At 40.6% G+C, this 57,671-nt stretch carries 62 protein-coding genes (2 of these 62 cut by a window edge); 39 read left to right on the top strand and 23 right to left on the bottom strand.

What is annotated here, in order from left to right; genetic code table 11:
* From flhA to H5182_RS08800, 14 genes are all read left to right on the top strand, one after another.
* Positions 1–662: the end of a flagellar biosynthesis protein FlhA gene (gene flhA, locus H5182_RS08735; protein WP_145239366.1), read on the top strand. The gene continues 1,447 nt to the left of window position 1, outside the view; the window shows 662 of its 2,109 coding nt (coding positions 1,448–2,109); the start codon falls outside the window, past its left edge; the stop codon is at positions 660–662.
* Positions 663–685: 23 nt separating this feature from the next.
* Positions 686–2,167, top strand: coding sequence for a flagellar biosynthesis protein FlhF (gene flhF, locus H5182_RS08740; RefSeq protein WP_182759892.1), 1,482 nt, complete (start codon positions 686–688; stop codon positions 2,165–2,167).
* Entirely contained in the window at positions 2,160–3,020 is an 861-nt protein-coding gene (locus H5182_RS08745) for a MinD/ParA family protein (RefSeq protein WP_145239360.1), read from the top strand. Before flhF ends, H5182_RS08745 begins: the two co-directional genes overlap by 8 nt.
* Before the next feature lie 26 nt (positions 3,021–3,046).
* Positions 3,047–3,757 carry an RNA polymerase sigma factor FliA gene (locus H5182_RS08750; RefSeq protein ID WP_145239602.1) on the top strand — a complete coding sequence of 237 codons (711 nt, stop codon included), beginning with the start codon at positions 3,047–3,049 and terminating at the stop codon, positions 3,755–3,757.
* Between the two features lie 40 nt (positions 3,758–3,797).
* Positions 3,798–4,181: a chemotaxis response regulator CheY gene (cheY, locus tag H5182_RS08755; protein WP_016708035.1), complete on the top strand. Its 384-nt coding sequence runs from the start codon at positions 3,798–3,800 to the stop codon at positions 4,179–4,181.
* A 17-nt stretch (positions 4,182–4,198) separates the two neighbouring features.
* Positions 4,199–4,963: a protein phosphatase CheZ gene (locus tag H5182_RS08760; RefSeq protein WP_145239357.1), complete on the top strand. Its 765-nt coding sequence runs from the start codon at positions 4,199–4,201 to the stop codon at positions 4,961–4,963.
* 14 nt (positions 4,964–4,977) lie between these two features.
* Complete coding sequence (locus H5182_RS08765) at positions 4,978–7,176, top strand: chemotaxis protein CheA (protein ID WP_182731013.1); 2,199 nt, start codon at positions 4,978–4,980, stop codon at positions 7,174–7,176.
* A gap of 68 nt (positions 7,177–7,244) precedes the next feature.
* On the top strand, positions 7,245–8,369 hold the full coding sequence (locus H5182_RS08770; protein ID WP_182759893.1) for a chemotaxis response regulator protein-glutamate methylesterase: 1,125 nt from the start codon (positions 7,245–7,247) through the stop codon (positions 8,367–8,369).
* Positions 8,362–9,126: a flagellar motor protein gene (locus H5182_RS08775; protein ID WP_145239348.1), complete on the top strand. Its 765-nt coding sequence runs from the start codon at positions 8,362–8,364 to the stop codon at positions 9,124–9,126. Before H5182_RS08770 ends, H5182_RS08775 begins: the two co-directional genes overlap by 8 nt.
* A gap of 5 nt (positions 9,127–9,131) precedes the next feature.
* On the top strand, positions 9,132–10,091 hold the full coding sequence (locus H5182_RS08780; protein WP_145239345.1) for a flagellar motor protein MotB: 960 nt from the start codon (positions 9,132–9,134) through the stop codon (positions 10,089–10,091).
* An 8-nt stretch (positions 10,092–10,099) separates the two neighbouring features.
* The gene (locus H5182_RS08785; protein WP_145239342.1) at positions 10,100–10,870 is read left to right on the top strand and encodes a ParA family protein; all 771 of its coding nucleotides are present in this window, start codon (positions 10,100–10,102) and stop codon (positions 10,868–10,870) included.
* A 3-nt stretch (positions 10,871–10,873) separates the two neighbouring features.
* A complete protein-coding gene (locus H5182_RS08790) occupies positions 10,874–11,671 on the top strand; it encodes a chemotaxis protein CheW (protein WP_145239338.1) in 798 nt (265 codons plus the stop codon).
* A gap of 19 nt (positions 11,672–11,690) precedes the next feature.
* Entirely contained in the window at positions 11,691–12,188 is a 498-nt protein-coding gene (locus H5182_RS08795) for a chemotaxis protein CheW (RefSeq protein WP_145239335.1), read from the top strand.
* A gap of 16 nt (positions 12,189–12,204) precedes the next feature.
* Entirely contained in the window at positions 12,205–12,609 is a 405-nt protein-coding gene (locus tag H5182_RS08800; RefSeq protein ID WP_145239332.1) for a DUF2802 domain-containing protein, read from the top strand.
* 13 nt (positions 12,610–12,622) lie between these two features.
* Here the strand turns inward: H5182_RS08800 and H5182_RS08805 are convergent, their stop codons facing one another.
* Both H5182_RS08805 and H5182_RS22335 read right to left on the bottom strand, forming a co-directional pair.
* Entirely contained in the window at positions 12,623–12,931 is a 309-nt protein-coding gene (locus tag H5182_RS08805) for an EscU/YscU/HrcU family type III secretion system export apparatus switch protein (RefSeq protein WP_145239329.1), read from the bottom strand.
* A gap of 3 nt (positions 12,932–12,934) precedes the next feature.
* On the bottom strand, positions 12,935–15,619 hold the full coding sequence (locus tag H5182_RS22335; protein WP_259398265.1) for a flagellar hook-length control protein FliK: 2,685 nt from the start codon (positions 15,617–15,619) through the stop codon (positions 12,935–12,937).
* Between the two features lie 102 nt (positions 15,620–15,721).
* Here H5182_RS22335 and ccmA point away from each other — a divergent pair, with 102 nt between their 5' ends.
* The 10 genes from ccmA to H5182_RS08860 are packed head-to-tail and all read left to right on the top strand — an operon-like array spanning position 15,722 to position 23,467.
* Positions 15,722–16,342 (top strand): cytochrome c biogenesis heme-transporting ATPase CcmA, encoded by a 621-nt coding sequence (gene ccmA, locus H5182_RS08815; protein WP_145239326.1) that lies wholly within the window; start codon positions 15,722–15,724, stop codon positions 16,340–16,342.
* On the top strand, positions 16,342–17,028 hold the full coding sequence (gene ccmB, locus H5182_RS08820; protein WP_182759894.1) for a heme exporter protein CcmB: 687 nt from the start codon (positions 16,342–16,344) through the stop codon (positions 17,026–17,028). The genes ccmA and ccmB overlap by 1 nt, the downstream gene beginning before the upstream one ends.
* Position 17,029: 1 nt before the next feature.
* Positions 17,030–17,767, top strand: coding sequence for a heme ABC transporter permease (locus tag H5182_RS08825; RefSeq protein ID WP_145239320.1), 738 nt, complete (start codon positions 17,030–17,032; stop codon positions 17,765–17,767).
* 2 nt (positions 17,768–17,769) lie between these two features.
* A complete protein-coding gene (gene ccmD, locus H5182_RS08830; RefSeq protein WP_145239317.1) occupies positions 17,770–17,973 on the top strand; it encodes a heme exporter protein CcmD in 204 nt (67 codons plus the stop codon).
* Positions 17,970–18,449 (top strand): cytochrome c maturation protein CcmE, encoded by a 480-nt coding sequence (gene ccmE / locus H5182_RS08835; protein WP_145239314.1) that lies wholly within the window; start codon positions 17,970–17,972, stop codon positions 18,447–18,449. The genes ccmD and ccmE overlap by 4 nt, the downstream gene beginning before the upstream one ends.
* A 1-nt stretch (position 18,450) precedes the next feature.
* Positions 18,451–20,418: a heme lyase CcmF/NrfE family subunit gene (locus H5182_RS08840; protein ID WP_182731016.1), complete on the top strand. Its 1,968-nt coding sequence runs from the start codon at positions 18,451–18,453 to the stop codon at positions 20,416–20,418.
* Positions 20,415–20,987, top strand: a complete 573-nt coding sequence (locus tag H5182_RS08845) for a DsbE family thiol:disulfide interchange protein (protein WP_182759895.1) — start codon at positions 20,415–20,417, stop codon at positions 20,985–20,987. Before H5182_RS08840 ends, H5182_RS08845 begins: the two co-directional genes overlap by 4 nt.
* The gene (locus tag H5182_RS08850) at positions 20,984–21,445 is read left to right on the top strand and encodes a cytochrome c-type biogenesis protein (RefSeq protein WP_145239304.1); all 462 of its coding nucleotides are present in this window, start codon (positions 20,984–20,986) and stop codon (positions 21,443–21,445) included. The genes H5182_RS08845 and H5182_RS08850 overlap by 4 nt, the downstream gene beginning before the upstream one ends.
* Positions 21,446–22,726, top strand: a complete 1,281-nt coding sequence (ccmI, locus tag H5182_RS08855) for a c-type cytochrome biogenesis protein CcmI (protein ID WP_182731018.1) — start codon at positions 21,446–21,448, stop codon at positions 22,724–22,726.
* Between the two features lie 9 nt (positions 22,727–22,735).
* Positions 22,736–23,467: a VacJ family lipoprotein gene (locus H5182_RS08860; RefSeq protein WP_145239298.1), complete on the top strand. Its 732-nt coding sequence runs from the start codon at positions 22,736–22,738 to the stop codon at positions 23,465–23,467.
* Positions 23,468–23,536: 69 nt separating this feature from the next.
* Here the strand turns inward: H5182_RS08860 and H5182_RS08865 are convergent, their stop codons facing one another.
* Positions 23,537–24,760 (bottom strand): EAL and HDOD domain-containing protein, encoded by a 1,224-nt coding sequence (locus H5182_RS08865; protein WP_145239295.1) that lies wholly within the window; start codon positions 24,758–24,760, stop codon positions 23,537–23,539.
* Between the two features lie 377 nt (positions 24,761–25,137).
* Between H5182_RS08865 and putP the strand changes: the two genes are divergently transcribed.
* Positions 25,138–26,649, top strand: coding sequence for a sodium/proline symporter PutP (gene putP / locus H5182_RS08870; protein WP_145239292.1), 1,512 nt, complete (start codon positions 25,138–25,140; stop codon positions 26,647–26,649).
* 70 nt (positions 26,650–26,719) lie between these two features.
* On the opposite strand, the gene H5182_RS08875 is transcribed toward putP, so the two are convergent.
* Positions 26,720–27,034 carry a YebG family protein gene (locus H5182_RS08875; protein WP_145239289.1) on the bottom strand — a complete coding sequence of 105 codons (315 nt, stop codon included), beginning with the start codon at positions 27,032–27,034 and terminating at the stop codon, positions 26,720–26,722.
* A 261-nt stretch (positions 27,035–27,295) separates the two neighbouring features.
* On the opposite strand from H5182_RS08875, the gene H5182_RS08880 reads away from it, so the two are divergent.
* Positions 27,296–27,592 (top strand): ComEA family DNA-binding protein, encoded by a 297-nt coding sequence (locus H5182_RS08880; RefSeq protein ID WP_145239286.1) that lies wholly within the window; start codon positions 27,296–27,298, stop codon positions 27,590–27,592.
* Between the two features lie 16 nt (positions 27,593–27,608).
* On the opposite strand, the gene H5182_RS08885 is transcribed toward H5182_RS08880, so the two are convergent.
* From H5182_RS08885 to nhaB, 3 genes are all read right to left on the bottom strand, one after another.
* A complete protein-coding gene (locus H5182_RS08885) occupies positions 27,609–27,911 on the bottom strand; it encodes a DUF6170 family protein (protein ID WP_145239283.1) in 303 nt (100 codons plus the stop codon).
* Complete coding sequence (gene dsbB / locus H5182_RS08890) at positions 27,911–28,423, bottom strand: disulfide bond formation protein DsbB (protein ID WP_145239280.1); 513 nt, start codon at positions 28,421–28,423, stop codon at positions 27,911–27,913. The genes H5182_RS08885 and dsbB overlap by 1 nt, the downstream gene beginning before the upstream one ends.
* Before the next feature lie 123 nt (positions 28,424–28,546).
* Positions 28,547–30,130: a sodium/proton antiporter NhaB gene (gene nhaB, locus H5182_RS08895; RefSeq protein ID WP_145239277.1), complete on the bottom strand. Its 1,584-nt coding sequence runs from the start codon at positions 30,128–30,130 to the stop codon at positions 28,547–28,549.
* A 419-nt stretch (positions 30,131–30,549) separates the two neighbouring features.
* On the opposite strand from nhaB, the gene fadR reads away from it, so the two are divergent.
* Positions 30,550–31,263, top strand: a complete 714-nt coding sequence (fadR, locus tag H5182_RS08900; RefSeq protein WP_064666576.1) for a fatty acid metabolism transcriptional regulator FadR — start codon at positions 30,550–30,552, stop codon at positions 31,261–31,263.
* A 273-nt stretch (positions 31,264–31,536) separates the two neighbouring features.
* Entirely contained in the window at positions 31,537–32,142 is a 606-nt protein-coding gene (locus tag H5182_RS08905) for a peroxiredoxin C (protein WP_145239274.1), read from the top strand.
* Positions 32,143–32,208: 66 nt separating this feature from the next.
* On the opposite strand, the gene H5182_RS08910 is transcribed toward H5182_RS08905, so the two are convergent.
* On the bottom strand, positions 32,209–34,806 hold the full coding sequence (locus tag H5182_RS08910; RefSeq protein ID WP_182734905.1) for a TonB-dependent receptor: 2,598 nt from the start codon (positions 34,804–34,806) through the stop codon (positions 32,209–32,211).
* A gap of 189 nt (positions 34,807–34,995) precedes the next feature.
* Complete coding sequence (gene smpB, locus H5182_RS08915) at positions 34,996–35,475, bottom strand: SsrA-binding protein SmpB (protein WP_064666579.1); 480 nt, start codon at positions 35,473–35,475, stop codon at positions 34,996–34,998.
* A gap of 146 nt (positions 35,476–35,621) precedes the next feature.
* On the opposite strand from smpB, the gene H5182_RS08920 reads away from it, so the two are divergent.
* Together H5182_RS08920 and H5182_RS08925 are read left to right on the top strand one after the other, a co-directional pair.
* Positions 35,622–36,059, top strand: a complete 438-nt coding sequence (locus H5182_RS08920; RefSeq protein WP_145239267.1) for a type II toxin-antitoxin system RatA family toxin — start codon at positions 35,622–35,624, stop codon at positions 36,057–36,059.
* Positions 36,059–36,388, top strand: coding sequence for an RnfH family protein (locus tag H5182_RS08925; RefSeq protein ID WP_145239596.1), 330 nt, complete (start codon positions 36,059–36,061; stop codon positions 36,386–36,388). Before H5182_RS08920 ends, H5182_RS08925 begins: the two co-directional genes overlap by 1 nt.
* A gap of 60 nt (positions 36,389–36,448) precedes the next feature.
* On the opposite strand, the gene H5182_RS08930 is transcribed toward H5182_RS08925, so the two are convergent.
* A complete protein-coding gene (locus H5182_RS08930; RefSeq protein WP_145239264.1) occupies positions 36,449–36,808 on the bottom strand; it encodes an outer membrane protein assembly factor BamE in 360 nt (119 codons plus the stop codon).
* A 119-nt stretch (positions 36,809–36,927) separates the two neighbouring features.
* Between H5182_RS08930 and H5182_RS08935 the strand changes: the two genes are divergently transcribed.
* Complete coding sequence (locus tag H5182_RS08935; protein ID WP_145239261.1) at positions 36,928–37,245, top strand: GIY-YIG nuclease family protein; 318 nt, start codon at positions 36,928–36,930, stop codon at positions 37,243–37,245.
* 37 nt (positions 37,246–37,282) lie between these two features.
* Here the strand turns inward: H5182_RS08935 and H5182_RS08940 are convergent, their stop codons facing one another.
* The 4 genes from H5182_RS08940 to ilvC form a co-directional block, all read right to left on the bottom strand.
* Entirely contained in the window at positions 37,283–38,173 is an 891-nt protein-coding gene (locus H5182_RS08940) for a M28 family peptidase (RefSeq protein WP_259398193.1), read from the bottom strand.
* 16 nt (positions 38,174–38,189) lie between these two features.
* Positions 38,190–39,383, bottom strand: coding sequence for a tetratricopeptide repeat protein (locus H5182_RS08945; protein WP_182759896.1), 1,194 nt, complete (start codon positions 39,381–39,383; stop codon positions 38,190–38,192).
* Between the two features lie 81 nt (positions 39,384–39,464).
* Complete coding sequence (locus H5182_RS08950; protein ID WP_182731023.1) at positions 39,465–41,378, bottom strand: methyl-accepting chemotaxis protein; 1,914 nt, start codon at positions 41,376–41,378, stop codon at positions 39,465–39,467.
* Between the two features lie 193 nt (positions 41,379–41,571).
* Positions 41,572–43,044 carry a ketol-acid reductoisomerase gene (gene ilvC / locus H5182_RS08955; protein ID WP_182731024.1) on the bottom strand — a complete coding sequence of 491 codons (1,473 nt, stop codon included), beginning with the start codon at positions 43,042–43,044 and terminating at the stop codon, positions 41,572–41,574.
* 164 nt (positions 43,045–43,208) lie between these two features.
* Between ilvC and ilvY the strand changes: the two genes are divergently transcribed.
* From ilvY to H5182_RS08980, 5 genes are all read left to right on the top strand, one after another.
* The gene (ilvY, locus tag H5182_RS08960) at positions 43,209–44,123 is read left to right on the top strand and encodes an HTH-type transcriptional activator IlvY (RefSeq protein ID WP_182759897.1); all 915 of its coding nucleotides are present in this window, start codon (positions 43,209–43,211) and stop codon (positions 44,121–44,123) included.
* Between the two features lie 152 nt (positions 44,124–44,275).
* Entirely contained in the window at positions 44,276–45,136 is an 861-nt protein-coding gene (locus H5182_RS08965) for a MipA/OmpV family protein (protein WP_182759898.1), read from the top strand.
* A 1-nt stretch (position 45,137) separates the two neighbouring features.
* Positions 45,138–45,524, top strand: coding sequence for a DUF3019 domain-containing protein (locus H5182_RS08970; protein ID WP_145239246.1), 387 nt, complete (start codon positions 45,138–45,140; stop codon positions 45,522–45,524).
* A gap of 14 nt (positions 45,525–45,538) precedes the next feature.
* Positions 45,539–46,231 (top strand): response regulator, encoded by a 693-nt coding sequence (locus H5182_RS08975; protein ID WP_145239242.1) that lies wholly within the window; start codon positions 45,539–45,541, stop codon positions 46,229–46,231.
* 6 nt (positions 46,232–46,237) lie between these two features.
* Positions 46,238–47,473, top strand: coding sequence for an ATP-binding protein (locus tag H5182_RS08980; RefSeq protein ID WP_145239239.1), 1,236 nt, complete (start codon positions 46,238–46,240; stop codon positions 47,471–47,473).
* A gap of 171 nt (positions 47,474–47,644) precedes the next feature.
* On the opposite strand, the gene H5182_RS08985 is transcribed toward H5182_RS08980, so the two are convergent.
* From H5182_RS08985 to H5182_RS08995, 3 genes are all read right to left on the bottom strand, one after another.
* On the bottom strand, positions 47,645–47,863 hold the full coding sequence (locus H5182_RS08985; protein WP_145239236.1) for a DUF3820 family protein: 219 nt from the start codon (positions 47,861–47,863) through the stop codon (positions 47,645–47,647).
* Positions 47,864–47,979: 116 nt separating this feature from the next.
* Complete coding sequence (locus H5182_RS08990) at positions 47,980–48,261, bottom strand: hypothetical protein (RefSeq protein ID WP_145239233.1); 282 nt, start codon at positions 48,259–48,261, stop codon at positions 47,980–47,982.
* A 287-nt stretch (positions 48,262–48,548) separates the two neighbouring features.
* Complete coding sequence (locus H5182_RS08995) at positions 48,549–50,120, bottom strand: cation:proton antiporter family protein (protein WP_145239230.1); 1,572 nt, start codon at positions 50,118–50,120, stop codon at positions 48,549–48,551.
* Positions 50,121–50,385: 265 nt separating this feature from the next.
* Between H5182_RS08995 and H5182_RS09000 the strand changes: the two genes are divergently transcribed.
* A complete protein-coding gene (locus H5182_RS09000; RefSeq protein ID WP_145239228.1) occupies positions 50,386–51,129 on the top strand; it encodes a sporulation protein in 744 nt (247 codons plus the stop codon).
* 79 nt (positions 51,130–51,208) lie between these two features.
* Entirely contained in the window at positions 51,209–51,661 is a 453-nt protein-coding gene (locus tag H5182_RS09005; protein WP_145239226.1) for a GNAT family N-acetyltransferase, read from the top strand.
* Positions 51,662–51,677: 16 nt separating this feature from the next.
* On the opposite strand, the gene H5182_RS09010 is transcribed toward H5182_RS09005, so the two are convergent.
* The 6 genes from H5182_RS09010 to H5182_RS09035 all read right to left on the bottom strand — a co-directional run bounded on the left by H5182_RS09010 (position 51,678) and on the right by H5182_RS09035 (position 57,436).
* Positions 51,678–53,030, bottom strand: coding sequence for a sodium-dependent transporter (locus H5182_RS09010; protein WP_145239223.1), 1,353 nt, complete (start codon positions 53,028–53,030; stop codon positions 51,678–51,680).
* 216 nt (positions 53,031–53,246) lie between these two features.
* Entirely contained in the window at positions 53,247–54,542 is a 1,296-nt protein-coding gene (locus tag H5182_RS09015) for an ATP-binding protein (RefSeq protein ID WP_145239220.1), read from the bottom strand.
* 28 nt (positions 54,543–54,570) lie between these two features.
* A complete protein-coding gene (locus H5182_RS09020) occupies positions 54,571–55,275 on the bottom strand; it encodes a response regulator transcription factor (RefSeq protein ID WP_145239217.1) in 705 nt (234 codons plus the stop codon).
* 13 nt (positions 55,276–55,288) lie between these two features.
* The gene (locus H5182_RS09025; RefSeq protein ID WP_145239213.1) at positions 55,289–55,681 is read right to left on the bottom strand and encodes a DUF3019 domain-containing protein; all 393 of its coding nucleotides are present in this window, start codon (positions 55,679–55,681) and stop codon (positions 55,289–55,291) included.
* A complete protein-coding gene (locus H5182_RS09030) occupies positions 55,671–56,528 on the bottom strand; it encodes a MipA/OmpV family protein (protein ID WP_145239210.1) in 858 nt (285 codons plus the stop codon). Before H5182_RS09030 ends, H5182_RS09025 begins: the two co-directional genes overlap by 11 nt.
* 104 nt (positions 56,529–56,632) lie before the next feature.
* Positions 56,633–57,436 carry a hypothetical protein gene (locus H5182_RS09035; RefSeq protein ID WP_145239591.1) on the bottom strand — a complete coding sequence of 268 codons (804 nt, stop codon included), beginning with the start codon at positions 57,434–57,436 and terminating at the stop codon, positions 56,633–56,635.
* A gap of 116 nt (positions 57,437–57,552) precedes the next feature.
* Between H5182_RS09035 and H5182_RS09040 the strand changes: the two genes are divergently transcribed.
* Positions 57,553–57,671: the beginning of a serine hydrolase gene (locus H5182_RS09040; RefSeq protein ID WP_145239207.1), read on the top strand. It continues 1,060 nt past the right edge of the window; the window shows 119 of its 1,179 coding nt (coding positions 1–119); it begins with the start codon at positions 57,553–57,555; its stop codon lies beyond the right edge, outside the window.

A 57,671-nucleotide genomic window follows, 5' to 3' on the forward strand; every position in this document is an offset into this window, starting at 1 on the left:
CACTCGGTTATACCGTGGTTGATGCAGCGACTGTGGTAGCAACGCATATTAGTCAGTTACTAACTAACAGCGCGGCCTTGTTACTCGGCCACGAGGAAGTGCAAAATCTATTAGATATGCTGGCAAAAAGTCATCCTCGTTTAGTTGAAGGGCTAGTGCCAGATATTTTACCACTAACAGCAATTGTTAAAGTATTACAAAATTTATTAAATGAAGGCGTTGCTATTCGCGATATGCGTTCAATTGTACAAACCCTTGTTGAGTATGGCCCTCGAAGCCAAGATCCTGATGTATTAACCGCAGCAGTGCGAATTTCACTGCGCAGATTAATTGTTCAAGACGCGGTTGGAATGTCATCAGAAATCCCTGTCATAACCTTGGCGCCTGAGTTGGAACAGATGTTGCATCAGTCACTACAAAATGCAGGCGACGAAGGTGCCGGAATAGAGCCAGGACTTGCAGAGCGACTTCAACAATCATTAAATGAAGCGCATCAAAACCAAGAAATGGCCGGTGAACCTTCGATATTGCTAACGTCAGGAATGTTACGCACTGTGTTATCTCGTTTTGTTAAGTACACCATTCCAGGATTGCGAGTGATGTCTTATCAAGAGGTACCAGACGAAAGACAGATCAAGATTGTCAGCTCAGTAGGCCAATAATCGGATTTTAAAGGGGTTGAACCATGAAAATAAAACGTTTTTTTGCTAAAGATATGCGCACCGCACTGAAAGAAGTTAAAGATGAACTCGGTGTAGATGCTGTAATCATGTCAAATAAAAAATTAGCCAATGGGGTAGAGATTGTTGCCGCCGTTGATTATGAAAAAGCAGCCCCGAAAGCACCGGCACAACCACATGTTGCTAAGGCGCAACCGCAAACGAATGCTAACTTTGTTAAACCTGCGCCACAACGTGCGCAGCATGAGCCGCAAGCTGCGGTAGCTGATAGCTTACAAGCATTATTAGAGCGCCAATCACCGCGTCCACGCTCACCTGAGCTTGCGTCTATGTTTAGCCAGTCAGGCATTGATACATCTACTCAGTATCAACCACAGCAACAACATCAAGCACAGCAAGCTCGCCATGAACCACAAGCGCATAGTGATTTTGCTCGTCGCGATACTGCGCCGCGTCCACAAACGCAAGCACATAGCTTAGGTTTTGATGATGATCTAGAAAGTGGTTTTGATGATTTAGATACTCCGATGCCAACAAAAAGTGCAGCCAAAACAGATGAAATCACCGCTATGCGTGATGAAATGGCTGCGATGCGTCAATTACTTGAGTATCAGGTATCGGGTTTGATGCAACAAGATTTAGCGCGTCGCGATCCTACCCGCGCATGCATGATCGATCGTTTAGTTGGAATGGGTATCGACAGTGAAGTTGCAGAGCAAATGGCCTGCTTTATTCCGGACGATGTGTCACGTCAGCAAGCCTGGCAAGCACTATTGCAAATGGTTGAAAACCAAATGCATACTACAAATAACGAAATCCTTCGCCAAGGCGGGGTATATGCACTTGTTGGTCCTACTGGGGTAGGTAAAACTACAACCGTGGCAAAACTTGCAGCCCTTGGCGCACAAAAATATGGTGCAGATAAAGTTGCGCTAATTACCACTGATACTTACCGTATTGGCGCTTATGAACAGTTAGCTACTTATGGCCGGATCATCGGTTGTGGTGTAAAACAAGTTAAAGATGCCAATGAATTAGCAGAAGTTTTATATCATTTACGAAATAAGCGTCTAGTATTAATAGATACCGCGGGAATGAGCCAACGTGATTTACGTTTAACTGAGCAGCTAAATACATTAATGCGTAATCAACGTGTCGATATTCGCAATTATTTAGTGCTCAGTGCGACCGCACAAATTAATGTTTTACAAGAAACCGTAAGACATTTTAAGAAGGTACAATTAAGTGGCTGTATTTTCACTAAATTAGACGAATCATTAAGTTTAGGTGAGATTATTAGTATAGCGATTCAAAATCGCCTTCCAATAGGGTATCTTACTAACGGTCAGCGCGTTCCAGAGGACATTCGGGTCGCCAATGCAGAGAAATTAGTAAAAAAAGCAGAACAATTGTATTTAAAAAGAACAAAAGCACAACATTCACGACGCCAAGCAGTAGCGTCAAGCACAGTAGGGATGTATGATTAACACAGTATTAGATCAAGCAAGTGGCCTGCGTAAAATGAGTCAAAACAATAATAACGGCGTTAAAGTTATCGCTGTAACAGGTGGTAAAGGTGGCGTAGGGAAAACTAACGTCTCACTTAACACTGCGATTGCGTTGGGTCAGCTCGGAAACCGAGTGTTAGTTCTGGATGCCGATTTGGGTTTAGCAAATTGTGATGTGATGTTAGGGCTTCGGGTTGAACGTAATCTATCTCATGTACTATCAGGTGAATGTGAGCTCGATGAAATTTTAGTTGAAGGGCCTGCAGGAATTAAAATAGTACCAGCGACGTCAGGCTCACAAAGTATGGTGGAACTTTCACCATCAGAACATGCTGGATTAATTCGTGCTTTTAGTGAGTTGAATACCGAATTTGATATATTAATTGTTGATACTGCTGCTGGTATCTCTGACATGGTATTAAGTTTTTCGCGCGCAGCGCAAGATGTCATGGTAGTAGTATGTGATGAACCGACCTCAATAACCGACGCTTATGCATTAATCAAAGTGTTGAGTCGTGAGCATGGTGTGTATAAGTTTAAAATAGTTGCTAATATGGTGCGCAGTATGCGTGAAGGCCACGAACTATTTGCTAAGCTCTCAAAAGTAACGGATCGCTTTTTGGATGTCTCAATGGAATTGGTTGCAACAGTCCCTTATGATGAAAACATGCGTAAAGCAACTCGTCGTCAAAAAGTAATTGTTGATTTATTTCCAAATTCTCCAGCGGCAATTGCATTTAAAACATTAGCGACAAAAGCAGTTAAATGGCCTATACCTAATCAACCATCTGGCCATTTAGAATTTTTCATAGAAAAATTAGTAAACGGCTAACTATGACGGCATCGGTGAATAAAGCGATGGGATATCAATCGACACAAAATTTAAATGTGATTGTTGAGCGACATGCTTCTTTAGTTAAAAAAGTGGCTTGTCATTTGATCGCTCGTTTACCCGCGAGTGTGCAACTCGATGATTTGATTCAATCGGGGATGATAGGGTTAATTGAAGCATCAAAAAACTTTGATGCGACTAAAGGTGCAAGCTTTGAAACCTTTGCAGGCATTCGTATTCGTGGTGCGATGCTGGATGAAATGCGCCGAGGTGATTGGGCTCCTCGCTCAGTGCACCGTAATAGCCGCAGAGTTGCTGAAGCGATTAGTGAGCTAGAAAGCAGCCTGAATCGAGAACCTAAAGATAGTGAAGTTGCTGAAAAACTTGATATTACGCTAGATGAGTACCATCATATTCTTAGTGATGTAAATTCAAGTAAGGTTTTAGGTATAGAAGACTTGGGAATTGATGAAGATGTTATCACACCAGTGGGACATGATTTAGCACTAGACAAGCCCTTTAATAACGTTAAAAATGAACGTTTTAATCAATCATTATTAACAGCTATACAATCTTTACCTGAACGAGATGGGTTAGTATTGTCGCTTTATTATAATGATGAAATGAATTTAAAAGAGATTGGACATATACTCGATGTAAGCGAATCGCGTGTGAGTCAGATACATGGTCAGGCGATGATTAAGCTCAAAGCAAAAATCAATGACTGGATTAACTAGTAGTAAGTAAATATAGGTTCAGACCTCACCGGAGGATGTTTTGGATAAAAACATGAAAATTCTTGTTGTTGATGATTTTTCGACGATGAGACGTATTATCAAAAATCTGTTAAGAGATTTGGGTTTTACAAATGTACAAGAAGCTGATGATGGCTCAACAGCTTTACCGATGTTGCAGAATCAAGAATTTGATTTTGTAGTAACAGATTGGAACATGCCTGGCATGCAAGGAATTGACCTCTTGCGCGCTATCAGGGCCGATGACAGCCTGAAACACATCCCTGTTTTAATGGTAACAGCAGAAGCTAAAAAAGAACAAATTGTTGCTGCTGCACAAGCTGGTGTTAACGGCTATATCGTTAAACCATTTACAGCCGCAACACTGAAAACCAAATTGGAAAAAGTGTTTGAGCGTTTAGGTTAAATAAATAGGAGAGGCTTATGTCAGCACCAGCTGCGCCTCAGATCAGTTTAGAACAAGCCCGGCAGCTTGTGGTTTACCTTGAAAATGGTGAACAAGATAAAGCTGATCAGTTAATTATTGATGCGGCGTCAAAAGAGCAATCAGAATTATTTGCCGAAGTAGGCAAACTTACGCGTCAGCTTCATGATGCGTTGAAAAATTTTGAGCTTGATACACGTTTAGCTGATTTGACCAAAGACGCACTCCCCGATGCTAAGCAGCGTCTAAACTATGTTATGGAAATGACAGAGAACGCTGCTAATAAAACCATGGATGCTGTAGAAGCAAGTTTACCAATTGCCCAACAGCTTGCAGATGATATTTCAGACATTAAACCCACTTGGGATCGTTTAATGAATCGTGAAATTGAGCTAGGTGAGTTTAAAACATTATGCCACAGCTTAGATAAGTTCATGAATAGCTCGCAAACTAAAACGGATGAGTTGCAAGGACTCATGACCAATGTCTTGATGGCACAAGATTTTCAAGATTTAACAGGTCAAGTGATCCGTCGAGTGATAGAGCTTGTCAGAGAAGTAGAAGACAGCTTGATCCACTTGTTGACAGCATTTGGTAGCCAAGATGATAGCGAAACAAAAACAATAGCACCAGTCATTGAAAAACCGCCTGCTGAAAATACACTTGCAGGCCCTGAAGGGCCAATTATTGATAAAGAATCTCGTGATGATGTTGTCTCAGGACAAGATGATGTTGATGATTTATTATCAAGCTTGGGCTTCTAAGAGGAGAGAACTGCATGAGCTTTGAAGTCGATGAAGATATTTTACAAGATTTTCTAGTAGAGGCTGGAGAAATTCTTGAGCTTTTGTCAGAACAGCTGGTGGAGCTTGAAAATAACCCAGATGATACCGAATTACTCAATGCAATTTTCCGTGGTTTTCATACGGTAAAAGGCGGCGCAGGTTTTTTAAGCATGACTGAGCTAGTTGACGCTTGTCACGGTGCAGAAAACGTTTTCGATTTATTGCGTCAAGGTGTTCGTAAGGTTAATTCTGAGCTGATGGACGTGATCTTGCAAGCGCTCGATACTATCAACGAAATGTTTGCGACCATCCAAAGCCGAGAAAAACCAGAACCTGCAAATCCAGAGTTGCTGGCTGTTTTACATAAATTGGGATTGCCGCCAACTGCTGAAGAACTAACTGGCGCTGCTGAGCCTGCAGACGATACTCCTGTTGTTGATGCTGATGCTATTTTAGATGATTCTGATGATCCATTTGCATTTGACTTGTTATTTGATGGTCAAGTTGATAGCGATAAAAAAGATGTTCAAATCGATGATATATCAGAAGATGAATTTGAAAGTTTGCTAGATGAGCTGCATGGAAAAGGACAAAGTCCTGTAACTCCAGCAGTAACAGTTAGCAATGAGTCATCAAATAGTGATATTACTGATGACGAATTCGATAATTTATTAGATGAATTACATGGTGTTGGTAGCTTTGGTTTGGTCAGTAATAAAGATGCTGCAAGCACCGAAAATACTGCGCCTAAACCGCCCCAAGCGTCATCAGAGCCAACTAAAAGTAATAGTCCAGACGAGATCAGCGATGATGAGTTTGAAGCATTATTAGATGAATTGCACGGTAAAGGGAGTGCACCACAAGCAGTTGCAGATACTGAGCCAACACCCGCTCAAAAACCAGTCCCTCCCCCAGCACCTGTTGCCGCAGCTAAACCTGCGCCTAAACCAGCAGTGTCTGAGCCTGCGAAAGCGGCTGAAAAGCCAGCTCCAGCGACAGCTGTTGCGAAAAAATCAGTTCCACCACAAGCTGATACCACTGTGCGCGTTGATACAAAACGCCTTGATCAAATAATGAATATGGTCGGTGAACTTGTGCTAGTGCGCAATCGCCTAGTCAGTTTAGCAACCAATACTGAAAGTGAAGCGATGGGTAAAGCCATTTCAAACCTTGATGTAGTAACTGCGGACTTGCAAGGTGCGGTGATGAAAACGCGGATGCAACCGATCAAGAAAGTGTTCGGTCGTTTCCCTCGCGTAGTACGTGATTTAGCCCGCAGTTTGAAAAAAGACATCAATTTATTGCTCGTGGGTGAAGAAACTGATTTAGATAAAAACTTAGTTGAGGCACTGGCAGATCCTTTAGTCCACTTGGTGCGTAACTCTGTAGACCACGGTATTGAAATGCCTGATGTGCGTGAAGCGGCAGGTAAAGCAAGGACTGGGACTGTAACTTTATCAGCATCGCAAGAAGGTGATCATATTTTGCTTACCATCCGAGATGATGGTGCTGGTATGGATCCCGAAAAGCTGAAAAAAATAGCAATCAATAAAGGGGTGCTTGATCACGAGCAAGCTGCTCGATTATCTGATACAGAAGCCTATAACCTTATTTTTGCACCAGGCTTTTCCACCAAAGAACAGATCTCTGATATTTCGGGTCGTGGTGTGGGTATGGATGTGGTGAAAACCAAAATTACCCAACTAAATGGTTCTGTGAGTATTCAATCTGAGCTAGGTGTAGGTACAATCCTAGAAATTAAAGTTCCGTTAACGTTGGCTATTTTGCCGACATTGATGGTGGTTGTCGGTGAGCAAACATTTGCATTACCACTGGCTGGTGTTAATGAAATATTCCACCTAGATCTAACTAAAACGAATGTAGTTGATGGCCAATTAACCATTATTGTTCGTAAGAAAGCACGACCGTTGTTTTATTTAGAACATTGGTTAGTCAAAGGTGCTGACAGATCATTACGCAAAGCTCAAGGCCATGTTGTAATTGTACAAATAGGTACGCAACAAGTTGGTTTTGTAGTGGATTCATTGATTGGTCAAGAAGAAGTTGTTATTAAACCGCTTGATGCTTTACTACAAGGAACACCTGGTATGGCAGGTGCAACGATCACGTCTGACGGTGGTATAGCGCTAATCTTAGATGTTCCAAACCTGTTAAAACATTACGCAGGTTAGTCCAATTCTTATCTTATTGTGAGAGCTATATATGGCTCTCACAGATAAAATTTACATAGAGTATGCCAATGGCAGTTAAAGTTTTAGTTGTTGATGATTCAAGTTTCTTTCGCCGCAGGGTGAGCGAAATACTCGAGCAAGATAAGGATATTGAAGTAATTGGTTTTGCGGTAAATGGCAGAGAAGCGGTAGACAAGACAAATCAATTGCGTCCAGATGTAATCACTATGGATGTTGAAATGCCTGTGCTTGATGGTATTAGTGCTGTAAAAGAGATCATGGCAGCAAATCCAACCCCAATTCTGATGTTCTCTTCCTTGACCCGTGATGGCGCAACAGCAACCTTAGACGCACTTGATGCGGGTGCTTTAGATTTTTTACCGAAAAAATTTGAAGATATTGCTCGTAATAATGAAGATGCGATTAAGTTATTACAAAATAAAGTAAAAGAAATTGGACGCAAGCGTCTATCACGCTTCAGTAGGCCGACACCGACACCTTCCGTTTCTGCAGGTACAACAAGTCGACCTGCGATAACTCAACCTGATAGAAGTTTTAACCGCAGCACAGCGCCCGCTTCGAACATTGCAGCTAATACACGTGCTTCGGGTAAGAAATATCAAATAGTTGCAATAGGCACCTCCACAGGGGGGCCTGTCGCACTGCAAACTATTTTGACTAAGTTGCCGGCCAACTTCCCACATCCCATTTTGTTAATACAGCATATGCCAGCTGCGTTTACGCCAGCATTTGCCGCTCGTTTAAATGGCTTGTGCAAAATAAAAGTAAAAGAAGCACAACAAGGCGACCGATTAATGCCAGGCGTCGCTTATCTAGCGCCAGGTGGTCAACAGATGCTGGTTGAGGGACGAGGTGGAAATCGCACGTTACGTGTTTTTGAGGACGACAGTGCGCGGATCACTTATAAGCCCAGTGTTGACGTTACTTTTGCTAGTACAGCCAAATCTTTTCAAGGTGATGTGTTAGCTGTGGTACTTACAGGCATGGGCGCTGATGGACGAGATGGTGCAAGAATGCTCAAACAAGCCGGCGCCACTATTTGGGCGCAAGATGAAAAAACCAGTGTGGTATATGGTATGCCACAGGCGGTTGCTAACGCTGGGCTATCGTCGGCAAGTATCGCACTTGAAGAGGTTGCTAATCGGTTAGTTCGAGAAATTGGTTGTGGATAAGTTGTCGTTTCTAGGCCTGTTCGTTGCACTTTTGGCGATTGGCTATGGTTACTCACTAGAGGGTGGGGTTGTAAGTGCTTTATTTAATGGCCCAGCACTAATTATTGTATTGGGTGGTACGTTAGGTGCTGTAATGCTACAAACACCGGCACATACGTTTAATAAAGTCTTAAGAATAAGTCATTGGGTGTTTTTTCCTCCAAGTCATGATATCGACAGAGCAATTGAGCAAGTTAAAAGTTGGTCACAAAAAGCTCGCCAAGAAGGGTATTTAGCGCTTGAAGAAGTAGCATTAACACATCCAGACCCGTACGTTGCCAAAGGCCTGAGTTTATTGATTGATGGTAACAGCGAGCAAAAACTTAGAGATGCGTTAGAAATTGATTTATTGTTAGAGAGGGAACGTTTACTTGAAGCCAGCCGGGTATACGAGGCGTTGGGCGGTTACAGTCCTACTATCGGTATATTAGGTGCAGTGCTTGGTCTGATCCAAGCAATGTCATTTATCACTGAGCCTGAAAAGTTAGGTGCGGGGGTTGCGACGGCTTTTATCGCGACCATCTATGGGGTTGGTTTAGCAAATTTACTGTTTTTACCCATGGCTAATAAGCTAAAACAACAAGTAGAACAAAAGATGCTGTTTCATGAGTTATTAGCTGAAGGAATTATTGCAATGAGCCAAGGTGATAGCCCTGTCAATATTGAGCTGAAACTTGAAGCGTATCGTGTAGAGCGTCCAAGTCAGCTACAAGAATAATTATTATGATGCGCCGTCGACTTCGTCACTCATCGACCAAAAGTCAGCATACAGAACGTTGGCTAGTGTCGTACGCCGATTACATGACTATTATGTTTGCATTCTTTGTAGTGATGTATGCGATTGCGATTAATAAAGAAGAAAGCTTCCAAATTTTATCTGATTCGCTGGAGCAGGTTTTTGACAAGTCAGCTCGTCAGTATAGCCAAGAAGGTCAAGGTGTGACCGGTACTGGTTTATTAACCGACAGAGTAAGCCCAGAAAAAGAACTGTTGTTTGGTGAGAGTATTCAAAAGCAAGAAGTTGGCCCGCAGTTACTTGATGGCCAAAGCGACACCAGTAACATAAAACAAAAACACTTAGGTAAACCGCTAGATAGTTTATTAACTAAATTACAATCAGCTTTGATCGATGAAATACGCGATGGCGAAGCAAGTTTAGAGTTACACCAAGACTGGTTGATTATTGAGTTAAGCTCAGGAATGTTATTTTCCAGTGGCAGTGCTGTGGCGCATCAACGCGCGAAAGCAGTAATAAAATTAGTGAACGATATTATTGCTCCTGTAGATAACTACGTCAGAGTACGTGGTTATACCGATAATGAAACTATTCATAATGAAATGTTTCGTTCTAATTGGGAGCTATCTGTTGCAAGAGCGACCTCTATTTTAGTCGAACTTGATGCATTGGGTATCAACCCTGCGCGAATGGCCATCGAAGGTTACGGTCAGTATTCTCCTTTTTCCGATAATGATACAGAGCAAGGGCGCGCTGAAAATCGTAAAGTAGTCGTTGCATTATCAAAATATGGTTTACCACCCAAGCCCATTGTATCAATCGAGCAATCAGCAATAGAAACTGAAGCTGAGCAGCCAATTGAGTTGCCAAGTGATGATAACACTATTAAAGTGATCCAACTCCCACACGGTGGTATACGAATTACAACGCGCAACGAACAAAAATAAGGTGTGATGTGAAAATTTGGACGGTAGCAAATCAAAAAGGCGGAGTAGGGAAAACGACCACGGCTGTGAGTTTAGCTGGTATATTAGCGCTGCAAGGAAAGCGGGTATTACTGATTGATACCGATCCTCATGCATCTTTAACGTATTACTTTGGCATTGATTCAGAAGATTTAGAAGTTAGTGTGTATGATATATTTGCCCGTGGTAACACCATGGCAAGTGAAGAAATATTGCAAGCTTTGTGTCCATCGAACATAGACAACTTAGATATTCTTCCTGCAACTATGGCTATAGCGACACTCGATCGTAGTATGGGTAATAAGACCGGAATGGGGCTTATCTTAAAAAAAGCCTTAGCAAAAATTAGTGAGCATTATGATTATGCTATTTTAGATTGCCCGCCAGTGTTAGGTGTCTTAATGGTTAACGCATTGGCTGCAAGTGAGCGCATTTTAGTGCCAGTACAAACTGAGTTTTTAGCTCTCAAAGGGCTTGACCGAATGATGCGGACCATGGAATTAATGCAAAGCTCGCAATCAAAGCAGTATCAATATACCATTATCCCTACAATGTATGATAAGCGCACAAATGCATCCCTTGAAGCATATAAGACATTACAGCAAACGTACCAAGAAAAAGTATGGCCAGGGGTAATACCCGTAGACACTAAGTTCCGTGATGCAAGTTTAGCTCAACAAGTACCGATTCAGTATTGTCCACGCTCAAGAGGTGTTTATGCTTATCGCGCATTACTCGATTATTTGATTGAACAAGGTTAATGAATGAGTAAGCAATTATTTGCTAATGAAAAAGTAATGACCCAGTACTTGGGGGCTTTACTGTGCGAAGACGATGAGTCAACAGACTTACACCCGGTTGCAAAATTACTCGAACAAGTTCCATCCACAGAAAGTAGCAATAAAATGCCACTAAAGGCATCGCAGCAAACGATTGTGCAGCCAAACGCACTTGATGAGCCAAAGACGAGCCTTGAGAAAGAAATACCAGCGCAAATTACACCGCTCCTTGAGAAACCACAGATCCAAGCTAATATCAAAGATATAGCTAAAGTGAGCGAACAGTTAAATATTGCTAAAGACAAGACTCCTGTACAGCGTCAAGAAGATTATTTTGACGGCGAGTTTCAGGCGTTATTCTTTGAAGTGGCAGGGCTGACTCTCGCTGTACCATTAAAAGCATTAGGTGGTATTCATCAATTAGGTGAAGTTAATCAGCTTTTTGGTAAACCCAAGTGGTTTAAAGGAGTGATGCTAAATCGTGATGAGAATCTTAATGTAGTCGATACTGCTCGCTGGGTGATGCCAGAAAAGTATACCCAAGAGTTAGAAGACAAATTAAACTACCAATACTTAATTACTTTAGGTAATAGCCAATGGGGATTGTTGGCTGAAAAGCTAGTTAATAATATTACACTACGTAGTGAAGATGTAAAATGGCGAGCTAAAAGTGGCAAGCGGCCTTGGCTTGCAGGTGTAATTAAAGAAAAAATGTGTGCCTTAATTGATGTGCAAAGCTTAGGTCAATTATTAGAGCAAGGTTTAGATAGCCGCGACCAGTAACGATATTTGGAGTAATAACATGAGTGAACAAAGATTATTATCAAGCAGTAAAAATACCGATGGCAATGATGAAGTATTGCAGTGGGTAACTTTTAAGCTTGAATCAGAAACCTATGGTGTGAATGTGATGCAAGTGCAAGAAATTTTGCGTTACACAGAGATTGCTCCAGTACCAGGTGCTCCAAGCTATGTTTTAGGGATTATTAATTTACGTGGCAATGTTGTAACAGTAATCGATACGCGTGCACGATTTGGTTTGATGTCTGCAGAAGCAACAGACAATTCACGAGTATTAATTATTGAAGCTGAAGAGCAAGTTATTGGTATCTTAGCCGACAGTGTAGCAGAAGTGGTTTATTTACGTAGCTCAGAAATTGATAGTGCACCAAACATTGGTACTGAAGAAAGTGCCAAGTTTATTCAAGGTGTTAGTAATCGTGATGGTGAATTATTGATTTTAGTTGATTTAAATAAATTACTAAATGACGAAGAGTGGGATGAGTTGAGCGATTTATAACGCTTACGGAAAAACTATGTTGTTATACTCGTTGCTTGGAGTCTCAATTGTACTGGTGCTAGTATGCCTGGGACTAATTTTTATTAATAATAATAAGTACGCTGCAGCATTAAAAAGCAAAATACTGCAACTGCAAGAAACTCAACAACAGCTCAGTATTTTACGCAGTGAAGTCGCAGAAATGCGCACCGGTATGCTAAGTATTGGTAAGCGCTTAGTTGCTGTAGAGCAGCGAAATCAAGAGTTAGCGCAGTTACAAGATGCGCAAAAATATGACGATCCTGATGCGAAAATTTATTCTCGAGCAGTGAAAATGGTTGAATTAGGTGCCGATATTGAAGAGATCATACGAGAGTGTGAACTTCCACGTGCCGAAGCCGAACTATTAATGTCGTTACATCATCAAAAGGGCGCTAATTAGCGCCTTTTATTTTTTACGCCTGAATATTTAACTTGCCTTGAAAGTCTTGCCAGCCAGGTGGAAATTTACCCCGCAGTACATATGAAAAAGCAATCAGTTCGGCAATCACATAATACAGTTCTCTTGGGATCTCTTCGCCAAGCTCTAAATGCGATAACGTTTTAGCCAAAGCTTCATCTTTGTGGATCAAAATTCCTTTTTCTTCTGCGGCTTTAATGATCTCTTCTGCGAGCTCACCAAACCCTTTACTACTGACTGTAGGAGTGCGACCGGCTTCGTAAACTAAACCAATTGCAGACTTATGTTTTGGTATCTCACTCATGGTTTAAACCTTAATATTAATAATGGCATGGGACTGATAAAAAGCTTGGTGTTGCGGCGCACCTTGGCTTAGCTTCATTTCACCAACTTGTAAGCCATGAGCTGTTAATTTATGGCGCAAACTCTCAAGATGCGGATGAGCCATTGCGGTGATATCTTGGCTTGAGGCAAGTAATTGACAATCTAGTGCTTTATCCATTAATTCAGCGGTGATCTGTAATTGGCCTAGCTCTGCGTAATCAAAATTAAGTCGCACAAACCAAACATTTTTATCTTCGAGTTTATTTTGGCTTGGTTTTTTATATTGCCCTAATGAAATTTCTGTCTGTGCGGTTTCCGGTGGCAGTCGCATCGGCAGTAAAAATTGTACTAACGGATTATTATCAGGCTGCTGATTTAAGGGGGTCGTGTTAATTTGGCTAATTGCAGTTTTTATTTGGCTCAGCTCAGCCGCTAATGCTTGTGATTGTGGCTGTAGTAATTGTTCTTGCAGTTTCTGTGGGTTAATTGCTTTAAAGTTAGGCACCAATACTTGGAGTAAAGCATCAAGTGAGCTTTGACTATTAAAATTCAATGCGCTGATATTTGCTAAGCTTGGAGCCGCTAAAATAGCCACGGCCAAATGCTCAACAGATTGGCTAAAACTATTTTGCAGGGCACTATTTGTTAAGCTTTCTGGACGTAAAACACTGAGTATTTCTCGTTGAATGGTTAACGGTTGCAACGATTGGCTGTCAATCATGCGGCTAAAAGCTTGATTGACTAGCCGATTTAAATCGACATTATCACTCACTTTGGTCGTTGCTAGTTTATCAATTTGTGAAGCGATATGCTGTTTATCGTAGTTTGCTGCTGATTTAAAATTAGGCAGCGGCTTTTCGCTAGGCGTTTTTAATAGTGACGCCAATAATTTGGCTTCCAATGGTAAGCTTATTTGGCTGGCTGGCAAAGCGCTAGTTATCGGCCCTTTTAATGGTGCATCGATATGTGAGTGGGTACTTGATTTTAGATTGTCGTTGTTTAACTGTGCTGTTAGAGATGCTACTTTGGTATCTACCCCAGCAGCAAACGGTGGAGTTGTTTTTAATTTTTGCTGAGCATCGGCTATAACTGTTTTGGCTGCAGCGCTATTATCACTGACATTGACAGTTGTACTATTGATTTTGCTGGGTAGAATTTGTTCGGAACTGCGTGCCGGCGCTTTAGTGATAGGTTCTTTATTTAGCTGAGCCGGTTGAGTCGGTTGAGCATGAATATCAGCGGCTGTTTGTTTTGGATTAGCAGTAACCTGCGGTATTTTATTTTGCGCTACTGCAGTTTGCTTGCTGGATTGAATCGCGGCGGCTAGTTTATTTAATTGCTGATGGCTATCTGTATCGTTGCTCAGTGGCGCCGCAGTAGTACTGTTATTTTTAACCACATTAGGCTCTGTAATACTTGCTAAACCGGCTTTTAATCGCTGAAATAACTGTACCAGGGGAGGCGACTGGTGATAATGCTTTGGCAGCGCGGTACCTTGACTGATATCTGCCAGTAATGGTTGGGTGTTGCTTGTCGCCATTGCCACAAGGTTTATTTGCCGGAGTGATTTGGGTAATAAGGTTTGTGCAGTTTGATGTGTTGGTGTTAGCGATTGTGCTACAGCTGATTTATTGCTGATCATTGCTAATTGACTAAATGGTTTGCTTTCAAAATAGCGTACTGCGTCACTTATTCGGGTTTTTAAGTCAGCAAAACTGTCTTGTAACCACGAGCTTATTGGGCTGCTACTGACCAATGAGGGGCTAATAGGTGCTGCACTTGTTTGGGTATTAAACTGGCCTGGTACATGGCTTTTTTGTACCAGTGAATTAAAAGTATGGGCTAATGAATTTTTTAACTGCAAGGCTATTTTTGGTAGCTGCGTTTTTATTATTAATTGTTCATTAAGCGCATTTAATTGTACTTTTTGAATTACTCCGCCAAGCTGAGTTGTGTGTGTACTGTGGCTCTGTAACGGCTGCTGAGGTACTAATTTAATACTGCCATTATAGTTATTAAAACTCAGTATTACGGCGTTTTTATCTAGCTGTAGCTGCCCATTAGGCACTTGTTTACTTAGCCAAAGAGCAAGTTTTGCTTGACTGATTGGCTGTTGGTGAAGTGTATCAGCAAAGCGATTAATAACACTTAAGGTAAAATTATTGCGGTTCGGAGTAATTATTGCTTTTAGGCCTTGTTCACTGTGCAGTAGTTGGGCGACTTCTTTATTGATAGGAATACTGGCGTGTAATTGGTTTAACAGTAATTTTGCAGCAGGTTGTAAAATAATTTGCAACGACAATGGTTTATTATCGACCTGATCACCACTATTAATAAAATTCAAAACACTTTGCAGCTGGTTTGTTTGGCGTAGGCTGATTTCAGTTTGTTTTGGTAAAATAGTGAGTTGTTTACCATCATTACTGAGTTGAATATCGGCACTGGCAATTTTTTGAGTGTTTGTTTCAGTGCCAGTTGTAGCTAAGCGCAATGTTTGCCAATGCTTATCAATATAGACTTCCATCTGCACAGAGCCATTGGCGAATACGATATTTTTAGCGCTGAGTGTTTGCTCGCTGAAAACAGGTAATTGCTGTGCAACGCCATTGTGTGACGAATGACTTATAGGAAGCGAATTCGCTAATGTTATCTGTGTAGGTTTGTTCATTAATTTAAATCAAGTTTTCGTTAATAGGTGCAAAGCATTATTCGTATTACCCTATCATTATGATAGACTAACGCCTAATTTTGGGTATAGAGAATCATCATCTTGTTACACATTAAGTCCGTCACCTGCATCAAGCAAGAGCGTTGTTTGTTTGCGGATCTTAATTTCAGCTTGAAATCAGGTCAAATCATGCAATTAGCAGGCCCAAATGGGGCTGGTAAAACATCACTGTTGCGTATAATTGCGGGTTTTTCTGCGCCCGATGAAGGACAAGTTATGTGGCAAGGTGAATCAATTGCTAAAAACTATGATGAATTTGCCCGACAGTTGTTATTTATCGGTCATAAAACCGGGGTGAATAGTCAACTTAGTGCGATTGAAAACCTACGGTTTTGGTTGCAAATTCAAGGTTACAATACTGAGCAAGATCTTTACTCATTATTAGCTAAAATTGGCTTAGTTGGTCTTGAAGATGTACCTGTGCGTACTCTATCAGCCGGTCAGCAACGTCGTGTTGCGCTGATTAGGCTCTGGCTTAATGATGCGAAGTTATGGGTTCTGGATGAACCATTTACAGCCTTAGACAAATCCGGGGTTGCATTTTTACAGCAACGGTTTTTAGCCCATCTAGAACAAGGTGGGGCGATTTTATTAACTACCCATCAAGATTTAACTACGCATTTTAATGAGTTACAAACAGTGACTTTGGAGTACCGACACTGATGTTACGCCAGCATTCATATTGGCAGCTATTTAGTGCCGTTTGTAAGAAAGATTTACAGCTGGCATTTCGCCAGCGTGCTGAAATCGTAAACCCCATTTTGTTCTTCTTGATTGTTATTACATTATTTCCGTTAGCAATTGGTCCTGAGCCCGGTCTACTTAGCCGTATGGCACCTGGTATTATCTGGGTCGCCGCTTTACTTTCAACCATGTTAGGCTTAGATAAACTATTTCGTGATGACTATCATGATGGTAGTTTAGAGCAATTGATTGCTTCATCGTACCCGCTACCGTTAACGGTGCTCGGTAAAGTTGTTGCCCATTGGATCATTACTGGCTTGCCGTTGGTGTTGATGACGCCGCTGTTCGCCTTGTTATTAAATTTAGACAATCAAGCATTGATTGCAACGGTGCTTACCTTGCTCTTGGGTACGCCATTACTTAGTTTTATCGGCGCTATTGGCGCTGGGCTTACTGTGGGATTACAAAAAGGCGGTATTTTGATGAGTTTATTGGTCCTGCCTTTGTATATCCCCGTATTAATTTTTGCAACGTCTGCTATCGATACCAGTACAATGTCACTGGATTATAGTGGGCAGCTTGCCATCCTTGGTGCGATGCTCGTCATTACAATTATCAGCGCACCAATCGCCATATCGTCAGCATTGAAAGTGAGTGTAAGTTAATATGTGGAAGTGGTTACATCCCTACGCCAAAGCAGAGCGTGCATATCAATTATGCAATACGTTACTGCCCTATTTTACCGTGATAACGGTTGTCTGTATGCTTATTGGTTGGGTCTGGGGGTTAGCCTATGCGCCTGCCGACTATCAGCAAAAAGACAGTTATCGCATTATCTTTATTCATGTACCATCAGCTATTTTATCGATGGGTGCTTATTCATCAATGGCCATAGCTGCAGTGATCGCTTTGGTATGGCAACTTCGTAATGCAGAGTTAGCAGTAATTGCTATTGCACCTGTTGGTGCATGTGTAACTGCAATTGCACTTATTACTGGCGCCGCTTGGGGTAAACCTATGTGGGGGGCCTGGTGGGTATGGGATGCACGACTCACGTCTGAGCTCATTCTATTATTTTTATACTTAGGGGTATTGTCTTTATATCATGCCTTTGAAGATAAAAAAGCAGCAGGTCGAGCTGCATCTATTTTGGCTATTGTGGGGGTAATTAACCTACCAATCATCCATTTTTCTGTTGAGTGGTGGAACACCTTGCATCAAGGTGCCAGTATTACCAAGTTTGATACGAAAGCTATTGATCCAAGTATGTTTTGGCCATTAATGGTAAATATAGTCGCGTTTGCCGGCTTTGTCGGTATGGTGACTTTGATGCGTCTTAAAAATGAAATTTTACAACGTGAAAAGCATCGTCCTTGGGTGCGCCAGTTGTTGAATAGGGGTTAGTTATGCAGTTTGATTCTTTTTCTGATTTTATTGCCATGGGCGGCTACGGCTTTTATGTGTGGCTTTCTTTTGGTTCATGTGCACTGATTTTGTTAGGTATTTTAGTAAGCTCTTTGAATGATACAAAGCGTATTATGGCTTCTGTGCAGCAACAAGCTGAACGAGAAGCTCGCATTAAACACGCTAAGCAGGAGAATCATGCATGAACCCAAGACGTAAGAAACGTTTGCTTGGCGTCGTCGCTATTGTATTTGGTATTGGTGCCGCCATTGGTTTAGTACTTTATGCTCTGCAAGAAAATATTAATCTATTTTATACACCAAGTGAGTTAATCGAGGGGAAAGGCCCAGATAAAGAAAAGCCGCATATTGGTCAAAAGTTGCGTATTGGCGGTATGGTAGTTCCAGGATCAGTGATTCGGGATGAAACCAGCCTACAAGTAAGCTTTACCTTGATTGATACAGGCCCCTTAGTAACGATTAAATACCAAGGTATTTTGCCTGACTTATTTCGTGAGGGGCAAGGGATTGTTGCTCAAGGTGTGTTGATTGAACCTAATGTAATAGAAGCGTTCGAGGTATTGGCTAAGCATGACGAAGAGTATATGCCTGCCGAAGTTGCGGAAGCGGTGAAGGGGATCAAACACGAAAAACCAAAATATAACTTAGAAAGTGGCAATTAAGATGATCCCAGAAATCGGTTATTTTTCTCTAACACTGGCTATGGTGCTGAGTGTTTTATTGTGTATTTTTCCTTTGTGGGGCGCACATACTGGTAATTTACGGTTAATGCGTGCTGCTCCTTCATTAGCTATCGGCCAATTTGTATTCGTACTGTTGTCATTCGCAGCCCTTATTTATGCAAGTTTAACTGATGATTTTACCGTCGCGTACGTGGCGTATCATTCAAGTAGTACTTTGCCTTGGTATTATAAAATCACCTCAACTTGGGGCGGCCATGAAGGCGCTATTTTATTATGGTTAGTTATGCAAGCTGGTTGGACTGCAGTTGTTGCACTGCGCTCTAATTCATTACCTTGGATATTAAGAGCACGTGTATTAGGTGTGTTAGGCTTTTTAGGGGTTGGCTTTATGCTTTATACTCTGTGGATGTCGAACCCATTTGAATTATTACTGCCGTATTTTCCTGTCGAAGGGCGCGACCTTAATCCGTTATTACAAGACCCCGGAATGATCATCCATCCTCCTTTACTGTATATGGGTTATGTTGGGCTATCGGTCTCTTTTTCATTTGCAATTGCTGCATTATTAACAGGTAAACTTGATAATACTTGGGCTAAGTGGTCACGTCCGTGGACAATGACTGCGTGGGGATTTTTAACATTAGGTATCACTATCGGAAGCTGGTGGGCATATTCCGAGCTTGGCTGGGGTGGCTGGTGGTTTTGGGATCCCGTTGAAAACGCATCGCTCATGCCTTGGTTAGTAGCTACGGCGCTATTGCATTCATTGACGGTAACTGAAAAACGCGGTGTATTTAAATCATGGACCGTATTACTTGCGATTGCTGCATTTTCATTAAGTTTACTGGGCACCTTTATTGTTCGCTCTGGCATTATTGTCTCCGTGCATGCATTTGCTACCGACCCCGATCGTGGTTTATTTATCTTAGCGTTTTTAGCGATAGTAGTCGGCGGTGCGTTAACGTTATATGCATTTAGGGTATCGCAAGTACGCAGCGAAGGTCGCTATAAACTGGTATCACGTGAAGTGGCATTATGGCTCAATAATATATTTTTAGTGGTTGCTACTTTTATTGTGTTACTAGGTACTTTATTACCTATGGTTCATAAAGAAATGGGCTTAGGCAGTATTTCAATTGGCGAACCATTCTTTAATAAAATGTTTGCCATTATTTTGGTGCCGTTTGCCATCTTAATGGGTATTGGCCCTCTGTTACGTTGGAAGCAAAACAAGTGGTCTTTTTTACAAAATAAACTCCTTGTCTCAGCGTTAATGAGCATAGTAATCGGTGCTACTTGGTTATATTCAAGTTATGCCATCGTAGCGCCTTTAACTTTATTGGCGACCACGCTTGCGATATGGATTGTGATCACCACCGGTGTTGATTTATATGTTAAAGCTACTGTGCAAACTAACTTTAGCCAAGGCCTTAAAAGGTTAGGACTTAGTTATTGGGCGATGGTACTAGGGCATGTAGGTATTGCCTTTGTCATCGCAGGAGTCACTTTAACTTCTGCGTACTCTGTTGAACGTGATGTTTCGATGAAGCCGGGCGAAATCGTGCAGTTAAACCAATATCAGTATCGCTTTGAAGGGGTTAACACTATTCGTGGACCAAACTACAGTGGTCATGCTGGAGAAGTGAGTGTCCTGAAAAATGATAAACTAGTTACTATACTGCATGCAGAAAAACGCCGTTACGATATTGGTATGCAATTTATGACTGAGGCTGCAATTGATGCTGGCTTTACCCGCGATTTATACCTTGCCCTTGGTGAGCAATTAAATAACGGTGGTTGGTCACTGCGTATCTACCATAAGCCATTTGTGCGTTGGATGTGGATTGGTGGTGTGTTGATATCACTTGCCGGTTTTATGATTTTAGGTGATAAACGTTACCGCACTAGTAAGAAAAGCATCGATAAGTCACAGGAGAAGCTGGTATGAACCGCAAGTTGTTAGCGCTAATACCTCTGTTGGCGTTTGTTTTAGTGTGCGTGTTTTTATTTCAAGGTTTGTTTTCAAACCCAAGAGAAATTCAAACTGGTCGGTTAGGTCAACCGATGCCAGCTTTTGATTTACCAGATTTAATGCAGGATTCAAAGCGTTGGCAAGATGGCCAATTAAAAGGCGATGTATATTTACTCAATGTGTGGGGCACTTGGTGTCCTACCTGTTTGGCTGAATTAGATTATTTAACCCAATTGCGAGAGCAAGGCGTTAAAATTGTCGGGCTTTACTATGTGCAAAGTTACGATGCTGACTTTGATGGTGAATTTGATATGTCAGCGCTTCGTGAAGAAGTGGCGTCAATGTTAAGTCGTGCAGGTGATCCGTATCAGTTTAATATTCTTGACTTACATCGTACACTTTCGCTTGATTTAGGTGTATCAGGTGCACCTGAAACATTTTTAGTGGATAGCAAAGGCACCATTTTATTGCACCATACTGGCGATATAAACCCACGAGTTTGGCGTGCTAAATTTGCTCCCTTGATGCAGGAATTACAGCCATGAAATATTTTATAATTGCTTTAATGATATTAGCTAGTGGCATAGCTATGGCAGAGCAAGATCGGTACCAATTTGATAACAACGAACAAGCGCAACGATTTACTGAGTTAACTAAAGAATTACGTTGCCCTAAATGCCAAAATCAAAATATCGCAGATTCAGATGCTGTGGTTGCAAAAGATTTACGCGAAAAAGTATTGGCGTTAGTCAAAGAAGGCAAATCGAAAGACGATGTGATTGAATATATGATTGACCGCTATGGCTATTTTGTTCACTACGATCCGCCGGTTACGCCAGCAACATTAGTGTTATGGGTATTACCTATTTTGATTGTGGTATTTGGCTTTGGTTTTATTATTTTTCGACAACGTAAGGCTGCGGTTAAGCAAACATGGAGTGAGCAAGATGAGGCGTTATTAGCCAAGCTCATTGCGAAAAATGAACGTCAGGAGCAGATTTAAATGATACTAATGTGGGTTTCTTTTGCATTATTAACCTTATTAGCTGTGGCGTTTGTGGCATTGCCTTTTTTGAGTAAAGAGCGCATACAAAGTCTCACTTACAATGCTAATTCAGAGCTTATTGCCATTTACCATCAGCGCCTTGGTGAGCTGGCGAATGATTTAGCAAATCAACGTATTGATCAAGCTAACCATGATGAGTCTGTGATTGAGCTCAAACGTCGTTTACTAAATGAGTTATCACCTGAAAAATCACTGATGAGTAAGGGTAATAACCGTATCTTTGCGTTAACCGGTAGCGCATTTTTAATTGCTTTTACGGCTATATTTTATACTGCTACTGGCTCACAACAGCAATTACAGAACTGGCACAGCGCTATGGATAATTTACCTGCCTACGGTGAACGTGCAGTGATGCAAAAAGGCGAGCCTTTAACCCAAAATGAATTACAAGCGTTTGCGTTAGGGCTACGCACTAAACTAGATCAAAGTGGTGATGATCAAGTGGCCTGGATGCTGCTAGGACGTGTTGCTATGTCATTGAATGAATACGATATGGCACAACAGTCATTTGATAAAGTGTTGCGTCTGGATCCTGACAATATGCCTGTGCTTATCAGTTACAGCCAAGTGCTATTACTGGAAGGCAGTGAGGCAAATATGACGCGCGCTGCGGGTATGCTCTCTAAAGTACTTAAAGACGATCCAACTAACCTTGATGCTATTTCATTGTTAGCATTAATTGCTTACGAGCGTCACGATTGGTTACAAGCAAAATCAGCATTCGAAGTACTTTTAAATAGTATGGACGAACAAGACTCTCGTTATGGCATGATTGCTCAGAGGATTACTGAAATTGAACAAAATATTTCTGCTGAAAATACACAACAACAAGTTCAACAGAGCAGTGACGAAGATAATAACGCAGTCCAAACTAGCGCTATTAAAATCACTGTTAATCTTGCTCCACAGTTTACTGACAAGCTTCCAACGCAAGGAACCTTATTCGTCTTTGCAAAAGCCGCCAATGGTCCACCAATGCCACTCGCAGTGGTAAAATTAACAGATTATAGTTTTCCAATTGAAGTACAGTTAAGTGATAGTAATGCTATGGTTGCAGGTTTAACGCTTTCGAGCGTTGATAAAATTATTTTAACTGCACGCATTTCAAAGGATGCATCAGTAATGCCTTCAACGGGTGAGTTGGAAGGGCGTTCAGATGTGTTAGAACGTAGCCAAACCAAGGCTTATGATTTACTTATCAATGAATTAATACCTTAAGGATAAAAGATGTTAAGACAGAGTTTAGTTTTGTTTGGACTATTGGTGCTAGCAGGATGCGCACAAGTGCCTGACGAAAAAATAGATGAGCGAGATCCACTACAATCATTTAATCGTCCAATGTATGATTTTAATATGGATGTACTTGATGCGTATGTTCTGCGCCCTGTTGCGGTAGGGTATGTGGCTGTAACGCCAACACCGGTGCGCCGTAGTATCGTCAATTTTACTGGTAACATTAGTGCACCAACTGATGTAATTAATGCCACGTTACAAGGTAAAGCGGGTAACGCAGGGGTTAGTTTAGCTCGCTTTTTAGTTAATTCAACAGTGGGTATTTTTGGCTTATTTGATGTTGCTACATCGCTTGGTTTGAATATTGTTGATGAAGACTTTGGTCAAACTCTGGGGGTGTGGGGAATAGGTGACGGTGCCTATTTAATGCTACCGGGAATGGGACCGTCAACAGCGCGTAACCTGACGGGTGATGTTGTTGATAGCTTTGTGTTACCGAAAATTGCCTTAACCACGCCACAAACTGTATTGGTGTTTGCATTAAAGGCCGTAGAAGCCCGAGCCTCTTTAATACCGCAAGAAAGCTTATTGAATGAGTCACTCGATCCGTATATTTTTATGAAAGACATTTACTTCCAACGTCAGTTATATGAGCTGTATGATGGTAATCCACCTGTTGAAAAAGAGCCCGAAGATTTTGATGAAGACTTTTTAGAAAGCCTTTAATATATTATATTTTCGGGTTAAATAACAATGCCAGCATCTAAGCTGGCATTGTTTTTACGGCGTTATTTATTACCCAGCCAGTACTTTCATTTGTTCATTAGCCCAGTTAACTGCGTCATGGTATGCATCTGGCACTTTACCAGCTGTAAGACCAAGCTCATCTTTAATCGCGTTTGCACCTTGCCAATTGGCTTGTTCGTATAATTTTACCAAGCGCAGATATTGTGCCAGTAAACCTTGATCCTCTAATAATGCTAACTTTATGTCGTTGGATAATGGTAGCTTATTCATCACGCTTTCCATATCTTCATCTAATATGGCATCCATTAGTGACATCATACCGGTTAAAAAAGCCATTCCCGTATCTTTGAGTTTACTATGGTTTATAGCTAGCAACTCAGTAAAGCGTGCTCTAGTTAACGATAAGCGTATTAACTCTGCGGGTTTATCACCAGCAACTTGAGCTGCAAACAACAAGGATAAAAACTTTTTAATTTCTGCTGCACCTAGCACAATTAGTGCTTGTTTGATGGTGCTGATCTCAGCTCTGCGCTTAAATGCCGCTGAATTACTATAACGTAATAATTTATAAGAGAGGTTTACATCTCGCTCAAATACGTCGGTAATTTTCTTTAAATTGACTTCAACAGTGGATGTCTCATAAAGCAGCTCGGCAAGAGCTATCTCTGATGGCGGCAAGGTTTTACTTTGCACCATTTCTGGCTTGGAAAAGAAAAACCCTTGAAAGTAAGTAAAGCCAAGATCTAATGCTAATTGATACTTTTCGTAGGTTTCTACCTTTTCTGCTAATAATTTTATATGCGGATAAGGTTTAATTTCTTCGATTATGCTGTGGATAGTGTCAACTTCACAATTGAGAAAATCTATTTTAATAATATCAATAAAAGGATAAAAATGACGCCATACAGGCTGGTGAATATAATCATCCAGGGCGAGCGTATAACCTTTTTGTTTTAAGTCTTTGACGATCGCGAGTAAGCGTTTCCCTGGTTGAATTGTTTCGAGTATTTCTACAACAATCTGATCTTTACCAAGCAGGGTTGGGTAGCCTTTTTGTAATGTTTCAAGCGTAAAGTTGATATACGCTGGTTTATTATCGGTGAGATCTTCTAAGCCAAAATTGAATTGACTACCTTCAATTAGCCGACTAGTTGCCTCGTCACCATCAATATCTGGGAATACATTATCAACGCCGTCACGAAAAAGTAACTCATATCCTACAAGTTGTTTGTTTCGATCTAAAATTGGTTGGCGTGCAGCATAAAAATACATAAACAGCGGGTCCACATCAGTTAAGCGATTACTTGGGCAATATAAGATAAAACAACATAAATAGCATTAACTATATTTAAAATATCAATACTATAGTATTGATTAATTGCAAAATCATCGATCTAATCCTAGGGTAATTAAGTATTAATTACCATGTTCTATAGTCAAATAATTAACCATTAGGTAAAACCGCTTAACCCTATATCATTGTAAGGTTAACTTAGTAATTGGAGTTATTCACCCTTTGCGTGATATAGTCAAGCTCTAGGTTGGTTTTTACACCAATAATGACTTTATATAGTATTGATTTATGAGTCATTATTAGGATTAAAAGCCAGGTTTTAACTTCAGAGTTGGAGGCGAGTTTGGAAACTGGAATGATTATTTCTTTAGCTGCGTATTTTATCGTAATGCTAGGTATTGGCTTGTACGCTTATAAGCAGTCTACCGCCGATGTGTCGGGCTATATGTTGGGTGGCAGAAGTTTATCACCAGCTGTAGCTGCTCTATCTGCCGGTGCATCGGATATGAGTGGTTGGCTACTTATGGGCTTACCCGGTGCTATGTATCTATTTGGCTTAAGTAAAGTTTGGATTGCAATAGGCTTAGTACTTGGCGCTTGGGCAAACTACTTCTTAGTAGCGCCACGCCTGCGTGTCTATACTGAGAAAGCGAATGACTCGATTACTATTCCTGATTACTTTGCTAATCGTTTTGCTGATAATAAAAATATATTACGTGTAATTTCGGCAATCGTGATCATCGTTTTCTTCACACTTTATACTTCTTCAGGCGTTGTCGCTGGCGGTAAATTATTCGAAAACTCATTTCAGATGAGTTACGAAACGGGGCTTTATGTGACAACCGGGGTCGTCGTACTTTATACATTGTTTGGTGGTTTCTTAGCTGTGAGTTTGACTGACTTTGTGCAAGGTTGCATCATGTTCATCTCGCTACTTGCTGTACCTATTGTTACTTATATGATGCTAGATCAGCCAGTGTTAGACACACTTACTAATGCCAGTTATGACTTGCTGTTAAGCGCTCCGAAAGAGAGCGAAGTCCACTCTCTTAATATGTTAGATTGGTTTGCAGGCGGTTCAACCATCGCTATTATTTCTGCAATGGCATGGGGCTTAGGTTATTTCGGTCAACCGCATATCATAGTGCGTTTTATGTCAGTACGATCTGTTAAAGATATGCCTACTATGCGTCGTATTGGTATGTCGTGGATGACCTTATCAGCAATTGGTGCAGTGTTAACAGGACTATTTGGTGCTGCTTACATGATCGAAAATCAAATGTTGATTGACGATAAAGAAACGATATTTTTAGTATTATCTGAATTGGTTTTCCATCCACTTATTGCCGGCTTTTTACTTGCTGCTATTTTAGCTGCGATTATGAGTACTATTTCATCTCAGTTATTGGTTTGTTCAAGCTCTTTGACTGAAGACTTCTACAAAATTTATTTAAACCGTGATGCATCACAAACCGAGCTGGTTTTAGTTGGTCGAATTAGTGTACTACTCGTTGCATTATTTGCTATTTATTTGGCTTATGACCGCGACAGTTCTATTTTAGATTTAGTAAGTAATGCGTGGGCAGGTTTTGGGGCTGCGTTTGGCCCGTTAGTATTACTTAGTTTATATTGGAAGCGAATGAATCTACAAGGTGCGATCAGTGGTATGGTTGTGGGTGCAGGGACAGTGTTGATCTGGATATATGCGCCAATCACCATAAATGGAGAGAGTCTCAGCAGTATCATTTATGAAATTATACCGGGCTTTATACTTGCAACAATTGCAATCATTACAGTGAGCTTATCAACAGCGCCACCAAATAAAGAGATCACCGAATTATTTGATGAAGTTGAACGAGGGCTATAACGAGTAGTAATTTTTATAACTAAAAAAGGGCAATTAATTGCCCTTTTTTAGTTAGTTAACTTATGATTTTTTAGCTTGCTTCTTTATCAGTGCTGGCTTTAATAGACGCTACATTTTCTTTTTTTACTTTCGCCGTTGGTGCTTTCTGTATTGCCTCTTTGCCGCCTTTAAGTACATTCATAAAGTCGTCTTTACTTTTAGCAATCTCAAGTGCGAGCGATTCGATTTGTTGTTCGCTTAGTGGTACATCAACTTTCTCAAGCATAACCTCAAGCGACTCTGCTATATCAAGCATTTTGTCATACGCGTCAGCTTCTTTTTTAGTAGTAAACGTCATACGCTCGACTCCGTTTCTCTCTACAACATATTTAACAACAACAGCCATGATTTCTCCTGCCAATTTGCTTGGTGAATAACAAGTTCACCTTGATTGATTACTGTTTTTATGTACAGTAATTGTTTATTGGTCTTTTTGCAAGTGAACATTTTTATTTTTTACTATTAGGATTTGACAAAGAGGTACAACTTTACTTTATTTAAATAGTCGCACTTTTTTAGTATGACTTTATTTGGAAGTAGTCCAAAAGTGAAGGCATTAAAGTCAACTATTAATTGAGTCCACGTATGGACATCATGGAGGAGAAACATGAAGTTTTTAACTTTAATAGTCGTAGTGCTTGGCTTGGCTATATCATTGCCTAGTGGTGCCGCTGTAACTAAAACCGAAGCTACTGAAAGTATGGGTAAAGTTCAGTTAGTCAATGTTAATCAAGCAACAGTCGAGCAGCTTACCCAGCTGCCAGGTATTGGTAAATCAAAAGCACAAGCGATAGTTGATTACCGTACCGAGCAAGGCAAATTTAAGTCTGTTGCAGATCTAGCGCAGGTGAAAGGTATTGGCGATAAATTAGTCGCTAAACTGGATGGCAAAGTTACATTTTAAAAAACTACAGGGCGAATTATTCGCCCTGTTCAAATTGCTTTATAGCCTTGCTCAAATAGTGTTTAGAGAATTGAATTTCAACAGGGGTGGTTAACAACGGGTAACTTAACCCAGCCACCAGTAATACAGGAAGTAACAGCCAACCTTCGATATACGCTAATGATAGAAATACTGGGATCAATAAAATCAGCTTTATAATACGCAAACTGATTTTTTGCATTGGAGTTAACATACTCACTGCAATCGCAATTATTTGCTGACGTTGACGTATTTTAAACGATTTTAATTGCGTTACTTGACTTGAAAATAATGCAATCATCACAGCGACTTTTTAATTATTAAACGACTTACTACAACGCTTATCAGTATCAGAGTAAATACCGCAAAAATGATCTCCATCCATGCTGGCATACTTAACCCTGCAAATTGCCAATCGATGTTGCCACAGTCTCCTGTCGCAGCAAAAAAATGTGGCATCCACTCATGTAATGGTAATGGAAAATTAGGCTCGAATTCGCAGCTAAACGCAAAGGGATCGGTTGTCGTTTGCATATCAATATGTTGGCGTGCAATTAAGTAACCCCAAATACTAGCAACTGCCCATGCTGAAAATGCTGTTATACGGCAAATTAAATTGGTTGGTCTGACTGCGCCGACTAACCCTGCGGCTAGTAACCCTAGCATGGCAGTACGTTGATAAATACACATAATGCATGGCTCTAAGCCCATTTGGTATTGGAAATACAATGCGATTAATTCAAAAATAAAAGCGCTAAAAGCGAGTAGTAACCAAGCACTGCGTTGTTGGGCTAAATTTGCTAACCAAGTCATAAAATATCCAGTCTATAATTTGTGGATGAATTATGACTTAGTCATTAAACTACGCGCAAGGATAAATATGATTTGTAACAATAAAAAAGCTGCCGAAGCAGCTTTATTTACTGTTTGGATTATTTAATGCCCAGAACTTCCTATACTTTGTAAGCTTGCACTATGGTGCTCAATCCAGCCCCATTGATAGAATAAATCAGTCATTTCACTTAGGCCAAGATATGTCCCTGCTAAGCCAACAACCGTTAGCACTATGGTATAGGGGAGTGCCATGTAAACCATACGACCGTAGGATAATCGCAATACGGGAGCAAGGGTCGATGTTAGTAAGAATAAAAATGCAGCTTGACCGTTAGGTGTGGCAACACTTGGTAAATTTGTACCGGTATTAATTGCCACCGCTAATAAATCAAATTGATCGCGGCTAATTTGCCCTGCTTTTAATGCTGCCGCCACTTCATTAATATAAACAGTGCCAACAAAGACATTGTCACTGACCATCGAGAGTAGGCCATTTGCGACAAAAAACATAACTAACTGTAATTGCCCTTCAAATGTCAGTACCCAAGTTATTACAGGAGTAAATAAGTGTTGGTCAATAATGACTGCAACGATTGAGAAAAATACACATAACAGTGCAGTAAACGGCAGTGCTTCTTCAAAAGCCTTTCCTAGTTGGTGCTCTTCAATTATACCAGCGGACGCAGTTGCAAAAATAATGACGGATAAGCCGATTAAGCCAACAGTGGCAAGGTGTAATGCTAATGCAATGATCAACCATACAGCAATTAATGACTGAAACATCAAATTAACCTTATCGCGTTTGGTACGTTTGCTATCGAGCTCTTTTGCATGATCAGCTAGTATTTGATGAATCGTCTCTGGTAATTTGGCGCCGTATCCGAACGTTTTTGTCTTTTCAAGTAATATTGTAGTGATAATGCCAGCTATGAATACAGGCATAGTAACAGGCAACATACGCAAGAAAAATTCCCCAAATTGCCAGCTTGCTCGTTCTGCAATAATGAGGTTTTGTGGTTCACCTACCATAGTACAAACTCCGCCAATGGCTGTACCTATCGAGGCATGCATTAATAAGTTACGCAAAAAAGCTCGAAACTCTTCAAGTTCCTGACGATTAACCGGGCGTACTTGATTATCATCGTTAATATCATGTTCGCTAGTGGAATCTTTCCCAGAGGCGACTTTATGGTAAATACTGTAAAAGCCCATGGCGACAGCTATAACCACCGCCATAACTGTAAGTGCATCTAAAAATGCAGAAAGAAATGCCGCCGCAATAGTAAACGCCAAGGAAAGTACTGTTTTACTTCGAACTGACACCACTAGGCGTGTAAAAATATAGAGCAGTAAATCTTTCATAAAGTAGATACCTGCGACCATAAAGATCAGCAGTAAGATTACATCTACATTTTGAACAATTTCATGCTCTACTTGCCCTGCAGTTGTCATGCCTATGAATAGTGCTTCAATCGCAAGTAAACCGCCGGGTTGCAGTGGGTAACATTTCAGCGCCATCGCGAGAGTAAAGATAAACTCTAAAACTAATGCCCAACCAGCCATGTAAGGGTTGATATGAAACAACACAGGGTTAATAGCTAAAAAAGCAATAATTGTGTATTTATACCACTGTGGGGCCGAGCCTAAAAAATTCTTAAAAATTGCATTGAAAACACTCTGTTGCATAGGTGTTCCTTATTATTTTGCATTTAAGTATAACTATTGTTGGTTAAGTTAATGTAGTCTAGCTGTGGTGTAAACAAAAAAGCTATAAACAACATCGAGTACCTTTTATCTGTTATGCGTTCCGCGCTATATTTAGTGTAGCTGAAATAGCTAAATGGGTGTATATAGTGTGCACAATGAAGTTAAAAGTCTATTACTCTTTAGGGTTAATACCTTAATTTAATATCGAAGAACTAGACAATGAAAGAGCAATAAATTAATTTTTATCCATTTTAGAAAACTTAGTTAGATAGAGGCTTTAACCTGCTATCGAAGGTGAATTAATGGGGTGACTTTACTTGTTAGTTTGGCTTCATCTGGTACAATCAGTCAGTTAATCGTTAAAAGTAATATTATGTGGTAACTCAAGTGGGAATTGAATGAGAATTTTTAAAGCGAAAAGCCCAGCAGGGTTTGCCGAAGAGTACATTGTTGAGTCAATCTGGAATGGTGATTTTCCTCCAGGTTCTATTCTTCCGGCTGAGCGAGAGTTATCAGAATTAATCGGTGTCACTCGTACAACCTTACGTGAAGTATTACAGCGTTTAGCGCGCGATGGTTGGTTAACAATCCAGCACGGTAAACCGACACGAGTAAATAACTTTTGGGAAACTTCAGGACTTAATATTTTAGAGACCTTAGCGCGTCTTGATGAAGATAAAATGCCCGAGTTAACCGACCAGCTACTTTCTGCGCGAACAAACATTAGCGCTATTTACACTCGTGCAGCCATTAAGCTAGCACCTGATCGAGTGATAGAAATCCTCTCGCAAAGTGATGAGCTTGAAGATAGTGCACAAGCTTTCGCTGATTATGATTACAAGGTACACCATGAGTTAGCTGTTGCAGGTAATAACCGTATTTATGTGCTTATTCTCAATGGCTTTAAAGGTTTTTACTCTAAGATTGGCTGTCATTACTTTTCAGATCCAGGCACGCGTCAGTTAGCGCGTCAATTCTATAAAGATTTAACCATACTTGCTGAGAAACGCGAACATGACGGCGCAATTTCAATGATGCGAAAATATGGTCATCAAACAGGTGAAATTTGGCAAAAAATTCGCGGTGATATGCCTGAAAATATCATGGATTAATACCGCATTTAATATGTAGTTATACCGATAAAAAGCCTGCATCTGCAGGTTTTTTTTGTTGCTGTTATTAGTGACAAATAGCGAGTGACAAACAGTCGTTCGCATTTTTCGATGACGTGAATCGGAAAATACGATTGTTCTTTTAAGTCTTTAGTCTCTAAAATAATTTGATAATTATGCATGTTAGCCCTTGGTATTTACTTTTTAGATCCCATATTAAAGGCAAGCATTGCGTAAGCAATTAAAAGCAAACTCAAATATTTGGAGAATAAAATGGGTGTATTAGTAGGCCGCCAGGCACCAGACTTTACCGCTGCAGCAGTACTAGGTAACGGCGAGATCGTAGATAGCTACAATCTTCACGAAACAATCAAAGGTAAAAAAGCAGTCATCTTCTTTTACCCACTAGATTTTACTTTCGTATGTCCTTCTGAACTAATTGCTTTTGACAAGCGTTATGAAGAATTCCAAAAGCGTGGCGTAGAAGTAATTGGTGTTTCAATCGATTCACAATTCTCACACAACGCATGGCGTAACACTGCTGTTGCAGACGGCGGTATCGGTGCAGTTAAATACGCACTAGTTGCAGATGTTAAGCACGAAATCTGTAAAGCATACGATGTTGAGCATCCAGAAGCCGGCGTTGCATTTCGTGGTTCATTCTTAATTGATGAAGAAGGTAATGTACGTCATCAAGTAGTAAATGACTTACCACTAGGTCGTAACATCGACGAAATGCTTCGTATGGTTGACGCTCTAGCGTTTCACACTGAGCACGGTGAAGTATGTCCAGCTGGTTGGACTGAAGGCAAAAAAGGTATGGATGCAAGCCCAGCAGGCGTTGCTAAGTTCCTTTCTGAAAACGAAAGCGACCTATAATTTAGGTCTTTGTTTTAGAATATGAAAAACCCGCCAATTTGGCGGGTTTTTTATTTAGGGTAGTCGCTAGAAAGCGAATGACACTTTGGTGTAGATATAACGTCCGCGAGGGTTGTGAACCGCGGAAGCATAACCGTATAAATCACCATCACCATCACCAATTGCAAATGGTGGCTCTTCATCAAATAAGTTATTTACGCCAATCGAGATCTTGGTCGATTCGGTAATACGATAAGCCGTTTGTAAATCAACTAAGACTTGTGAATCAACCATTCTTGATGTGTTGCTATCAAAATCGAGGGTGCCATCAAAATCAATATCAGGCGTATCTTCAAACTCACCCACATAGCTGATATTTACATTAGTATTGAATTCACCAAGCTCCCAATTAGTTGAGAACATCCAGCGGTGTTCAGGGTAACCATATTCACCAGTATAATCGCGACCGTCTTTTTCAAACTTGTCTTGATAAGACCATTCTAAGTTGAACTTAAGTAAACCAAGATCATCCAAGGAGTGATTATAATTTGCTGAGAAATCAACACCAGACACTTCCTGCGAAGAGACATTCTCAAAGGTACTATGAATTTTTTGGATCACCCCAAGACTTTGTCCACCTTGTGGCGACAGGCGAACGCAGATGGTACTATTCTGGTTGTTACATTCAGCATCATAAATAGGACCAAAGGCTTGTTCATCAATCTTATTGTCTTGAGTGATACTCCATACATCAATACTGAAACCAAGATCAGCCATAGGTGCCCAAATAAAACCAACGTTCCATGACTCAGATTCTTCGGCTTTTAAATCAGGATTACCAGCAAATTGGATGTTGTAATCGAGTACATCACAATCTTCTCCCGTTGCAGCACAGCGGTAACTATCAATAAAAAACTGACTTTCCTCTGAAGGACCTAGGCCGATTTGTGCTAGTGAAGGGGCTCTAAATCCTTGTGCCCATGAGCCGCGAACAGTAATTTCATCAGTAGGTGCCCAGCGCAGCGCTACTTTAGGATTGGTTGTGGTACCAAAGTCACTGTAATCATCGTAACGACCTGCAAGTTGTAATTCTAAGCTATCAGCTAATGGGATTGAGAATTCAACATAGGCAGCGTATTGGTCCCGCTCAGCGGCAGCAGAAACGGACTCAGTACCAAAAATTAGACCACGTTGAAATTGATCATCAGGGATATCACTGACGTCCTCTTCGCGGTACTCAATACCAGCCGCCATCATCACGACACTGTCACCAAAACTAAACGCTTCGCCGGTAATGTTGGCATCAAATGAGGTCATATGTGATTCACCACGGCGAACTAAGCTGGTGGTAATACGATTTATTACATCTGGATCATTATAAGTGCCGCCAAATGGGTTGTAGTTGCCAGCATTTATTTCTTGTTGTAAAAAGTCAGTTCTTACCCAGCCTTGAGTACGATCACCGGTTTGCATTGATTTACTTCGACCTTTTTGTACAGCTGCTTCCCAGCTCCAATCGCTAATTTCACCACGAAGACCGGCAACAAAGCGTAACGTATCTGATTCTATATCCCACTGACGGGCACCTGCATCCACGGTACGATAGCGACCAATCTCAATATCTTTACCAAAAGGATTGTTTGGATGACTGCCTGGAACTGTTAATCCCGCATCTTCGTCTAGCGGTGTCGGTGCACCTGCAGCAATCGAGGTATTATGCTGCATGGCCATTTCCAGAAAGGCTGTAATGCCGTTATCAAAGTTGTATTCAAATTGTGAAATAGCACCAACTCGCTCAGAAGCAGGGGCAATATAACCAAATGGACCATAATCAAATAAGCAGCTGCCGCTAGATGTGGCACTTTCAGCTGGGCAATCAGGATCGATAGTTTTTACGCCGTCAACATAGAAATAACCAGGGAATCCGCGTGATGAACGGAAATCTTCACCACCATTCGCGGTTTGATTAGCAGTGCCTAAGCGGCCCATTTCATCTGATGATAAAGAGGTGTTTTTAAAGTAATCGATGATCACAGACGCACTGCTTTTTTCGTTTGAGGTACCCCAAACTATGCTTGCTGAGGTTTCTTCATAGTTAGGGCCGTCAGTACCACCATAACCTAAATTAACTTCTAAACCATCGATGTCTTTTTTCAAAATAATATTCACCACACCTGCAACGGCATCGGAACCATAAATTGCAGAGGCACCATCTTTAAGAATATCAATACGTTCGATAGCAGAGACCGGAATACTGTTAATATCAACAAATGAGTTAGTGATACTCTCAGCAAATGCGCTTATAGCTACTCGACGGCCATTAATTAACACAAGCGTTGCATCTGCGCCAAGACCACGAAGCGACACTGCCGCAGAGCCATTGGCCGTAGAGTCTTGGTTGTTGCCGCGAGTAGAAAAAGTACCATTACCAGCAGCAGGCATTCTTTCTAGTAATTGTTGTAGATTGTCATAGCCCATATTATCGATATCGGCGCGACTAATTGATTGTACTGGGGAAGGGCCTTCAATATCTGTTCGCTTTATTCTAGAACCAGTCACTTCAATACGTTCAACTTTTTTTGCTTCGTCCGCAGCAAATGATTGAGAAGTATAACCCGCTGTTGAAAGTGCAAGTGTTACACAAGCGATTAGCTTAGGTTTAAATGGGAGTGTTCTGTTCTTCATCCTTAAATCCTCGTTGTCATGTTAATTTTATCTGGTTAAATCAACCAGTAATATCAATATCATGTAAGTGAATTGTTATCAAATCGTTTATTTGGATTGTGTACTATAATTTATACAGTTGCGGGGATTTAGGGGCTGAAAATAAAAACGCCTAACTGGGTTAGGCGTTTTTGAGGTTGTTTAGATAGATTAAACTTTGTGCTTCATTAACCGTTCTTTTTCGCGAGACCAGTCTTTGTTTTTACCGTCTTCACGTTTGTCATGCATTTTTTTACCCTTACCGAGGTGGAACTCAAGTTTCACCCAGCATTTTTTCCAATACATGGCAGTGGCAATTAATGAATAGCCATCGCGCTCAGTCGCACCGACTAAGCGATCTAGCTCGCGTCTGCTTAATAATAACTTGCGATAACGTAATGGATCGCAAATAACATGGGTTGAAGCACTATTGAGAGGCTGTATTTGACTGCCAAGCAAAAACGCTTCGCCATTTTTAAGGTGAATGTATGTTTCAGAGATGTTTACTTTACCAGCTCGGATACTTTTTACTTCCCAGCCTTGTAGTTCAACACCAGCCTCAAACTTGTCGTGTAAAAAATACTCATGACGCGCCTTTTTATTTAGCGCGATAGTATTACTTGTCGATTTAGATGAATTTTTCTTAGCCATAGTGGCCCATATTATACGTAAAGCTCTGCTTTTTACATCGATTTTTTATTTTTGCTAATAAAAAAGTGTTTGTAAATAAAGCGCCATGAAAGTTTGGGGAAAAACGCAAAGCTTGCTAAAATTCGCCCACACAGTTGGGAGTGAGTATGCCACAAATAGAAAAAAGTGCGCTAGTAATGTATAGCAGCAAAGAAATGTTTGATTTAGTCAATGATGTGGATGCTTATCCTGAATTTTTACCCCATTGCTCGGATGCAAAAATTATTGCACAGCAAGGTAATACCATGACGGCAAGTTTGGAAATTTCCAAAGCGGGTATAAAAAAATGGTTTACTACTGAAAACACCTTTTTAGATGACAATACAGTAACATTGCGCTTAGTTGATGGGCCATTTAAAGCCTTGCAAGGGCGTTGGCATTTTCAAGTGTTGGATGACAATGCATGTAAAGTTCAGCTACAGCTTGAGTTTGAATTTGCGAGTAAATTAATTGAACTTGCGTTTGGGCGCGTATTTAACGATGTTGCAAAAAACATGGTGAATGCATTTACTCAACGCGCTAAACAGGTATATGGACTGCGATGATGATAAAAGTTGAAGTTGTGTATGCATTACCTACCACGGCAACGTGTTTGCTTGTTGAAGTACCAGTTGGTACAACGGCAGAAAATGCCGTGATGCAATCAGGTATCCTCGCTAAGTGCCCTGAAATTGATGGCTTAGCATTAACCTTAGGAATATGGAACCGTACCTGCAAGCTTACGCAAGTGCTTGAGGATGGCGATAGAATTGAAATTTACCGTCCTTTAATTGCTGATCCTAAAGACGCACGACGAAAACGTGCAGAAAAAGCTAAAGACGAAGGTCGTGCTAATAAAATTACAGGTGGGCGACCGCTTGATAAAGCTAAATAATAGCTCAAACAAAAAAGGTTAGCTGTTGCTAACCTTTTCGTAATTTACTGAACTGGAGCGTTATTGCTCAAGCGGTGTATTAAACTCTGCGGGTTGTTCATAGTCACCACTGAGCGATACCAATTTTTCATTTTCAAAATTAATAGTCAGTGATTTACGTTGTTCGTTATCACGGCCAAGGTTAAAAGAATATAAGTAATGCCACGTGTTTTTATCGAAAGCGTCTTCTGCAACAGGTTTACCTAATACATAAAGAACTTGCTCACGGGTCATATTGATACGAAGCTTGTCAACATCGGTTTGTTCTAAAAAGTTACCTTGTGGGATGTTGATACGATAAACCCAGCTAGAACAACCGGCGGTTGCACTTAAGGTCAGAGCAACGATAAACCAAAGAGAAAAAGTTTTTAACGACTGCATTGTTTGTTTGGATCCTTATTTTTTATAAACTGCATGATACCGATTAGTCACCTAAGGTAAAACCCTTTTGAGTAATTGTTTGTGACTTAATTTTTACTATCGATGTTTGGAGCGTAATTTTGACCTCAGAGTCCGCTAAAAGTTTAACTACTACTGAAAATACTATGACAACTAAGATCTCCACGTGGTCACTTTATATTGTACAAACACGTTTAGGGCATTGGTACACTGGGATCAGCACGGATGTGGCAAAACGATTTGCAGCACATCAAGCGGGCAAAGGGGCTAAAAACTTAAAGGGGAAGGGGCCACTGACTTTAATATATCAATGTGAAGTCGGTTCTCGCAGTGAAGCCACCAAGCTTGAGATAAAAATTAAACGCTTAAGTAAGGCACAAAAGCGAGCGTTTGTTAGCTCTGGGATTTTGCTAACCTGAATTCAGTTTAAAATATATTTACTATCTACAATTTAGCTCAAAGAGTGTTGATATCGTTTATATCAAGTTGGCTAATAAATGCGGCAATATAATTAACTGCATCAATATAAAGCGCTTGGTCAATATTACTTAGTAGGTCGGAACTCTTATGATGGTGGGGATCATGACCCATACCAAAGTAAATATAAGCAATTCCGGCTTTAGCAAACGCATAATGGTCGCTTGCTCGGCGCCAATCAATACTATCTCCGAGGGTCATTCTGTTCATTGTGGTTGATGAACTAGCTACTTTTATCTTTAAATTATGCTCAGGCACCTGCTGTAGTTGTGCTTGTAAAGCACTGCGTTGTGCATGTGAGACAAAGGCATATAAGATTTTTTTTGGCGGTTTTACTGCTAACATATCCAAATTAATATTTAGCACGGTTACGCTGTCGTCGATTTGCAATTGACTAACAAAATATTCAGCTCCATGTAAACCATTTTCCTCTGCGTCAGTAGCAACAAAACTAAGTTGGAAAGGCAGATTTGTGTGTGCGAAGCGTTGCGCTAGGAATAACAAGGCACTGACGCCACTGGCATTATCGTTTGCGCCTGCATATAAAGTGTTACCACGCATACCTAAGTGATCATAATGAGCGGTAATTACCAAATGAGTCTTGACTAAGTGCGGTGGTTTTAAAGTCGCAACGACATTTTGCCCCGTTGCTTTTGAAGACCAGCCATGGCTGTAACTAAACGGCTGTAATTGCGTATTGTAACCGAGCGTTTGCAGTCGCGTACTAATGTATTGGGCACTGATACGCGCGCCATCTGTATTGGTTTTTCTACCGCTTAGAGCCGTAGAGCTTAGATGCTTCAGATCATCGATCAGCTGTTGCTGCGCGCTGCTATTACTTTGGCAAAATGTTGAAAAGCTGAGGCTCAATAGCAAAATAAAATAGTTAATGATTAATTACTCGCGCGGTCATGTCACTTAGTGCCTGTAATTTATTTTGATAACGTTGCTTATCATGGTCAAAATCGGCATGTTTATTAGCCAAACGTAATTGGAGATACGCTTGCTTAAAATCACCTAACTGATAATAAGTGCGGGCAAGACCAAAGTAGCTATCATGAATATCATCATCAATTCTTTTTGCTTTATTGAAATGCTTGATGGCATCTTGATAGTTTTGTCCAAGGTATGCGTTATTTCCTAATGACACATGATAATACGGATTACTTTGGCGCTTCAAATCAAGTTTATATAAAATCTTGTCTGCCAGCTCAGGACGGTCGGTGAGTTGATACAGTAAAGCTAAGTTACCCAGTGCTGTATTGTTGTCGTTATTAAGCAGCAAAGCATAATTATAGGCTAATTCGGCGTTATCATACTGAGAATCAAGGCGAAGTAATACGGCTAAGTTACCCCATGCAGCAGAGTAATATTTATCTGCTTTTGTTGCCGCTAAAAAGTAGCTATAGGCTAAATCATAATTTTGATTGAGCATTGCCGCTGCCCCTTTATTGTTATAAAACATCGCGGTAATTCGTTGTTTGCTGATGGGGGTCGTCTGAAATTTCTCACCTCGCGAGTTCGGATCAAAATCAATCACTAATGAGGTTTTTGCGTCATACACATAAGTCACATTAGTGTGGTTATTACGACGCTGTGTGACGATCAAATTAATATGCCCAGTCAATAAGTTATAGCCTTTATTTAGCGCCCAATACTCAGGAATATGAACCGTTTGAAATTGCCCCTGCATGCCTAAATATTCCGCAATACTATAGGCCAAAATCGATAATGATAAACAGTTAGCATTTAGATCTCGGTAGGCTTGATTGGCGGTTAGGGTAGCCCCTGCTTGATATAGTAAGGATGCATCGCCATTTTCTAACAAAAAGTTTAGTAATTTTCGAGTTGTGTTTAAATTGTGTTTAGTACTTGGGAAGGCTGCATCGAGTTGTTGTGTTATTGTATCGCTTAAGGTAAAAATCTGTTCACTACTTTCCACCGGGTAAAGCGTGAAAGATTGGTTTTCAGTGACTGGTGGAGGGATGAGTATTGTTTGATTACTCACACTGGTACAGGCAGAGATACTAAAAAGCAGCACAATGACTGCTAACTTACAAAACCGCGTTAGTATTGTCATAATCATACCCCAACTAATTACTGACTTATTAAGTTTAGTCTGTTTTTTAGTCGAGGTAGATGTTAAATGTTACAAACTGTGTCAGCGCTTTTCAAAGGTGGCGACTAAACTTGCTAAGGTTTGTGCGCTGGTTGCAAGTCCTTTGATCGCCTGCTCGGTATCAATTTGTTCTCGCATTGCCATATCGCTGATCTCACTAATTTGTTCAATATTACGGCCGACGTCAGCAACCACACTACTTTGCTCTTCAGTAGCTGTTGCAATCAAGGTTGCCATATCATTAATTTCATTAGCGGTATTGGTAATGGCATCAAGCAACTGCACAGAGCTTTGCATTGTTGCTACGCTGTACTGAGCTTTATCTTTGGACTGGGCAATATGTTCAACCACATTGGTAGCTGTTTTCGCGAGCTCTTCAATCATTGATTGAATTTCAGTCGTTGATTGTGACGTACGGTTGGCTAAGGCTCGTACTTCATCCGCAACTACGGCAAAGCCGCGGCCATGTTCACCAGCACGTGCTGATTCAATTGCTGCATTTAGTGCTAATAAATTGGTTTGCTCTGAAATACCACGAATAGAGTCAACAATACTGGCAATAGTCTGGGTTTTATTAGCAAGCTCAGTCACTTGTCCCGCAATTGTGTCAATATCACTGGCTAATGCGGTAATACTCTGTTGGCTTTGCACTACTTGCTGGTGGCTCTGTAATGTATTCGCTTTACTATCTTCGGTCAGTTTTGCGGCAGTTGCGGCGCTGTGGGCAATTTCTTGCACTGTCGCGCCCATTTCGTTGATTGCTGCTGCAACAGAGATAGTCTGCTCTTTTTGGTTGTCCATTGCCTGTGAGTTACGCTTGGCTTGAGTAAATACCTGATCTGAGCTTTGACGAATTTCTAAACTTTCGTGGGAGACTTGCGCAATAGCGGTTTCAATTTTATCAATGAATTGGTTAAAACCATTCGTTAATGCTAATAGCTCAGGCTGGTCACTGTGAGGTAAACGGTAAGCTAGATTGGCATCACCAGACCCTAAACGAGTAAATAACTCTGCCATTTTTGATAGCGGTGAAGCTAACGAACGAGCCAGTAAAAAACTAACGATACATGCCAACAGCGCAATTGCGATAGCAAAACTTAAAATTTGCCATTGTAAAGTGGTGATCCCGGCAAACACTTCTGCTTTTGGTACTTGTGCAACCACATAGAGTTGAGTGTTTTTAATTGGACTCGCCGCAAGGAAAAAAGTGTCGCCATTGAGTTCGACTTCTTGCAAGTTAAATTCATTGCTTGTTAATAATTGACCACTTACTTGATGACCATACAAGCTATCTAGATTTGTTTTTTCTACTTTATTAACGTCTTGATGGAGTTTAATTACGCCTTTATCGTCAGTAATAAATACAAAGCCAGTCTGCTCGATAGTAAATTTATTCAGTAGTGCCTGCATATCATCAATACTTTTTGCCAGTCCGGTTAAGCCGATGCCATTGATCTGTTGATGATTAACAAACATTTTTGTGTCGCCATTAGGCTCTTGATATAAGCTAATAGAGTAAGCTTGGTTGGCGTTTTTAAAATCAAAAAACCAGCCATCTTGCTGCCGATCTAATACTCTTAAAAAGCCATCTTGATTCCAGTACTGCGCGGTATCGCGATTTGCCCATGATGCGGTTGCTAAGCCGTATTGTTTTACCAGACGATTTAATTCTTTGATTAAAACGTCATCATTGTTATCACGACTATTTGCCCACGCGAGTATAAAATGATTACTTGATACTTGTTCGGCCGCACTGAGTAATTCATTGATCTCTAAGCTTATATAGTTATTTATTGCGTGTAGTTTACTGGGCAACTCAGATTGTATCATCCGTTGTTCGATAATGGTTTTGGCGGATAACAGCGCCGTAATGCCAATTAAGCTGGCGACTGACAAGGCAATAGCGATCCCTAAAATAGTGATCTTACGTGTGATACTAAGACTTTTATACGGCATTGTGGGTACTGACTTTACAAATTATGAGGGTATTTTAGCATGTTTTTTTCATACAGTTCATCATCTAATAGAGTAAGTACTCAGTTTATAATTTACGCTAAGGCGTCTTTAGACAAATTAATAAAATGAAAAAGCCCACTGCGTTTAGCATGTGGGCTTGGTTTCTAACAAGCGAAATTGTTACTTTCCAGGGTTAAACAATTTTCTTCATTGCTGACATGTAGCCACGCAATTTGGTACCAATGATTTCAACAGGGTGCTCACGCAACGACTTGTTGATTGCAATTAGTGTTTGGTTATCAACATGATTACAGCGCTCGCCTAAGCCTCTACCAATCACATCAGTATCGATGTTTTGCATAAAGTCTTGTAACAGTGGCAAACATGCGTGATTGTATAAGTAACAACCATACTCTGCTGTATCAGAGATTGTGCGGTTCATTTCGAATAATTTTTTACGTGCAATGGTATTGGCAATTAATGGCGTTTCATGTAGCGATTCATAATATGCTGACTCAGCTATAATACCTGCTGCAGTCATGGTCTCAAACGCTAATTCTACACCGGCTTTCACCATTGCAACCATCAAGATACCGTTATCAAAAAACTCTTGTTCGGTGATTTCAACATCACCGGCAGGGGTTTTTTCAAAATTTGTTTCAGCTGTTTCTGCACGCCATTTCAAAAGGTTTGCATCATCATTCGCCCAATCTTCCATCATTACACGAGAGAACGTACCATCGATGATGTCGTCTTGGTGTTTATTGTAAAGCGGGCGCATGATTACTTTTAATTCTTCACTTAATTCAAACGCTTTTACTTTCGCTGGGTTTGATAAACGGTCAAGCATATTTGTAACGCCGCCGTATTTAAGTGCTTCAGTAACAACTTCCCAACCGTATTGAATTAGTTTTGATGCGTAACCGGCGTCTATACCTTTTTCGATCATCTTATCAAAACATAAAATTGAGCCTGTCTGTAACATGCCGCAAAGAATTGTTTGCTCACCCATTAGGTCTGATTTTACTTCAGCAATAAATGAAGACTTTAATACCCCAGCGCGATGACCGCCAGTACCCGCTGCATAAGCTTTAGCCTGGGCTAGACCATGTCCCTGAGGATCATTTTCTGGGTGAACAGCAATAAGAGTTGGTACACCAAAACCGCGTTTATACTCTTCACGAACCTCAGAGCCTGGGCACTTAGGTGCAACCATGATCACAGTGATATCATCACGTACTTGCATACCTTCTTCAACAATGTTGAAGCCATGAGAATAAGCAAGCGTAGAGCCTTGTTTCATCATCGGCATGATTGCGTTTACAACCGCAGTATGCTGTTTATCAGGTGTTAGGTTTAACACAACATCAGCAGTAGGGATCAATTCTTCGTAAGTACCTACAGTAAAACCATTTTCTGACGCATTAAGAAATGATTGACGACGTTCGCTGATTGCAGAATCACGCAATGTGTAGGCAACATCTAAACCTGAATCTCGTAAGTTCAGTCCTTGGTTTAAACCTTGCGCACCACACCCAACAATAACAAGTTTTTTGCCTTTAAGTGCTTCAACACCATCGGCAAATTCAGCCGGATCCATAAATTCACATTGTGCTAGTTGTGCTAACTGCTCGCGTAAGGGAAGAGTATTAAAATAATTCGCCATTGTTAGTATCCTATAAATTTCGTATTTGTTAGATGCAAGCGCTTGCTGCTTTGCTTAAAGTCACCATAAGGAATTTTTACCATTGCGTAAAATGATATATTTGCATTAAAGTATTTCAAAAAATGAAATGCTTTAATTAATAACCGCTAACTATTGGGATCACTATGGACCATAAACGATTACATTACTTTCTGGCACTTGCCAAAACTTTACATTTTGCCCGTGCCAGCGAGTTATGCCACATAAGTGCTCCCACCTTAAGTCGCAATATTAAACAGTTAGAGGATGAAGTTGGAGTCGCATTATTCAGTCGCGATAATCGCAGTGTAAAGTTAACAGCTGAAGGAGAATCGTTTATCGACTATGCAACGGCTACGTTAGCTAATTGGCAGCGTTTTCGAGCAAATGTACAAAATCCTGAGCAAACTATTTACGGTAAAGTAAGCATTTACTGTTCAGTAACTGCCTCTTATAGTTTTTTGCATCAACTATTAGAGCAACTGCGTTTGCAACATCAACATATAGAAATAAAGCTTAATACTGGCGATCCCGCAGTGGCAATAAACCGTGTGCTTGACGGACACGAAGCCATGGCAATTGCCGCAAAGCCTGATAAATTACCGACGCAAATTGCATTTGCCAGTATTGGTTATTCATCCTTGGTATTTATCGCGCCACGTATTCCGTCGTTGCTCACTGAAAAACTGGCCCAGTTTGGCGATAAGATAGATTGGTCTGAGCTTGAGTTTATAGTGCCAGAGCAAGGTTTTACTCGTCAAAGGTTAGAGCTGTGGTGGCGTAAGCACGGTATTAATGCAAAGATCTATGCGCAAGTAGCGGGGCATGAAGCTATGGTGTCAATGGTGAGTTTAGGGCTAGGCATTGCCATGGTGCCAAAAATTGTTTTAGATAATAGCCCATTAAAAGATCGCGTTCAGGTGATCAGTGATCAAAAAGAAGCCCCACCAGGGTTTGAGATTGGTTTGGCAGTATTACGTAAAGAGTTACCAGATGCCGCGTTAAATGCATTATGGGAGATTGCTCAATCACTGAAAAACGTTAATAGCTTAGCTCCTTAGCCGAGTCTAAATACGCAGATGTAAAGTTTATTTACCTTGAATCGTTCCATATGTATCAAAAGTGTGAATGATTGTAATCGTCTAGGGATTAGTTATTAATACCTTGCTATGATAACGATATTGGGTTGTCTCTTTTGGCATAAATAACAACAATGAAGTCGATAGTTAATATTCTTACTGCGCTTTGCATCTCTGTATGGCTTACAGTACCTTGTTTTGCACAGCCATCAGAAATTGAGCCTGTGCAGGATATAACAACAGGGCAGTGGCACTTGAGCCTTAACACGGGATTAGGAGTCATAACAAATCCATTAGCTGGTGGAGGTGATTTACCATTAGTGTTGATCCCAGATATAGCTTATTACGGTGAACAGTTCTTTTTTGATAATGGTCGCTTAGGCTATAGCCTGATACAAGACTCCCCACATACCTTTAATTTAGTCACTGAGTTTAATTCGGAAACTCGTTTTTTTGTTGATTGGCATCCAAGTAACATTTTTGCATTAAGATCAGAAAGTTCATTTACGAACAGTGAAAATGAACTTCAAATCCAACAACCTAGTCTAGATATCCGTGAGCTTAATAAACGTAAATGGGCACTCGATGCTGGCCTGAGTTACCATTATAGCTATCAGCAGCATGTATTTTCCGTGCAGGCATTAGCTGATGTATCCGGAGTGTATGACGGGTGGCGAGGTGCACTGCAGTGGCAAATGCACAAGAACATTGGTGAGTTACAGATTAAGCCGACTATTGGCATCTGGTATAAATCGGCAGCACTGAATACATATTTTTATGGCGTAACAGAAAAAGAGTCTCCAGTTCGTGCAATTGAGGTTGGCAGTAGTTGGCAGCCTTATGCTAAAATAGATGCCCGCTGGCCCTTAAATGGAGCCAACTCATTGCGTTTTCATCTGGCTTATTATGATTATTCCGCCTTAGCTGACGACAGTCCGCTGTTTGAACAAACGTATTCTCTGACTGCCTTTATAGGGTTTGATCATATTTTTTAATATGAAGTATTTACAACTTGGTGCGTGCGTCATTTTTTTGTTGGTATGGCCAAAGTTAGCTGTCGCAAAAAAAGATATATTAACAGTTACTCCAAAAGTCTGTGTGGTTTCCGAACAACAAGACTTTTGCGATGTTGATGTAAAATTTGCTTTAAATATGCCCCATAAAATGGACGTTTGTTTATACAGCGAAGATCAACAACTGCAATGTTGGCAACAGGTTACCTTAGAAGAATTCAATCATAAAGCGCGTGTTCAGGTTGAAACCATATACTCCCTAGTCAATCCTCACACGGATGAATTACTGGCGACAACACGCATTGAAGTACAGAGCACTCGCGCTAAAACAACTCGGCGCCGATTACGTTCTCCGTGGAGCTTTTTTTAATCTTGGAGCTGCAAATGGCAAAGATCTTACTTGTAGAAGATGATTTAGGGTTACAGCAATTAACCCGTGACTATCTTGAAAATAATGGCCTTGAAGTGGCGGTGCTAGACCGTGGCGATGAAGTGTTTAGTTACCTTGAAAACAATCCGGTTGATTTGATGATCCTCGATGTGATGCTGCCAGGTAAAGATGGCTTTAGTGTTTGTCGTCAAGTCAGAGATAAATTTAGCTTACCAATATTAATGTTGACCGCCAAAGGTGAAGACTTTGATCAAGTCATTGGTTTGGAACTTGGTGCCGATGATTATGTTATTAAGCCAGCTGAGCCAAGAGTATTGCTTGCCCGTATTAATGCGCTATTACGCCGTGGCCAAGCATCAGTAAAAGCGCCAGAAGAATTACAATTTGGCGATTTATGTATTGATAAAACCAGCCGTATTGTTCGCTTAAAGAATAACGAAATCACCCTCACTTCCCATGAATTTGAATTACTGTGGTTATTAGCTTCAAATTCCGGTGAAGTACTAAGTCGTGAACATGTTCATCAACACATGATTGGTCGCCAATATGATGGATTAGACCGCACCGTAGATGTACGTGTATCTCGGATCCGTAAAAAATTAGGTGATAACAGCGATAAACCATACCGTATTAAAACCGTTTGGGGACAAGGCTACTTATTTGTCTCCGATGCATGGGGTATGTAACTATTAATGGGGAAACTATTTGCAAGTTTATATGTGTATATTATAGTTTCCCTGTTTTTAGTCAGTGGGGTAATTGAACAACTTTGGCCCTATGAAGACAGTCAACAACAAATTGCGCTCGATGATGAGTTTGGTCAATCCCTATGGCTATTAGCGCAAACCCCGCAAGGGCTTACTAAAATAGCCACTCGCTTTCAAAGTGAAATAGTACAAAAACAAGACCTAATGTTGCCCGCACAACAACAACAAGAACTTAACCTACATAATTATATTTATCTATTTGATCAACAACAGCGAGCTATCTGGTATATCGTTGTTGATAATGAGCAATTATTGCAAGTGGGTCCAATTACCGTTTCTGCGCCAGTATTCTCATCCGTTTGGCCTTATCTATTATTATTGTGTGTCGTTGGGATCCCTGTTGGCTTATGGAGTTTTTTACTGTGGCGTGATTTTGCTAAGTTGCGACTGGCCTGTGAAGCCGTTGGTGGATCACAAGACTTTGAGCTGAGCGCCACCTCGAAATCATTCTTTTTACCAATTACCGACACCTTAAGTGCTATGCAGCAGCGTATTCAGCATTTATTAACCGCTCAACAAGAACTTACATCGTCGGTATCGCATGAGTTTAGAACGCCACTGGCACGTTTAAAATTTGCCTTGGCAATGCTTGAGGATAAAGTAGCTGACGAAAAAGCCTTTGAATATATCGATAACATGCAATTAGATATTGTGGAGTTAGAGTCGTTAGTTAAAGAAATGCTTGATTATGCTCGCCTTGATAGCCAACAACCTAATCTTACGGTGCAAACATGTAACTTAGTGCAGCTAGTAGAAAGTGTTGTCACTAAACTTGATTTTGCTACGCAAATAAAACTCAATATGCAATTACCAGCTTTATGCAGTTACACTTGTGACAGTCACTTTATCGCCCGCAGTATCCAAAACTTAGTAGGCAATGCGTTGAAATATGCTCGTCACGAAGTGCGAATTAGCTTAGTTGAAAATACTGGGCAGTTAATTTTATCGGTCGAAGACGATGGTCCTGGCATTGAACAATCACAATGGGATGCAGTGTTTAAACCTTTTGCCCGACTTGATAAAAGTCGCGATAAAAAGACTGGAGGCTTTGGGCTTGGTTTAGCCATTGTGGCAAAAATAGTGTCTTGGCACCAAGGCAGCTGTACGATATCGAATTCAGAATTAGGTGGCGCCAAATTTACAATCTATTTGCCTAAGTAACCAGAGTTCAGGGTAAGTAACTCCTTTTCTATTGCTATATCTGTGGCTAAATTGATACTCAAAAAAAAAGCGCCTAATAGGCGCTTTTCTGCGGTTAAAACCAAAATCAACAAGTAGCAAAAGAGTAGACTTCACTTTGCTAAGTAAGTTCCATTATTTATTACTTTTAATTTATTTATGTGTTTTTAAAAGCGGCATGAGCATCTGCTCCAAGCCATTGAGTTTAACTTCATACATCATTGCTAATTGAGCACCGAGTGTGCCGTGAGGAAATCCTTGCTGCTTAAACCAGACCAAGTATGGTTCTGGTAATAGCAGCAAAGGGCGGCCTGCGTATTTACCAAATGGCATTTTTGTATTGATCGCTGTTTTTAAAAGCTCTGGATCCATGATTAACTTAATTTGCTAGATTATGCGTGAAGTGTATTACAAAAGAGGGTGAGAAAATAGGCTGTGACGGGCAAGAAACAGCCTATTTAATGAGGGGAGTAGGCCCTCATAATTTACTAATGGATCTGATATTGATGCTTTTTGGTAAATCCAAGTTGTTTAAGTTTGTTTATAATTGACGGATCATCGATGCGGCTTGGTGTTTCGCTATCACGTAAGAAATGATTTTCCGGCACTTGATATATATCGAGCATTTTTTGAAATAGCACTGCGCGCATTGTTAACGCTGTCATTCCATTTCTTTGTATTTCATCAAGACGATTTTGAAGCTCAACCAGTTTTGGGTTATTTACATCATCCGCCACTGTCTGAAACTGTGTAGCAAACTTATTCTTCATCTAAAAACCTTATTTAATAGCAAAAGACAAAATGCCGATAAATACGTATTCAAAAACACGAGAAGGCTTTTTTTGTGCTAAAAATAGATACTTACGTATTACTCAACAAATGCAGTTTACTCTTTTTTCATGGGTAAATGCCAATCTGGATGTAAAGCTTTGTAAATGCGCTTGACTCTTATTTGGGGACTTTTGCGACGTTGTTTCAGGCGGTTATATATAAGGATATGAAAATTAAATGAAAATAGTTCTCAGTACCTTTTGTGGTGCTGAGAACTTTATTTATATTATGGAAATAATTTTTGTTTTACATGCTCAGCGAAGCCACTACCGGCCTCTAAATAGAAGTTATAAGTAGAGTCAACGCCCATATCTTCAAGTTCTTTTTGCTGATCTGGATAGTTAGCAATGGCAGTAACTTGACCTTGGTAACCCGAAGCACGCAATTGCTCCAAAGCAAAAATGTTTTGCATATGTTTCGGCATCGCGAGCATGATCATCTCTACATGGGAGTGATTTACCCGTTGCCAAAAGTCAGGATCGGTTGCATCTGCCAAGAGCGCCTTACGGCCTCGTGAAACATGCTTCTCGACCACTTCTGGCTTGATGTCTACTCCAGCTACAACGCCAGGATGGGTGATGTTAATTGTTTCATATGCACCGGTGCCAATACGACCCATACCAAAAATAACAATCTTGGTGTCATTTAAGTTCACAGGAAGTTCTTCTGCTAAGCGAGTAGGGCTTTCAAAACGTATGAGCCAAGCTTCGATTTTTACATAAATTTCGTTTGAACGTTTATTTAGTGGGGATGCAATGATAAAGGTCATTGATACTGCAATAGCCATAACAGCCAACCACTCAGATGTGATTAACCCGCTACTGGCAGCAACCATACAGACTATCAAGCCAAACTCGCTGTAGTTAGCTAAGGTAAATGCACTCAATAAGGAGGTACGAGCGCGTAACTTAAAGGCATTCGTTAGTATATAATACAGGGCAACTTTGACTGGTAGCACCAATACAATAATAAGCGCTATAAGTAATGAGTTGAGCGTCAGATCAGCACCTAAACCAATTGTTAAGAAAAACCCAACTAATAAAATTTCTTTTAAATTAAGTAGTGATTTTGCAAGCTCACTGGCTTTTTTATGAGGAGCAAAGATCATACCGATGATCAACGCGCCTAAATCACCTTTCAAGCCTGCAAATTCAAATGCATGATAGCCAACGACAAGTGCAAAGAAAAAGCCAAACAAAGGTAATAGCTCACCATGTTTAGAACGATTTAACACCCAAAACATGACTGGGCGTAATAATGGCAAGGCAACTAATAGCGCAAAAGCCCAACCGTTGGGGATTTTACCTGTGCTGATGGCTAAAAATATCACTGCAAAGATATCTTGCATAACCAAAATACCAATGGCTATTTTGCCGTGAAGGCTGGCCATTTCGCCACGTTCTTCAAGTACTTTTACAGCAAAAACTGTGCTAGAAAAGCTAAAAGCAAAACCAACAAGCAACGCACTTTGCCAACTTAGGTCTGCAAATAATGGCAACGAAAGTGCGCCTAAGAACAGCATCAAACTGCAAAAAATAGCGCTACTAATAATAATATGTAAAGAGGCAGGGGCCCAAACTTGTGGCTTAATAAGATGGCTAACTTTTAGTTTCAGACCAATACTAAATAGTAATAACGTGATTCCTAAATTAGCAATCGTATTAAGTAGCTCAGTGGTTTTAAAGCCAGATAAGTTCAGTACAAAGCCAGCAATCAAAAAACCGATTAGCGGAGGAAGTTTAAGTTGGTACACGGCAAAGCCACACACAAATGCGACAGCAAAATATAATAGTTCCATAATTCTTAATATCACTTCATTTGGTTACCTATTGTAGCGAAATATCAGCATTTTTGAAAATCATTCGTGTATATTATGCATATAAATTGCGCGCATAGAGATATACCTGTGTATGAAAAACACTCGTTTAGTTAATTATTCTGCTAAAAACTCAAAAAATAGTTATTTTTTCACTGACAGCAGCTTTTAAATATGGTTAAGATGCAGTAACAAAGGAATTTAAGCGTGATTCAGGTTTAGGTGAATTAAGCTTAAGGAGAAATAGATGTTTAAAAAAATTCTTGCATCAGTCGGTATTGGTGCAGCAACAGTAGATACCGTGCTTGAAACTGAGCATTTACAACCTGGGCAATTATTTAATGCCCAAATAGTGATCACCGCAGGGGATGTTAGCCAAGCAATAACAGGTCTTGATTTAGCATTAATGACGCGCGTAAAAGTGGAAGGTGAAGACGGTGCTTATTTTACCAATCATATTATTGATAAGTGGCGTATAACCGATATTGGTACAATTGAACCTGGTCAACAAAAACACATTCCGTTTGAAGCGCGCTTACATTCAGAAACACCGATCACCGAAATCAACGCCGGTTATAACCAATCACATGTGTGGCTTGAAACAGGTTTAGATATTGATTTAGCACTTGATCCTACGGATAAAGATCATCTTCATATTTATCCAAATGATGCCGTAACTACTTTTATGCAAGCGATGGATAAACTGGGTTTTAGCTTGGTAAAAGCGGATGTTGAAAAGGGCTTCTTACGTGCTAGTACGTTTAACTCTGTCTCTGGTTGTTATCAAGAGCTGGAATATAAACCAAATAGCCGTAGCTTGTTCGGTATTCAAGAGATTGAACTATCGTTTGTGCCTGAAGCTCATAAAACTCATGTTTTAATTGAGCTTGACCGTGGTTTTCGTGGTGATGGCTATGTTGACCTGACGATTGAACATGATCACGTTAATCTTTCGCATTTATGTGATCAATTAGAACGTTTGCTTGCCTAGCTATTCAGAGCTCGGTTAGTTAGCTAAGCGTAATAAGTAGCCCAGTATTGACTGGGCTTTTTTTATGTTAGGAGTTTTTATGCGATTAACAACAAAACCATTTTCTCAACTGTCTGCGCAGGTACTGTTTACTATCATGCGCACGCGGGTCGATGTATTTGTAGTTGAGCAGCAATGCCCATACCCTGAATTAGACGATATCGATTGCACTGCAACAACTCAGCATCTCTATTGGCTCGAGGCTGAACAATTAGCTGCATACGCACGTTGTTATGAGAAAAATGAGCAGTACAGCGCTATTGGTCGCGTGCTGGTTGAAAAATCACAACGGGGTAAGGGGTTGGCAGTGTTATTGGTTAAAGAGGCGATCCAGTGTTGCTTTACGCATTGGCCGAACAAGGATATATACATTGGCGCGCAAACCTATTTACTCGCGTTTTATCAGTCGCTGGGTTTTCAGTGTATTGGCGAGCCTTATTTAGAAGATGGTATTGCACATCAAGATATGATTTTAAAAAACCGCTCCGTGTAAAGAGCGGTTTTTTGAGTTAGCCTAATAGCGAGCTGACAAACACTAAACCAATTGCAATTGGGCAAATGAATTTAATATACCATGGCCATATTTTCCAAAATAGGCTGGTAGCAACTTCTGGGCAGCCTTGTTGTATTTCGTTTAATAGTGAGTTGCGATACCAAATCCAGCCGACAAACAAGCAACACATTAAACCAAGAATAGGCTGACCAAATTTAGTTGTGAGCGCAATAACTAAACCAAACAGCGCATTAAAGTTCAGGACTATCGTAAAGCTCACCAATGCTATAATCGTTCCTATTAACCAAGTGGCTTTTACACGGCCAAGATCAAAGCGCTCTACCGCATACGAAACCGGTGCTTCAAGCATTGAAATAGACGATGTCAGTGCAGCTATACTCATCAATGCAAAAAAGGCAAAGCCAACGAATAAACCAATGGTACCCATGCCATCAAAAAGAGCGGGTAATACTTGAAATACTAAAGTGTCTTCAGAAAGCAACTCTCCAGTAGCTGAGAATATTTCCACCCCTTGTGCCTGCGCTACGTACATCGCAGGGATAATTAGTAACCCAGCAACAAAAGCAATAAACACATCAATAAGGGTAACGTAGGCGCCAAGTGAGACTAAATTTTCTTTTTTACTAATGTAGGAGCCATAAATGATCATCACACTGGTGCCCAATGACAATGAAAAGAATGCTTGCCCCAGTGCACTAACAAGTAATTCAGGGTCTAAAATAGAGCTAAAATCAGGTACTAAATAGGCTTTAAGGCCTGTCATAGCACCTTCTTGCATCAGCACATAAACAATCAGTGCAAATAAAATAGTCAGCAGTGCGGGCATTAAGCGTTTCGACCACTTTTCAATGCCGTTTTCTACTCCGCGGCTAATGATTGCGACAGTAAGAATAATAAACCCAGCTGTAAATATAAGGTTTCTAGAGAGTGACTGTTCACTTAACCAAGTTGAAGAGCTCTCACTGCCCACTAAAGTCGCAATGGGCTCTAGAGTGGCACTGATCATCCAACCGGCGACAATGGCATAAAAGCTGAGGATCAGTCCGGCACATATGATACCGCCAAAACCGACCACAAACGCAAAGCGTTTTTGGAACGGGTTATTTGAAATTTTCCGCAATGAACTAACCGCATTGGCCTGACCATGGCGCCCAATCGTTAGTTCTGCCATCAGTGCTGGGTAAGCCAAACAAAATGCCAATACAAGGTAAGCAATTAAAAAGGCTGCGCCTCCATTGCTAGCTGTTTGTGTAGGGAAACCCCAAATATTACCAAGACCTACTGCAGATCCTGCTGCGGCCATAATGAATCCAAAACGGGAGCTAAACTCCCCTCTGACTGCGCTCATAATTATTTTTTCTTCTCTATATAGTGACGGCGCTGACAATCTACTGTAAATGTTAAAAAATAAAAAGCCCTTATTTTTAGCTGCAGCCGTGCAGAATTAACGCATGACTGTATTTACAAAATTTAGAATGCCAATGCTGTTAACATTGTTTGTTTAAGTTATTGTTATCTAATCATAATGAGGTGGTTTATGATGCTGTAAACTGTAACATAAAAGTTACAACTGTTCCGGGTTATGTATTTTAAGGGTAAGGCATGCCCCCGTTAGGTGTTTACTACGATTTACGCTTACACTGCCATGATGCCAATCAGCTACTTTAGCAACAATGGCAAGTCCTAGGCCATAACTTTGATCGGCCCGATTGCGATGACTCTGTTCTTGAAAAAAAGGGCTAAAAACTTTGTGCCAATTTTGCTCTTCGATACCTGGGCCATCATCCTCAACGGTAATAATAAGTGTTTGCTCTTTAATCGATGCCGTGAGAATAATTTTTTGTTTGGCAAAGTCACAGGCATTGCTAAGCAGATTAGTGATTGCGCGAGCTAACCAATGTAAATCTGCATAAATATGAGAATTATCATGACAGATAAGCTGTAAATCAAGTTGTTGCTGTACTAACTTAGGCTCTAGTTGCTGTATTAGGGTGCTTAGGTAGCTGTTTAACTCAGTGTGTGAGTAGGTCAGTTGGTTGGCTTTTTGCTCAAGCGTGGCAAATGCTAAATAACTTTTCAACATTGATTCCATTTGGTCTAAATCAGCTTCCATACGATTTAAATAATGTTTTATTTTTTCTTCGTTATGACTATCTAGTGCCGCATCTAAGCCAAATCGTAGGCAGGCAATGGGGGTGCGTATATCATGAGATAAACTCGAGGCCATCAGTTTATTTTCATCGAGTAATTTTTCGATCTGGCTTGCCATGCGGTTAAAAGTAAGCTCAACATCTTTAATGTAAGTGAAATGGGATACCCGAATGCGAGCATGTAAGTCGCCACTGGCAAACTTTTTAGCTGCGTCATTAACCACGCCTAGTCGTTTAGCTAATGGTGCAATAATAAACCCCATAAACACACATAACCCAGCGTAAAACATTAAGGTAAGTAACATATCATTTTGTTGATCTTGTTCGTGGGATTTTTCCAAACGTAATTTAAGATGAAAAGGCGCAAGCAAATCATTACTGTAGAGTAGGTAATACCCTTCTTGATCTTCTAAAATCAGTCCGCCTTCAGCATTGATCTCTTCTAGCAGTGATGGTGGCAGCGCTAAAGATTGCGTGGCTCGATAACTTAATCCCAACGAAAACTGTTGTGCAAGTAAGGCGGTGTAGTCTGCTCTTTGCATGAAGGGTTGGCTGGCAATTTGCTGGCTGAAGCCCATTAAAAGTTTACTTTGAAAGCCAAACTCATCCTGCGAGGTATGAGTTTGCTGACTAAAAGCATCAATTAACCAACCTAATATTACGATCGAGAGCAGGGCACTGGCTAATAAGGAGAGATAAAACTTTTTCATAGCATTTGCCAGTATACCTTAGCGGCGATCACCAAGCGCTTGCGACGAGTAAATAGCCTCGCCCCCAAATTGTTTTAATTTTTTCAGGTTGCTGCGGATCATCATTAAACTTTTTGCGCAGTGCAGAAATAAGCACATCGACACTACGATCAAGGCCATCGTATTCACGACCCTTGGTTGCTTTGAATACAGCATCTCGCGACACAACTTGCCCGGCGTTACAGGCTAAATAATGCAGTAATAAGTACTCGGCGCTGGAAACTCCTTGATCAATATTATTAATAAAAACGTTGCGAGATTGTGTATCAATTTTTAAAGAGCCAACTTGAATAATGGTATCATCCGTTTGCGACTCCGAATTGTCGTTATTGGCGCGCAGTGCCGCTTTGATCCGCGCAAGCAATGCACGCGGCCTGACCGGTTTCATTATGTAATCACTGGCACCGACTTCAAGACCAATCACTTCGTCCATTTCTTCGTCTCGAGCGGTTAGCATAATAATAGGGCTTTGGTAAAATTGACGTAGTTCACGACAGACACTAATACCGTCTTGGCCGGGGAGCATAATATCGAGTAAAATTAAGTCAGGCTTGAGCTCTTTTACATGACTGACAACTTGGTCGCCTCGCTCACAAATATGAGTTGTGTAGCCTTGCTCAGTTAAATACTCCGCCACCCACTGGGCTAAAGAGCCGTCATCTTCAACAAGTAATATTGTGCCGTAATTATCCATGCTTTATCTCGTTTTAAAAAAGCCGCCAGCGGCGTTTCTTTTGGCGATTTTGATACACCCATTGCAACTGTACTTGTGTTGATGCAATGATCTTACCGGTATCGCTGTTTATTAACTCAAATGAAATGCTTTCAACAGAATCAAAAGCATAATTTAACTTTCCGCTATTTTGTCTAAGCCAGCATTGCATAATATGCTTCGATGTTGCATCACGTAAACAGTAATTACCGATGCTAGTTTGTTGCCAGCTTAGCTCTATATCAGCATAGCAACTGCGTCCTTCACGCAGTGCAACACAGGTGTCGGGCAACGCAATTAAACTACTGTCATGCGGTTCTTCACCATTGGCTAGTATTTGTTTTGCGTTTAGTAACAGTAATAAAATTACTGTGGTTTTAAAATACATAGCGCACGCCTACCATGGCTTTATGCTGATAACCCTGAGATACAATGGGACTGTTGGAAATTTCACTTGAAAACCAGGTTGACAGCCAGCCACCTAAAAATACCCAGTGTCGATTAAGTGGATACTCGGCGTGGAATTCAAAAATCATACTCATGGCGCCGTCTGTTTGATAGACAGCACGAGTAGCGGTGGCTTCTTCTGATGTTATGCCAAAATAGTAATTGCTGAAATCTGCTGAGTAAGCGCTAATGCCAACACCGGTGCGAAACTCCCAGTTTTGCCACGGTAAAATATGGCTAAAAAAGCTATTTACGACCCAACCATTATGAGCATTAGAAATATCATGTAAGTATTCAAAGGAAATCTGTGAGTTTTCAAAGCGACGGGTAAGGCGTAAGCCGGTATCAAAGTCACTTTTTCTGGTTCGTATACCTTTAAGTTCAGGCACCACCCCACTGCTATAAAAGTCGAGTCCTGTTTCATCAAACCCAGCTTGCATATTAGTACCAAGAATATCAAGATCCCAATTATACTTATTGATGATGCTATAACCAATAATGATGCCGCCACTGAGTTGGCTGTGATCAATATCTAAATAAAAGCGTTCGTAAGAAACAGCAAGGTTAATATCAAGTTCTAGACCGTCACTGTAAGAATCCATTCCAACTAGATAAGAATCTTCAACATAATAGCCCGCACCCGCGCTCCAATCCCAAGCAAAGCCTGAGGTTGGCTCTAAGGTGTTATCAGCATAATAGCGATTACTGGCATTGCTAGAGGTGCTCCATAAACTCACACTGATCAGTAATAACAGTAGTTTCTGTAGAGTGTGTTGTTTACGTTGCATCCATGATCCAAATAAATTAAGCAGTTGTTAAGTGTATTATATTGTCAAAGAGTTCCTTTGATCTGTAAAAAATTGTAGCCAGTAGTCATTCTGTGGACATTGACTTAGTGTACTTTTATTTTATCGATCAAAATACTACTTAGATAATAGTGCATCATTGGTGTTAGAGCACTCACTTCAGTGCGATTACACGGTCCTTGAAGTTTAGTTAAGCTGGTCATTTTTGAAATGGTTTTATAGCTTGGTATACTGATCTCCTGATTGGCGCGGGCAAGACGTGCTTGATCAGTATTTTGTTGATGGATAAAAGTGGCTACTTCAAGTTCATTACTGATCACTTGTTCATCACTGAAGCTGTAAATAAGTGGTTCGCGATGGAAGCTCGCACTGTCGATTGAGGATTTTCCAAACCACACTACATCACCCGATGCACGATGGATCAGGCGCATGCTAACCTCTGCATTGATGGTTGAGCATTGTTGGATCGGATACAGTTGTGTTATTTGCGCAAATAAAGGATACGCTTTATTTGGTGGTTGTATTTGATATTCGGTATCTTCAATAAAGTTGAGCTCTAGCTGGTGTATAGCTAGGGTATAATCACTATTACCTTGATCAACGACACGTAAGTTCATAGTCGTTAATGCATCAGTTATTTGTTTAAATAGGGTATCCGTGACACTTGCTTTATCGGCAATAACTTGCACAGTTTGGTTACGAGTAATTTTATGCGCTGGTAATTGTACTGATTTTACTTTCGGTGAAGCATGTTCGGTTTCATAGGCTACTTGATAGCTTTGGCTTTTTAATTGCGGCTTGAGTGGCATTTCTAAAGGCGCAGCAGGTGGCGGCGCAGTCACACAAGCTGTTGTAATGAAAGTGAAAAAAACTATTGATAAATAACGTATAAACACTGTAAAACCCTTTGAAAGCTCGATAATCGGAATATTGTACGTTAGTCTTAATAAAACTTCATGGTATTATAAAGCTAAGAATGTCTTAATCTAGATAAAAATAATAAAAAATGAAGTCCTTTGTGTCGTTAATCAACTCCTTTTTTTTCGTTATCACGTTAGTGTTATTTCAATCGCAGGTTCATGCCAGCGAGCAACAGTGGCAAGAATTTGTCAATGATTACACACA

The sequence above is a fragment of the Pseudoalteromonas sp. SG44-17 genome (genome assembly GCF_014164235.1).
In the GTDB taxonomy this organism is placed as follows: Bacteria; Pseudomonadota; Gammaproteobacteria; order Enterobacterales; family Alteromonadaceae; genus Pseudoalteromonas; species Pseudoalteromonas rhizosphaerae.

Coding starts and splice junctions, on each gene's coding strand:
- flhF (WP_182759892.1), top strand. CDS start 686: ATGAAAATAAAACGTTTTTTTGCTAAAGATATGCGCACCGCACTGAAA.
- H5182_RS08745 (WP_145239360.1), top strand. CDS start 2,160: ATGATTAACACAGTATTAGATCAAGCAAGTGGCCTGCGTAAAATGAGT.
- H5182_RS08750 (WP_145239602.1), top strand. CDS start 3,047: ATGGGATATCAATCGACACAAAATTTAAATGTGATTGTTGAGCGACAT.
- H5182_RS08760 (WP_145239357.1), top strand. CDS start 4,199: ATGTCAGCACCAGCTGCGCCTCAGATCAGTTTAGAACAAGCCCGGCAG.
- H5182_RS08765 (WP_182731013.1), top strand. CDS start 4,978: ATGAGCTTTGAAGTCGATGAAGATATTTTACAAGATTTTCTAGTAGAG.
- H5182_RS08770 (WP_182759893.1), top strand. CDS start 7,245: ATGGCAGTTAAAGTTTTAGTTGTTGATGATTCAAGTTTCTTTCGCCGC.
- H5182_RS08780 (WP_145239345.1), top strand. CDS start 9,132: ATGATGCGCCGTCGACTTCGTCACTCATCGACCAAAAGTCAGCATACA.
- H5182_RS08790 (WP_145239338.1), top strand. CDS start 10,874: ATGAGTAAGCAATTATTTGCTAATGAAAAAGTAATGACCCAGTACTTG.
- H5182_RS08795 (WP_145239335.1), top strand. CDS start 11,691: ATGAGTGAACAAAGATTATTATCAAGCAGTAAAAATACCGATGGCAAT.
- H5182_RS08800 (WP_145239332.1), top strand. CDS start 12,205: ATGTTGTTATACTCGTTGCTTGGAGTCTCAATTGTACTGGTGCTAGTA.
- H5182_RS08805 (WP_145239329.1), bottom strand. CDS start 12,931: ATGAGTGAGATACCAAAACATAAGTCTGCAATTGGTTTAGTTTACGAA.
- H5182_RS22335 (WP_259398265.1), bottom strand. CDS start 15,619: ATGAACAAACCTACACAGATAACATTAGCGAATTCGCTTCCTATAAGT.
- ccmB (WP_182759894.1), top strand. CDS start 16,342: ATGTTACGCCAGCATTCATATTGGCAGCTATTTAGTGCCGTTTGTAAG.
- H5182_RS08825 (WP_145239320.1), top strand. CDS start 17,030: ATGTGGAAGTGGTTACATCCCTACGCCAAAGCAGAGCGTGCATATCAA.
- ccmD (WP_145239317.1), top strand. CDS start 17,770: ATGCAGTTTGATTCTTTTTCTGATTTTATTGCCATGGGCGGCTACGGC.
- ccmE (WP_145239314.1), top strand. CDS start 17,970: ATGAACCCAAGACGTAAGAAACGTTTGCTTGGCGTCGTCGCTATTGTA.
- H5182_RS08840 (WP_182731016.1), top strand. CDS start 18,451: ATGATCCCAGAAATCGGTTATTTTTCTCTAACACTGGCTATGGTGCTG.
- H5182_RS08845 (WP_182759895.1), top strand. CDS start 20,415: ATGAACCGCAAGTTGTTAGCGCTAATACCTCTGTTGGCGTTTGTTTTA.
- H5182_RS08850 (WP_145239304.1), top strand. CDS start 20,984: ATGAAATATTTTATAATTGCTTTAATGATATTAGCTAGTGGCATAGCT.
- ccmI (WP_182731018.1), top strand. CDS start 21,446: ATGATACTAATGTGGGTTTCTTTTGCATTATTAACCTTATTAGCTGTG.
- H5182_RS08860 (WP_145239298.1), top strand. CDS start 22,736: ATGTTAAGACAGAGTTTAGTTTTGTTTGGACTATTGGTGCTAGCAGGA.
- H5182_RS08865 (WP_145239295.1), bottom strand. CDS start 24,760: ATGTATTTTTATGCTGCACGCCAACCAATTTTAGATCGAAACAAACAA.
- putP (WP_145239292.1), top strand. CDS start 25,138: ATGATTATTTCTTTAGCTGCGTATTTTATCGTAATGCTAGGTATTGGC.
- H5182_RS08875 (WP_145239289.1), bottom strand. CDS start 27,034: ATGGCTGTTGTTGTTAAATATGTTGTAGAGAGAAACGGAGTCGAGCGT.
- H5182_RS08880 (WP_145239286.1), top strand. CDS start 27,296: ATGAAGTTTTTAACTTTAATAGTCGTAGTGCTTGGCTTGGCTATATCA.
- H5182_RS08885 (WP_145239283.1), bottom strand. CDS start 27,911: ATGATTGCATTATTTTCAAGTCAAGTAACGCAATTAAAATCGTTTAAA.
- dsbB (WP_145239280.1), bottom strand. CDS start 28,423: ATGACTTGGTTAGCAAATTTAGCCCAACAACGCAGTGCTTGGTTACTA.
- nhaB (WP_145239277.1), bottom strand. CDS start 30,130: ATGCAACAGAGTGTTTTCAATGCAATTTTTAAGAATTTTTTAGGCTCG.
- fadR (WP_064666576.1), top strand. CDS start 30,550: ATGAGAATTTTTAAAGCGAAAAGCCCAGCAGGGTTTGCCGAAGAGTAC.
- H5182_RS08905 (WP_145239274.1), top strand. CDS start 31,537: ATGGGTGTATTAGTAGGCCGCCAGGCACCAGACTTTACCGCTGCAGCA.
- H5182_RS08910 (WP_182734905.1), bottom strand. CDS start 34,806: ATGAAGAACAGAACACTCCCATTTAAACCTAAGCTAATCGCTTGTGTA.
- smpB (WP_064666579.1), bottom strand. CDS start 35,475: ATGGCTAAGAAAAATTCATCTAAATCGACAAGTAATACTATCGCGCTA.
- H5182_RS08920 (WP_145239267.1), top strand. CDS start 35,622: ATGCCACAAATAGAAAAAAGTGCGCTAGTAATGTATAGCAGCAAAGAA.
- H5182_RS08925 (WP_145239596.1), top strand. CDS start 36,059: ATGATAAAAGTTGAAGTTGTGTATGCATTACCTACCACGGCAACGTGT.
- H5182_RS08930 (WP_145239264.1), bottom strand. CDS start 36,808: ATGCAGTCGTTAAAAACTTTTTCTCTTTGGTTTATCGTTGCTCTGACC.
- H5182_RS08945 (WP_182759896.1), bottom strand. CDS start 39,383: ATGACAATACTAACGCGGTTTTGTAAGTTAGCAGTCATTGTGCTGCTT.
- H5182_RS08950 (WP_182731023.1), bottom strand. CDS start 41,378: ATGCCGTATAAAAGTCTTAGTATCACACGTAAGATCACTATTTTAGGG.
- ilvC (WP_182731024.1), bottom strand. CDS start 43,044: ATGGCGAATTATTTTAATACTCTTCCCTTACGCGAGCAGTTAGCACAA.
- ilvY (WP_182759897.1), top strand. CDS start 43,209: ATGGACCATAAACGATTACATTACTTTCTGGCACTTGCCAAAACTTTA.
- H5182_RS08965 (WP_182759898.1), top strand. CDS start 44,276: ATGAAGTCGATAGTTAATATTCTTACTGCGCTTTGCATCTCTGTATGG.
- H5182_RS08970 (WP_145239246.1), top strand. CDS start 45,138: ATGAAGTATTTACAACTTGGTGCGTGCGTCATTTTTTTGTTGGTATGG.
- H5182_RS08975 (WP_145239242.1), top strand. CDS start 45,539: ATGGCAAAGATCTTACTTGTAGAAGATGATTTAGGGTTACAGCAATTA.
- H5182_RS08980 (WP_145239239.1), top strand. CDS start 46,238: ATGGGGAAACTATTTGCAAGTTTATATGTGTATATTATAGTTTCCCTG.
- H5182_RS08985 (WP_145239236.1), bottom strand. CDS start 47,863: ATGGATCCAGAGCTTTTAAAAACAGCGATCAATACAAAAATGCCATTT.
- H5182_RS08990 (WP_145239233.1), bottom strand. CDS start 48,261: ATGAAGAATAAGTTTGCTACACAGTTTCAGACAGTGGCGGATGATGTA.
- H5182_RS08995 (WP_145239230.1), bottom strand. CDS start 50,120: ATGGAACTATTATATTTTGCTGTCGCATTTGTGTGTGGCTTTGCCGTG.
- H5182_RS09000 (WP_145239228.1), top strand. CDS start 50,386: ATGTTTAAAAAAATTCTTGCATCAGTCGGTATTGGTGCAGCAACAGTA.
- H5182_RS09005 (WP_145239226.1), top strand. CDS start 51,209: ATGCGATTAACAACAAAACCATTTTCTCAACTGTCTGCGCAGGTACTG.
- H5182_RS09010 (WP_145239223.1), bottom strand. CDS start 53,030: ATGAGCGCAGTCAGAGGGGAGTTTAGCTCCCGTTTTGGATTCATTATG.
- H5182_RS09015 (WP_145239220.1), bottom strand. CDS start 54,542: ATGAAAAAGTTTTATCTCTCCTTATTAGCCAGTGCCCTGCTCTCGATC.
- H5182_RS09020 (WP_145239217.1), bottom strand. CDS start 55,275: ATGGATAATTACGGCACAATATTACTTGTTGAAGATGACGGCTCTTTA.
- H5182_RS09025 (WP_145239213.1), bottom strand. CDS start 55,681: ATGTATTTTAAAACCACAGTAATTTTATTACTGTTACTAAACGCAAAA.
- H5182_RS09030 (WP_145239210.1), bottom strand. CDS start 56,528: ATGCAACGTAAACAACACACTCTACAGAAACTACTGTTATTACTGATC.